This window comes from Microbacterium sp. NPDC019599 (assembly GCF_040632175.1).
Taxonomy (GTDB): domain Bacteria; phylum Actinomycetota; class Actinomycetes; order Actinomycetales; family Microbacteriaceae; genus Microbacterium.
This window is the reverse complement of sequence record NZ_JBEYBL010000001.1, coordinates 283,335-339,801: the sequence shown is the minus strand read 5'-3', so window position 1 is coordinate 339,801 and position 56,467 is coordinate 283,335. Positions and strand designations below refer to the sequence as shown.

The 56,467-nt window shown below is 70.2% G+C and carries 51 protein-coding genes and 1 tRNA gene (2 of these 52 only partly in view); 22 read left to right on the top strand and 30 right to left on the bottom strand.

Going from position 1 to position 56,467, the window contains the following annotated elements; all coding sequences use genetic code 11:
- A protein-coding gene (locus ABZ477_RS01580) for a response regulator (protein ID WP_243074743.1) crosses the window boundary here: on the top strand, nucleotides 1–527 show its 3' portion. It extends 88 nt beyond the left edge of the window; only the last 527 of its 615 coding nucleotides appear in the window; its start codon lies off the left edge, out of view; its stop codon occupies nucleotides 525–527.
- 86 nt (nucleotides 528–613) lie between these two features.
- Here ABZ477_RS01580 and ABZ477_RS01575 read toward each other — a convergent pair whose 3' ends face one another.
- The gene (locus tag ABZ477_RS01575) at nucleotides 614–1,042 is read right to left on the bottom strand and encodes a hotdog fold thioesterase (protein WP_360126815.1); all 429 of its coding nucleotides are present in this window, start codon (nucleotides 1,040–1,042) and stop codon (nucleotides 614–616) included.
- Nucleotides 1,043–1,127: 85 nt separating this feature from the next.
- On the opposite strand from ABZ477_RS01575, the gene polA reads away from it, so the two are divergent.
- Complete coding sequence (gene polA / locus ABZ477_RS01570) at nucleotides 1,128–3,767, top strand: DNA polymerase I (protein ID WP_360126812.1); 2,640 nt, start codon at nucleotides 1,128–1,130, stop codon at nucleotides 3,765–3,767.
- An 81-nt stretch (nucleotides 3,768–3,848) separates the two neighbouring features.
- Nucleotides 3,849–5,522: a DUF885 domain-containing protein gene (locus tag ABZ477_RS01565; RefSeq protein ID WP_360126809.1), complete on the top strand. Its 1,674-nt coding sequence runs from the start codon at nucleotides 3,849–3,851 to the stop codon at nucleotides 5,520–5,522.
- 3 nt (nucleotides 5,523–5,525) lie between these two features.
- On the opposite strand, the gene ABZ477_RS01560 is transcribed toward ABZ477_RS01565, so the two are convergent.
- Complete coding sequence (locus ABZ477_RS01560) at nucleotides 5,526–6,152, bottom strand: phosphoribosyltransferase family protein (RefSeq protein ID WP_360126806.1); 627 nt, start codon at nucleotides 6,150–6,152, stop codon at nucleotides 5,526–5,528.
- A gap of 118 nt (nucleotides 6,153–6,270) precedes the next feature.
- Between ABZ477_RS01560 and ABZ477_RS01555 the strand changes: the two genes are divergently transcribed.
- From ABZ477_RS01555 to ABZ477_RS01545, 3 genes are all read left to right on the top strand, one after another.
- Entirely contained in the window at nucleotides 6,271–7,308 is a 1,038-nt protein-coding gene (locus ABZ477_RS01555) for an LLM class flavin-dependent oxidoreductase (RefSeq protein ID WP_360126803.1), read from the top strand.
- Nucleotides 7,309–7,370: 62 nt separating this feature from the next.
- On the top strand, nucleotides 7,371–8,735 hold the full coding sequence (locus tag ABZ477_RS01550; protein ID WP_360126800.1) for an MFS transporter: 1,365 nt from the start codon (nucleotides 7,371–7,373) through the stop codon (nucleotides 8,733–8,735).
- Nucleotides 8,736–8,811: 76 nt separating this feature from the next.
- Nucleotides 8,812–9,576 (top strand): SGNH/GDSL hydrolase family protein, encoded by a 765-nt coding sequence (locus ABZ477_RS01545; RefSeq protein ID WP_360126797.1) that lies wholly within the window; start codon nucleotides 8,812–8,814, stop codon nucleotides 9,574–9,576.
- A 108-nt stretch (nucleotides 9,577–9,684) separates the two neighbouring features.
- On the opposite strand, the gene ABZ477_RS01540 is transcribed toward ABZ477_RS01545, so the two are convergent.
- On the bottom strand, nucleotides 9,685–10,263 hold the full coding sequence (locus tag ABZ477_RS01540) for a dihydrofolate reductase family protein (RefSeq protein WP_360126794.1): 579 nt from the start codon (nucleotides 10,261–10,263) through the stop codon (nucleotides 9,685–9,687).
- An 88-nt stretch (nucleotides 10,264–10,351) separates the two neighbouring features.
- Between ABZ477_RS01540 and ABZ477_RS01535 the strand changes: the two genes are divergently transcribed.
- The 3 genes from ABZ477_RS01535 (at nucleotide 10,352) to ABZ477_RS01525 (ending at nucleotide 11,552) form a co-directional block, all read left to right on the top strand.
- On the top strand, nucleotides 10,352–10,741 hold the full coding sequence (locus tag ABZ477_RS01535; RefSeq protein ID WP_360126791.1) for a metalloregulator ArsR/SmtB family transcription factor: 390 nt from the start codon (nucleotides 10,352–10,354) through the stop codon (nucleotides 10,739–10,741).
- Nucleotides 10,734–11,180 (top strand): SRPBCC domain-containing protein, encoded by a 447-nt coding sequence (locus tag ABZ477_RS01530; protein ID WP_360126788.1) that lies wholly within the window; start codon nucleotides 10,734–10,736, stop codon nucleotides 11,178–11,180. The genes ABZ477_RS01535 and ABZ477_RS01530 overlap by 8 nt, the downstream gene beginning before the upstream one ends.
- A gap of 108 nt (nucleotides 11,181–11,288) precedes the next feature.
- Nucleotides 11,289–11,552 (top strand): DUF6458 family protein, encoded by a 264-nt coding sequence (locus ABZ477_RS01525; protein WP_360126785.1) that lies wholly within the window; start codon nucleotides 11,289–11,291, stop codon nucleotides 11,550–11,552.
- 10 nt (nucleotides 11,553–11,562) lie between these two features.
- On the opposite strand, the gene ABZ477_RS01520 is transcribed toward ABZ477_RS01525, so the two are convergent.
- Genes ABZ477_RS01520 through ABZ477_RS01510 form a run of 3 tightly spaced genes read right to left on the bottom strand, consistent with a single transcriptional unit; the run spans nucleotide 11,563 to nucleotide 14,704 of the window.
- Nucleotides 11,563–12,405, bottom strand: coding sequence for a PfkB family carbohydrate kinase (locus ABZ477_RS01520; protein ID WP_360126782.1), 843 nt, complete (start codon nucleotides 12,403–12,405; stop codon nucleotides 11,563–11,565).
- A complete protein-coding gene (locus tag ABZ477_RS01515; RefSeq protein WP_360126779.1) occupies nucleotides 12,405–13,319 on the bottom strand; it encodes a pseudouridine-5'-phosphate glycosidase in 915 nt (304 codons plus the stop codon). The genes ABZ477_RS01520 and ABZ477_RS01515 overlap by 1 nt, the downstream gene beginning before the upstream one ends.
- 50 nt (nucleotides 13,320–13,369) lie before the next feature.
- A complete protein-coding gene (locus ABZ477_RS01510) occupies nucleotides 13,370–14,704 on the bottom strand; it encodes an MFS transporter (RefSeq protein WP_360126776.1) in 1,335 nt (444 codons plus the stop codon).
- A 94-nt stretch (nucleotides 14,705–14,798) separates the two neighbouring features.
- On the opposite strand from ABZ477_RS01510, the gene ABZ477_RS01505 reads away from it, so the two are divergent.
- Together ABZ477_RS01505 and ABZ477_RS01500 are read left to right on the top strand one after the other, a co-directional pair.
- Nucleotides 14,799–15,557, top strand: coding sequence for a phosphotransferase (locus tag ABZ477_RS01505; RefSeq protein WP_360126773.1), 759 nt, complete (start codon nucleotides 14,799–14,801; stop codon nucleotides 15,555–15,557).
- 87 nt (nucleotides 15,558–15,644) lie between these two features.
- The gene (locus ABZ477_RS01500; protein WP_360126770.1) at nucleotides 15,645–16,106 is read left to right on the top strand and encodes a hypothetical protein; all 462 of its coding nucleotides are present in this window, start codon (nucleotides 15,645–15,647) and stop codon (nucleotides 16,104–16,106) included.
- A gap of 5 nt (nucleotides 16,107–16,111) precedes the next feature.
- Here the strand turns inward: ABZ477_RS01500 and ABZ477_RS01495 are convergent, their stop codons facing one another.
- The 3 genes from ABZ477_RS01495 to ABZ477_RS01485 are packed head-to-tail and all read right to left on the bottom strand — an operon-like array spanning nucleotide 16,112 to nucleotide 17,708.
- Entirely contained in the window at nucleotides 16,112–16,378 is a 267-nt protein-coding gene (locus ABZ477_RS01495; protein WP_360126767.1) for a DUF6510 family protein, read from the bottom strand.
- Nucleotides 16,378–17,118 (bottom strand): ferredoxin reductase, encoded by a 741-nt coding sequence (locus tag ABZ477_RS01490; RefSeq protein WP_360126764.1) that lies wholly within the window; start codon nucleotides 17,116–17,118, stop codon nucleotides 16,378–16,380. The genes ABZ477_RS01495 and ABZ477_RS01490 overlap by 1 nt, the downstream gene beginning before the upstream one ends.
- Nucleotides 17,115–17,708 (bottom strand): sulfite oxidase-like oxidoreductase, encoded by a 594-nt coding sequence (locus tag ABZ477_RS01485; protein WP_360126761.1) that lies wholly within the window; start codon nucleotides 17,706–17,708, stop codon nucleotides 17,115–17,117. Before ABZ477_RS01485 ends, ABZ477_RS01490 begins: the two co-directional genes overlap by 4 nt.
- A gap of 164 nt (nucleotides 17,709–17,872) precedes the next feature.
- Here ABZ477_RS01485 and ABZ477_RS01480 point away from each other — a divergent pair, with 164 nt between their 5' ends.
- Both ABZ477_RS01480 and ABZ477_RS01475 read left to right on the top strand, forming a co-directional pair.
- Nucleotides 17,873–18,793 (top strand): AEC family transporter, encoded by a 921-nt coding sequence (locus tag ABZ477_RS01480; protein ID WP_360126758.1) that lies wholly within the window; start codon nucleotides 17,873–17,875, stop codon nucleotides 18,791–18,793.
- Nucleotides 18,794–18,916: 123 nt separating this feature from the next.
- Nucleotides 18,917–19,474 (top strand): DUF308 domain-containing protein, encoded by a 558-nt coding sequence (locus tag ABZ477_RS01475; RefSeq protein WP_360126755.1) that lies wholly within the window; start codon nucleotides 18,917–18,919, stop codon nucleotides 19,472–19,474.
- Between the two features lie 63 nt (nucleotides 19,475–19,537).
- Here ABZ477_RS01475 and ABZ477_RS01470 read toward each other — a convergent pair whose 3' ends face one another.
- On the bottom strand, nucleotides 19,538–20,311 hold the full coding sequence (locus ABZ477_RS01470) for an SDR family oxidoreductase (RefSeq protein ID WP_360126752.1): 774 nt from the start codon (nucleotides 20,309–20,311) through the stop codon (nucleotides 19,538–19,540).
- Between the two features lie 155 nt (nucleotides 20,312–20,466).
- Between ABZ477_RS01470 and ABZ477_RS01465 the strand changes: the two genes are divergently transcribed.
- The 4 genes from ABZ477_RS01465 (at nucleotide 20,467) to ABZ477_RS01450 (ending at nucleotide 23,236) form a co-directional block, all read left to right on the top strand.
- Complete coding sequence (locus tag ABZ477_RS01465) at nucleotides 20,467–20,937, top strand: NfeD family protein (RefSeq protein WP_360126749.1); 471 nt, start codon at nucleotides 20,467–20,469, stop codon at nucleotides 20,935–20,937.
- A complete protein-coding gene (locus ABZ477_RS01460; RefSeq protein ID WP_360126746.1) occupies nucleotides 20,934–21,944 on the top strand; it encodes an SPFH domain-containing protein in 1,011 nt (336 codons plus the stop codon). The genes ABZ477_RS01465 and ABZ477_RS01460 overlap by 4 nt, the downstream gene beginning before the upstream one ends.
- Nucleotides 21,941–22,717 carry a glycerophosphodiester phosphodiesterase family protein gene (locus ABZ477_RS01455; RefSeq protein WP_360126743.1) on the top strand — a complete coding sequence of 259 codons (777 nt, stop codon included), beginning with the start codon at nucleotides 21,941–21,943 and terminating at the stop codon, nucleotides 22,715–22,717. The genes ABZ477_RS01460 and ABZ477_RS01455 overlap by 4 nt, the downstream gene beginning before the upstream one ends.
- 135 nt (nucleotides 22,718–22,852) lie before the next feature.
- On the top strand, nucleotides 22,853–23,236 hold the full coding sequence (locus tag ABZ477_RS01450) for an RNA polymerase-binding protein RbpA (RefSeq protein WP_360126740.1): 384 nt from the start codon (nucleotides 22,853–22,855) through the stop codon (nucleotides 23,234–23,236).
- Nucleotides 23,237–23,333: 97 nt separating this feature from the next.
- Here the strand turns inward: ABZ477_RS01450 and lnt are convergent, their stop codons facing one another.
- The 9 genes from lnt to ABZ477_RS01405 all read right to left on the bottom strand — a co-directional run bounded on the left by lnt (nucleotide 23,334) and on the right by ABZ477_RS01405 (nucleotide 33,385).
- A complete protein-coding gene (gene lnt, locus ABZ477_RS01445) occupies nucleotides 23,334–24,944 on the bottom strand; it encodes an apolipoprotein N-acyltransferase (protein WP_360126737.1) in 1,611 nt (536 codons plus the stop codon).
- A gap of 134 nt (nucleotides 24,945–25,078) precedes the next feature.
- Nucleotides 25,079–27,589, bottom strand: a complete 2,511-nt coding sequence (locus ABZ477_RS01440) for a DEAD/DEAH box helicase (protein WP_360126734.1) — start codon at nucleotides 27,587–27,589, stop codon at nucleotides 25,079–25,081.
- Entirely contained in the window at nucleotides 27,586–28,347 is a 762-nt protein-coding gene (gene tatC, locus ABZ477_RS01435; RefSeq protein ID WP_360127895.1) for a twin-arginine translocase subunit TatC, read from the bottom strand. The genes ABZ477_RS01440 and tatC overlap by 4 nt, the downstream gene beginning before the upstream one ends.
- Before the next feature lie 63 nt (nucleotides 28,348–28,410).
- A complete protein-coding gene (gene tatA, locus ABZ477_RS01430; RefSeq protein ID WP_360126731.1) occupies nucleotides 28,411–28,665 on the bottom strand; it encodes a Sec-independent protein translocase subunit TatA in 255 nt (84 codons plus the stop codon).
- Between the two features lie 78 nt (nucleotides 28,666–28,743).
- Nucleotides 28,744–29,706, bottom strand: coding sequence for a WYL domain-containing protein (locus tag ABZ477_RS01425; protein ID WP_360126728.1), 963 nt, complete (start codon nucleotides 29,704–29,706; stop codon nucleotides 28,744–28,746).
- Nucleotides 29,703–30,698, bottom strand: coding sequence for a WYL domain-containing protein (locus ABZ477_RS01420; RefSeq protein ID WP_360126725.1), 996 nt, complete (start codon nucleotides 30,696–30,698; stop codon nucleotides 29,703–29,705). Before ABZ477_RS01420 ends, ABZ477_RS01425 begins: the two co-directional genes overlap by 4 nt.
- Before the next feature lie 36 nt (nucleotides 30,699–30,734).
- Entirely contained in the window at nucleotides 30,735–31,682 is a 948-nt protein-coding gene (locus ABZ477_RS01415; protein WP_360126722.1) for a hypothetical protein, read from the bottom strand.
- Nucleotides 31,683–31,691: 9 nt separating this feature from the next.
- On the bottom strand, nucleotides 31,692–32,702 hold the full coding sequence (locus ABZ477_RS01410) for a tRNA (adenine-N1)-methyltransferase (RefSeq protein ID WP_360126719.1): 1,011 nt from the start codon (nucleotides 32,700–32,702) through the stop codon (nucleotides 31,692–31,694).
- A complete protein-coding gene (locus ABZ477_RS01405; RefSeq protein WP_360126716.1) occupies nucleotides 32,699–33,385 on the bottom strand; it encodes an HAD family hydrolase in 687 nt (228 codons plus the stop codon). The genes ABZ477_RS01410 and ABZ477_RS01405 overlap by 4 nt, the downstream gene beginning before the upstream one ends.
- A 118-nt stretch (nucleotides 33,386–33,503) precedes the next feature.
- On the opposite strand from ABZ477_RS01405, the gene ABZ477_RS01400 reads away from it, so the two are divergent.
- Entirely contained in the window at nucleotides 33,504–34,367 is an 864-nt protein-coding gene (locus ABZ477_RS01400) for a PAC2 family protein (RefSeq protein WP_360126713.1), read from the top strand.
- A gap of 148 nt (nucleotides 34,368–34,515) precedes the next feature.
- Here ABZ477_RS01400 and ABZ477_RS01395 read toward each other — a convergent pair whose 3' ends face one another.
- The 3 genes from ABZ477_RS01395 to ABZ477_RS01385 form a co-directional block, all read right to left on the bottom strand.
- Nucleotides 34,516–35,343 (bottom strand): undecaprenyl-diphosphate phosphatase, encoded by an 828-nt coding sequence (locus tag ABZ477_RS01395; protein ID WP_360126710.1) that lies wholly within the window; start codon nucleotides 35,341–35,343, stop codon nucleotides 34,516–34,518.
- 9 nt (nucleotides 35,344–35,352) lie between these two features.
- Nucleotides 35,353–36,654: a M20/M25/M40 family metallo-hydrolase gene (locus ABZ477_RS01390; protein ID WP_360126707.1), complete on the bottom strand. Its 1,302-nt coding sequence runs from the start codon at nucleotides 36,652–36,654 to the stop codon at nucleotides 35,353–35,355.
- A 281-nt stretch (nucleotides 36,655–36,935) separates the two neighbouring features.
- Nucleotides 36,936–37,011 (bottom strand) — tRNA-Glu (locus tag ABZ477_RS01385).
- A 108-nt stretch (nucleotides 37,012–37,119) separates the two neighbouring features.
- Here ABZ477_RS01385 and ABZ477_RS01380 point away from each other — a divergent pair.
- A complete protein-coding gene (locus ABZ477_RS01380) occupies nucleotides 37,120–37,758 on the top strand; it encodes an MBL fold metallo-hydrolase (protein ID WP_360126704.1) in 639 nt (212 codons plus the stop codon).
- Nucleotides 37,759–37,830: 72 nt separating this feature from the next.
- Here the strand turns inward: ABZ477_RS01380 and ABZ477_RS01375 are convergent, their stop codons facing one another.
- From ABZ477_RS01375 to ABZ477_RS01360, 4 genes are read right to left on the bottom strand one after another with little or no spacing between them, the layout of a single operon-like run.
- Complete coding sequence (locus ABZ477_RS01375; protein WP_360126701.1) at nucleotides 37,831–38,097, bottom strand: HPr family phosphocarrier protein; 267 nt, start codon at nucleotides 38,095–38,097, stop codon at nucleotides 37,831–37,833.
- Between the two features lie 45 nt (nucleotides 38,098–38,142).
- Complete coding sequence (locus ABZ477_RS01370; RefSeq protein WP_360126698.1) at nucleotides 38,143–40,188, bottom strand: fructose-specific PTS transporter subunit EIIC; 2,046 nt, start codon at nucleotides 40,186–40,188, stop codon at nucleotides 38,143–38,145.
- Nucleotides 40,189–40,214: 26 nt separating this feature from the next.
- On the bottom strand, nucleotides 40,215–41,162 hold the full coding sequence (locus ABZ477_RS01365; protein ID WP_360126695.1) for a 1-phosphofructokinase: 948 nt from the start codon (nucleotides 41,160–41,162) through the stop codon (nucleotides 40,215–40,217).
- On the bottom strand, nucleotides 41,159–41,944 hold the full coding sequence (locus ABZ477_RS01360) for a DeoR/GlpR family DNA-binding transcription regulator (protein ID WP_360126692.1): 786 nt from the start codon (nucleotides 41,942–41,944) through the stop codon (nucleotides 41,159–41,161). Before ABZ477_RS01360 ends, ABZ477_RS01365 begins: the two co-directional genes overlap by 4 nt.
- A 107-nt stretch (nucleotides 41,945–42,051) precedes the next feature.
- Between ABZ477_RS01360 and ABZ477_RS01355 the strand changes: the two genes are divergently transcribed.
- The gene (locus ABZ477_RS01355) at nucleotides 42,052–42,960 is read left to right on the top strand and encodes an aminoglycoside phosphotransferase family protein (RefSeq protein WP_360126689.1); all 909 of its coding nucleotides are present in this window, start codon (nucleotides 42,052–42,054) and stop codon (nucleotides 42,958–42,960) included.
- A 124-nt stretch (nucleotides 42,961–43,084) separates the two neighbouring features.
- The gene (locus ABZ477_RS01350; RefSeq protein WP_360126686.1) at nucleotides 43,085–45,736 is read left to right on the top strand and encodes a PEP/pyruvate-binding domain-containing protein; all 2,652 of its coding nucleotides are present in this window, start codon (nucleotides 43,085–43,087) and stop codon (nucleotides 45,734–45,736) included.
- Between the two features lie 12 nt (nucleotides 45,737–45,748).
- On the opposite strand, the gene ABZ477_RS01345 is transcribed toward ABZ477_RS01350, so the two are convergent.
- Nucleotides 45,749–46,489 (bottom strand): hypothetical protein, encoded by a 741-nt coding sequence (locus ABZ477_RS01345; protein WP_360126683.1) that lies wholly within the window; start codon nucleotides 46,487–46,489, stop codon nucleotides 45,749–45,751.
- 142 nt (nucleotides 46,490–46,631) lie between these two features.
- On the opposite strand from ABZ477_RS01345, the gene ABZ477_RS01340 reads away from it, so the two are divergent.
- Nucleotides 46,632–53,111, top strand: a complete 6,480-nt coding sequence (locus ABZ477_RS01340; protein ID WP_360126680.1) for a DUF5979 domain-containing protein — start codon at nucleotides 46,632–46,634, stop codon at nucleotides 53,109–53,111.
- A 26-nt stretch (nucleotides 53,112–53,137) separates the two neighbouring features.
- Here ABZ477_RS01340 and ABZ477_RS01335 read toward each other — a convergent pair whose 3' ends face one another.
- The 3 genes in view from ABZ477_RS01335 to nagE are tightly spaced (at most 22 nt apart) and all read right to left on the bottom strand, a layout consistent with a single transcriptional unit that may run on beyond the window.
- Entirely contained in the window at nucleotides 53,138–54,385 is a 1,248-nt protein-coding gene (locus tag ABZ477_RS01335; RefSeq protein ID WP_360126677.1) for an alpha/beta fold hydrolase, read from the bottom strand.
- A 22-nt stretch (nucleotides 54,386–54,407) separates the two neighbouring features.
- Nucleotides 54,408–55,139, bottom strand: coding sequence for a copper homeostasis protein CutC (locus ABZ477_RS01330; protein WP_360127892.1), 732 nt, complete (start codon nucleotides 55,137–55,139; stop codon nucleotides 54,408–54,410).
- A gap of 2 nt (nucleotides 55,140–55,141) precedes the next feature.
- Nucleotides 55,142–56,467, bottom strand: the 3' portion of a protein-coding gene (gene nagE / locus ABZ477_RS01325) for an N-acetylglucosamine-specific PTS transporter subunit IIBC (RefSeq protein WP_360126674.1). Its footprint extends 600 nt past the window's final position; the window shows 1,326 of its 1,926 coding nt (coding positions 601–1,926); its start codon lies off the right edge, out of view — the gene reads right to left on this strand; it ends in the stop codon at nucleotides 55,142–55,144.

Here is a 56,467-nt window from a genome sequence, read left to right as displayed (position 1 = left end):
TCGAGATCCTCCGCGACAACGGGTTCGACGTCGTCGGTGAGGCGGGCGACGGCGAGACCGCCGTCCAGCTGGCCACCGAGCTGCGCCCCGACCTCGTCATCATGGACGTCAAGATGCCGCAGCTCGACGGCATCAGCGCCGCCGAGAAGCTCAGCAAGAACCACATCGCGCCCGTCGTGCTGCTGACGGCGTTCAGCCAGAAGGAGCTCGTCGAGCGCGCGAGCGAGGCCGGCGCCCTCGCCTACGTCGTCAAGCCGTTCACCCCGAACGACCTGCTGCCGGCGATCGAGATCGCCCTCGCGCGCTACGAGCAGATCATCACGCTCGAGGCCGAGGTGGCCGACATGGTCGAGCGCTTCGAGACGCGCAAGCTCGTCGACCGCGCGAAGGGCCTCCTCAACGAGAAGATGGGCCTGTCCGAGCCCGAGGCGTTCCGCTGGATCCAGAAGGCGTCGATGGACAGACGCCTCACGATGCAGGACGTCGCGAAGGCCATCATCGAGCAGCTCGCGCCCAAGAAGGGCTGAGCCCGAGAGACTTCGAACGGATGCCGCGGCCCGAGGGTCGCGGCATCCGTCGTTTCCGGTCCGGATGCGGGCGCGCCGCTGTCGCGCTATCGCTCGTCGATGTCGCGGATCATGTTCGTGATCCGGACGGTCGAGCAGCGCCGGCCCTGGTCGTCCGTGAGGACGATGTCGTGGACGGTCAGGCTGCGGCCGAGGTGGAGGGGCGTGCAGGTGCCGGTCACGAGTCCCGAGGTCACCGAACGGGTGTGCGTGGCGTTGATGTCGATGCCGACGGCGAGGCGGCCGGGCCCGGCGTGGAAGTTCGCGTGCATCGACCCGAGCGATTCCCCGAGCACGACGTAGGCGCCGCCGTGGAACAGCCCCACAGGCTGCGTGTTGCCCTCGACGGGCATCGTCGCGACCGCCCGCTCGGCAGTGAACTCGACCCACTCGAAGCCCATCTTCTGCGCCAGCGCACCGACCCCGCGGCGGCGGGCCCACTCGAACGCGTCGGAGGCGGAGGCGGCGTCGGACATGGTGCTCCTCGGGACTCGGGGATCGTCCGCCCGAGGCCCGTCACGGGGCGCGGGGGGTGTCGGGCGCCCTGACTAGGCTTACAGGGTGACGGACTCCGCAAAGCCTACCCTTCTCGTCGTGGACGGCCATTCGCTCGCATATCGGGCCTTCTACGCCCTGCCTGTCGAGAACTTCTCGACGAAGGACGGCCAGCACACGAACGGCATCTACGGGTTCCTCTCGATGCTGATCAACCTGATCAAGGCTGAGAAGCCGACCCACATGGCCGTCGCCTTCGACACGTCGCGGCAGTCCTTCCGCACGCGCGAATACGCCGAGTACAAGGCCAACCGCTCCGAGACGCCTTCCGAGTTCAAGGGGCAGATCCCGCTGCTGCAGGACTGCCTCGCGGCCATGAGCATCCGCGTCCTCCAGCAGGAGGACATCGAGGCCGACGACATCCTCGCGACCCTCGCGACGCAGGGTTCGGCGGCCGGGTTCGACGTCCTCGTCTGCTCGGGCGATCGCGACACGATCCAGCTCGTGAACGACGAGGTGACGCTGCTGTACCCGAATGTCCAGGGCGTCTCGCAGCTCAAACGGTACGACCGACAGGCCGTCATCGACCGCTACGGCGTGCCTCCCGAGCAGTATCCCGACATCGCGGCGCTCGTCGGCGAGACCAGCGACAACCTGCCCGGCGTGCCGAAGGTGGGGGAGAAGACCGCCGTCAAGTGGCTCACGCAGTTCGGGTCGCTCGACAGCCTCCTCGAGAACGCCGACCAGGTGACCGGCGTCGTCGGCAACAACCTGCGCGAGCATCTCGACTCGGTGCGCCGCAATCGCGCGCTGAACCGCCTGCTGACCGACGTCGAGCTCCCGCTCGCGCCCGCCGACCTCGAGGTGCAGCCGATGGACGCGCAGGCGGTGCGCGACATCTTCGCGCGCCTCGAGTTCAAGACCCTCATCCCGCGCGTCGCCGAGCTCGCCGGGATCGAGCAGCAGATGGCCGCCGTCGCCTCGGCCGCCGCCGAGCCCATGCCCGTCCCCGTGTCGCCGTCCGCAGCCGACCTGCGTGCCTGGCTGGACGCGGCCGAGGGCGAGGTCGGCGTGACGCTCGTCGTGGAAGGCGGGCTCCCGCGCCGGGTGGGCTTCGCGGTCGCGGATGCCGCCGCCGAGGCCGAGTGGACTCCCGAGGTCGTCGGGGCCATCGGGGACTGGCTCGCCTCCGACGCGCCCAAGGTCTTCAGCGACGCCAAGCCCCAGGTCAAGGCGCTCCACCGTGCGGGCGTCCGCCTCGGCGGGCTGGCCTTCGACACGATCCTCGCGGGATGGCTGCTGCGGCCGAGCTTCCCCGACAAGACCCTCGCCGACCTCGCGGACCGCTATCTCGACGAGAAGCTGCCCGAGGCCGACCCCGCGCAGCTCGTGCCCGAGACGGAAGGCGCGACCCCGGGTCAGCTCTCATGGTTCTCTCTGCGCGTCGCGCGGGCACTGCGCGCCGAGCTGCCCGAGTCCGTGGCATCCGTCCTCACCGACATCGAGCTGCCGACGCTGCAGACGCTCGCCGACATGGAGCTCGCAGGGGTCACTGTCTCGCACGACAAGCTGTCGACGTTCTCGGGCGAGCTCGGCCAGCGCGCCGACGCGATCGCTCAGGAGGCGTACGCCGCGATCGGGCGCGAGGTCAACCTGGGCTCGCCCAAGCAGCTCCAGGAGGTGCTGTTCGACGAGCTCCAGCTCCCGAAGACCCGCAAGACCAAGACGGGGTACTCGACAGATGCCGCGGTCCTCGCGGACCTGCAGGAGACGAATCCGCACCCGTTCCTCGACCTGCTCCTGCAGCATCGCGAGGCGACCAAGCTCCGGCAGATCATCGAGTCGCTCGACGTCGCGATCGCGCCGGACGGACGCGTCCGCACGACGTACCTGCAGACCGGGAGCCAGACGGGGCGCCTGTCGAGCACCGACCCCAACCTCCAGAACATCCCTGTCCGGACGGAGGAGAGCCGCCGCATCCGTTCGGCGTTCGAGGTCGGCGCGGGCTACGAGACGCTCCTGACCGCCGACTACTCGCAGATCGAGATGCGGATCATGGCGCACCTGTCCGAGGATCCCGGGCTCATCGAGGCGTTCAACTCGGGCGAGGACCTGCACCGCTTCGTCGGCGCGCGGGTCTTCGGCGTCGCACCCGAGGACGTCACGGCGGCGATGCGCACGAAGGTCAAGGCGATGTCGTACGGCCTCGTGTACGGCCTGTCGGCGTTCGGACTGTCCAAGCAGCTGCGCATCGAGCAGTCCGAGGCGAAGCAGCTCATGATGGAGTACTTCGCACGCTTCGGCGCCGTGCGCGACTACCTGCGGTCGTCCGTCGAGCAGGCGCGCGTCGACGGCTACACCGAGACGATCTTCGGGCGTCGCCGGCCGTTCCCCGACCTCGCGAGTCCCAACCGCGTGCTCCGCGAGAACGCCGAACGTGCGGCGCTCAACGCCCCCATCCAGGGCAGCGCGGCGGACATCATGAAGATCGCGCTGTTCCGCATCCACGACGACTTCGCAAGCGAGGGGCTGCGATCGCGGGTCCTCATGCAGATCCACGACGAACTCGTCGTCGAGGTCGCGGCGGGCGAGTGGGATGCCGCGGAGCGCGTCGTGCGCGAACGCATGGGCGATGCGGCCGCGCTGTCGGTGCCGCTCGACGTGCAGATCGGGCGAGGCGGGGACTGGAACGAAGCCGCTCACTGACGCCCTCCAGCGGGTGCTCCGTGGCATGAGACGTCGTCCCCGGTTGGCTGGAACGCCGTCCCATTCCTTAGGCTCGAGTCCATGACTGCTCAACCCCGGAACCCCACGTCGATCGACACGATCGCCGACGCGTGGGTCGACACCCTCGCCGAGCTCGATCCGTCGCTGGCGACCTACATCGGCCGCAGCGAGTACAACGACCGCTACGCGGACTTCTCGCCGACCGGGCAGGAGCGCCTCGTCGAGGCGGCGCGGGCCACGCTCACGGCGCTGGAGGCCGCGACACCCGTCGACCACGTCGACGAGGTCACGAAGGAGGATCTCGCGAGGGAGCTCAGGCTGTCGCTCGAGCTGAACGACGCGAAGTGGCATCTGCGCGACCTCAACGTCATCGCATCCCCTGCGCAGGACATCCGCTCGGTGTTCGACCTCATGCCGACCGACACGGTCGACGACTGGTCGGTCGTCTCCGCCCGCCTGAAGGCGCTGCCCGAGGCGCTCGAGGGCTATGTCGCGACGCTGCGCGAGGGCATCGCCCAGGGGATCGTCCCCGCGCGCCGGCAGGTGTCCGAGGTCGTGACGCAGATCGCGCGCTACACGAGCGACTCCGGATTCTTCGCCGAGTTCGCCGCCGAAGCCGGCCCCGACGACGGCCAGCTGCCGGCATCCCTCGCTCGTGACATCGCAGACGGCGCGAACGCCGCCCGCGTCGCCTACGACGCCCTCGCGACGTTCCTCTCGGCCGAGCTCGCTCCTGCGGCGACCGAGCAGGACGCTGTCGGCCGCGAGCTCTACGCGCTGCAATCCCGCCGCTTCCTCGGCGCGACGGTCGACCTCGACGAGACCTACGAGTGGGGCGTCGAGGAGCTCGCGCGCATGGTCGCGGAGCAGGAGTCGATCGCGAACGAGATCAAGCCCGGTGCGAGCGTCGAGGAGGCCGTCGCGCTCCTCGAGGCGGACCCTTCCCGACGGCTTCGCGGGACGGATGCGCTCCAGCGCTGGATGCAGGAGACGAGCGACCGCGCCGTCGAAGAGCTCGGCCGGACGCACTTCGACATCCCCGAGCCCATCCGCCGCCTGGAGTGCATGATCGCGCCGACGAAGGAAGGCGGGATCTACTACACAGGCCCGACCGACGACTTCTCGCGTCCCGGTCGCATGTGGTGGTCCGTGCCGGAGGGCGTCGAGGAGTTCGACACGTGGCGCGAGCTCACGACGGTCTACCACGAAGGCGTCCCGGGGCATCACCTGCAGATCGCGCAGGCGGTGTACAACCGCGCCGAGCTCAACTCGTGGCGCCGGCTGCTCGCCGGCACCTCTGGCCACGCCGAGGGGTGGGCGCTGTACGCCGAGCGTCTCATGCAGCAGCTGGGCTACCTCGACGACCCCGCCGATCGTCTGGGGATGCTGGACGGTCAGCGCATGCGCGCGGCGCGCGTCGTCCTCGACATCGGCGTGCACCTGTCGAAGCAGCGCCCCGACGAGGCAGGGCCGTGGGATGCCGCCTACGCGCTGGACTTCATGCGCCACAACGTCAACATGCCGGACGAGTTCATCCGCTTCGAAGTGAACCGCTACCTGGGGTGGCCGGGGCAGGCACCGTCCTACAAGGTGGGTCAGCGCATCTGGGAGCAGCTGCGCGACGAGGTCGCCGAGGCCGAGGGCGACGCGTTCTCCGTCAAGGCCTTCCACAAGCGCTCGCTCGAGCTCGGCGGCGTCGGCCTCGACACGCTGCGGAGCGCCCTTCTCGGCTGAGGATCACTCATCGGGGAGGTCGCGCGCGAGCAGGCGCGCGACCTCCTCGTCCCGTGTCTGGGTGAAGTCGTCGTAGAACTGGCCGACTGCCCAGAAGTCCGGCTCCCGGTGGGGGCAGACGTATTCGTCGACGTCGGCCGGTACCCACGAGCTGGGTGCGACAGGCACGGCGAGCACGATCTGGGCGGCACCGCGTGCTCGCTGCGCGCGGCACGCGGCGGTCGCGGTCGCTCCCGTCGCGACGCCGTCGTCGACGATGATCGCGGTGTGACCTTCCACGTCGAGATGCGTCTGCTCGAAGAGCGCGGTGCGGCGTTGGAGCTCGGCGCGCTCGGCGTCCTCGACCGAGGCGAGCTGCTCGGGGGTGACCCGGCTGTGGTGGAGGGCTTCCGGATCGACATAACGCACGCCCTCGGCGATCGCACCGACGGCGTACTCCTCGTGGCGGGGTGCGCCGAGCTTGCGCACGACCGCGACGCCGAGCGGCAGCGCCAGCTCGCGCGCGACCTCGGCGGCCACCACGACGCCGCCGCGCGGGATGCCGAGGACGACAGCCTCCGTCCCCCTCCACGGCGCGAGCACCGCCGCGAGCTCTCGCCCCGCGTGGGCGCGATCGGCGAAGATGGCCACGACCTCACCCTACGCAGGCGTCGGCCGGGCGGGACTGCGCCTTGACAGCATCCGCTTCGGTGGGAATGCCCGGGGCGCGCGCCGGGTTCTATGCAAGCGAATGAAAGGACGGATGCCGATGAGCGATCCCTCGCGGCTCGAACTGGGCCTCGACACCTTCGGGGATGTGACGCGCGACGAATCCGGCGAGCTTCTCAGCGACGCCGCGACGATCCGCAATGTCGTGGATCAGGCGGTGCTGGCCGATGAGGTGGGGCTGTCGTTCTTCGGGGTGGGGGAGCACCACCGGCCCGAGTTCGCGGTGTCGAGTCCCGAGATCGTGCTCGCGGCCGCCGCGGCCCGCACGAAGCAGATCCACCTCGGAACGGCCGTGACCGTCCTCTCCAGCGACGATCCCGTACGGGTGTTCGAGCGCTTTGCGACGCTGGATGCTGTCTCCCACGGCAGGGCGGAGGTCATCCTCGGTCGCGGCTCGTTCATCGAGTCGTTCCCGCTCTTCGGCTTCGATCTGCGCGACTACGAGCTGCTGTTCGAGGAGAAGCTCGAGCTGTTCTCGAAGCTGCTCGCCGAGAAGCCCGTCACCTGGTCGGGCTCGACCCGCGCCGGGCTGGAAGAGGCCGACGTGTTCCCCAAGACCGAGAACGGCCTCAGGACGTGGGTCGGCGTCGGCGGAACGCCCGAGTCCGTCGTGCGCACGGCCCGCTACGGGTTCGGCCTCATGCTCGCGATCATCGGCGGTCCGGCGCACCGGTTCCGCCAGTTCGTCGACCTCTACCACCGCTCGCTGACCTCCTTCGGCCACGCGACGCTCCCGGTCGGCGTGCACTCACCCGGCCATGTCGCGGAGTCCGACCAGCAGGCGTGGGACGAGGCCTACGTGGGCTTCGAGGCGATGAACAACACGATCGGGCGTGAGCGGGGCTGGCCGGCGTACAACCGCCTCCGGTTCCAGCACGATGTGGGGCCGGATGGCGCGCTCTACGTCGGATCGCCCGAGACGGTGGCTCGCAAGATCGCCGACACCGTCCGCACTCTGGGCCTCGATCGGTTCGACATGAAGTTCTCGACCGGGACGCTGTCGCACGCGAAGATGATGCGCTCGATCGAGCTCTACGGCACGAAGGTCGCGCCGCTCGTCCGCGAGCTGCTCGCGTAGCGCTCGAGCGCGGTCGTCTCAAGTACCGCCCGCGCGAGGCTGGGCATCCGTAGCATGACGGCATGACGGATGCCCCGCCCACGACGGTCTCGGAACGCCTCGATCGGCTGCCCTTCACCCGCAGGCACCTGCGGGTGCTCACGGGGTCGGGCATCGGGTGGGCGCTGGACGCTATGGACGTCGGGCTCATCTCGTTCATCATCGCCGCGCTCGCCCAGCAGTGGGCGCTCGAGCCGACCGAGACCGCCTGGATCGCCTCGATCGGGTTCGTGGGCATGGCGATCGGCGCGAGCGTCGGCGGGCTCCTCGCCGACCGGTTCGGCCGACGGCAGGTCTTCGCGCTGACGCTCGTCGTCTACGGTCTCGCGACGGGGGCGAGCGCGCTCGTGGGCGGACTGGCTCTCCTGCTCGTGCTCCGCTTCTTCGTGGGTCTCGGCCTCGGCGCCGAGCTGCCCGTCGCATCGACGTACGTGAGCGAGCTCGCGCCTGCGCGCATCCGCGGCCGGCTCGTCGTGCTGCTCGAGGCGTTCTGGGCGATCGGCTGGACCGCGGCGGCGCTCATCGGCTACTTCGTCATCCCCGGCTCGGAGAACGGCTGGCGCTGGGCGTTCGCGCTGGGCGCGATCCCCGCGGTCTACGCCCTCATCGTGCGGTGGGGGCTTCCGGAGTCGGCACGCTGGCTCGAGCGGCGCGGACGGCTCGCCGAGGCGGACCGCGTCGTGCGGGCCTTCGAGGCGGATGCCGCCGGAGTCGCCGTCGCAGCGGATCCGATGCCGACGGAGCGGCCCCCTGTCGCGGATGGTGCCACGTCGGTCGCGAGCTCGACGGGCGAACGGCTGCGGATGCTGTGGAGCCGCGAGTTCCGCGTGCGGACTGCGTGTCTGTGGCTCGTGTGGTTCTGCGTCAACTTCTCGTACTACGGCGCCTTCATCTGGATCCCGACGATCCTCGTTGCGCAGGGCTACGACCTTGTGCGGTCGTTCGGGTTCACCCTCGTCATCACGCTCGCGCAGCTGCCCGGCTATGCCGCGGCAGCCTGGCTCATCGAGGTTTGGGGCCGCCGTGCGACGCTCTCGATCTTCCTCGCCGGGTCCGCCGTGTCGGCGATACTGTTCGGCACGGCGGCCGGCGAGCCGGCGGTCATCGCGACCGGCATGGCCTTGTCGTTCTTCAACCTCGGGGCCTGGGGTGCGCTTTACGCCGTGACGCCCGAGATGTATCCGACCTCGCTGCGTGCGACGGGCTCGGGCTGGGCGGCAGGGGCCGGCCGCATCGCGTCGATCGTGGCGCCGCTCACCGTGCCGCCGATGCTCGCGCTCGGGGGAGCCCCCGCACTGTTCGTCCTCTTCGCCGTCTTCTTCGCGATCGCCGCGACGGCCGCGTGGGGCCTCGCCGATCGCCGGGGCAGGGCGCTCGACGATCGCTGAGGCCGGCGCGGGGAAGCCCGGCTCGACGAACCCGCCGTGGGCCCGACGATCGCCGGCCCCGGAATAGGCTGGTCCGATGGCATCGGTTCGGTACGTCGCGATCGGCGACTCGTTCACTGAGGGCGTCGGCGACGAGCTGCCCGACGGCCGCGTGCGCGGCTGGGCGGACCTCGTCGCCCATGGCTGGGCGGACGCGACGAAAGAGCCTGTCGAATACGCGAACTTCGCCATCCGCGGCCGGCTCGTCTGGCCCATCGTCGAGCAGCAGCTCGAGCCCGCGCTCGCGCTCAAGCCGACCCACCTCTCGTTCAACGGCGGCGGCAACGACATGCTCCGCCCGCGTGCAGATCTCGGCCGGATCGTGGCGGCCTTCGACCGGGTCATCCGCCGCTGCGACGAAGAGGGCGTGCAGCTCATCGTGCTCTCCGGAGCGAACCCGTCGCCGCAGCTGCCCATGGGGCGCGTCTTCCAGAGGCGCGGCGACCTGTTGTCGGCTCGCGTCGTCGAGAGGCTCGACGAGCACTCGGGTATCGTCCGCGCACTCAACTGGCCCGATCGAGAGCTCTCGACGCCCGGATACTGGTCCGACGACCGCCTCCACATGAACGCGCGCGGCCATCACCGGGTCGCGGCCCGCGTCCTGACCGCGCTGGGGCTCGAGCCCGCCTCGGCCTGGTGGTCGTTGCCCACGCTGCCGCCGGGTGCCCGCGTATCGACGGGCGCCTACTACCGGGAGCACGTCGGCCCCTGGGTGCGCCGGCGCCTGACCGGAACGTCGTCGGGCGACGGCCGCGAGCCCAAGTACGACAGTTGGACGACCTTCGAGCCGTCGGGCGCCTGAGCCGCGCCCGGTGGGACGCATGTGAACCTGTGGACGACCTTCGAGCCCTCAGCCGCCTGAGCCGCGCCCGGTGGGACGCATGTGAACCTGTGGACGACCTTCGAGCCCTCAGCCGCGTGAGCGATCGGGGCGTCCGACGGAGTAGACGAGCTCGGCGAACTGCCCCGCCTTGCGCGCCGACTCGAGCGTGAGACGGTCGGATTCCAGCCGACGGGGGAGGAGCGGTCGCCCGGAGCCCAGTGTGACCGGCGCGATCGACACGCGGATCTCGTCGAGCAGTCCCGCGTCCGCGAACTGACCCACGAGGTCACCGCCGCCGACGACCCACACGTCCCTGTCGCCCGCGGCCTCCTGCAGCTCGCAGCAGATGTCGGTGACAGGCCCCGCATGGAAGCGGATGTCGGCGCCGTCGATGGCCGGCAGCTTCCGGGTCGTCATGACGACGCACAGCCTGCCGCCGTAGAAGTCCTGCCACTTCTCGGGCTTCGTGAGGAGGTCCTCGTGCCGTACGACCCATTCGAAGGTCGTGGAACCCATCACGATCGCGCCGATCGTGGTGAGGAAGTCCGGGAAGTCGGACGTGGCCTCGTCGGCGCCGGGGACGCCGAACAGCCAGGAGAGAGAATCCGCGTCGTCGGCGAGGTAGCCGTCGAGGGTCGTCGCCGTGTTGAAGATCACTCGAGTCATGTCGCGAGAGTAGCGACAGCATCCGACATCTTGACACGTATTCAACCAATCAGTATTATATGGATTGGTTGAATACGGAGGTGCCGAGATGTCCGTGATAGACGAAGAGCAGCTCACGCGCACGTTCGCCGCGCTGGCCGATCCGACGCGCAGGAGCATCCTGGCGCGGCTCTCGCAGGGGGAGGCGAGCGTCGGAGAGATCGCCGCGCCGTTCGACATGACCTTCGCCGCCGTCTCCAAGCACCTGAGGGTGCTCGAGGGCGCGGGCCTCGTGACGCGGGGAAGGGAGGCGCAGTATCGTCCGGCGCGCCTGGACGCGCGGCCGCTGGCCGAGGCATCGCGCTGGATCGAGGACTACGCCCGCTTCTGGGCGGATTCCCTCGGCTCTCTCGACTCGTACCTCAATGCGCTCCAACAGCTCCCACCCTCCGAACACAACGCAGAAAGCCCACACGACAAGGAGAACTCCCGTGGCTGACTACTTCACGATCACCCGCGACCTCGCGGCACCTCCCGCACTCGTCTTCGACTGCCTCACCAAGCCCGAGCACTTCGCCGTGTGGTTCGGGACGGCCGCCGTCGAGGTGCCGCAGGACTCGCTCACGATGGACGTCCGGCCCGGGGGCGACTTCCGCGCCGTCATGCTGCTGCCGGACGGCAACCGCATCGAGTGGGCGGGCGAGTACGTCGAGGTCGACCCGCCGTCGCACCTCGCCATGACGCTCACGGACAACCCGGGGGAGTACGCCGGACTGCCCGTCCTGTTCGATCTCGAGGAGGTCGACGGAGGCACGCGACTCACGATCAAGCAGGATCGCGCGGACTTCTCGGACGAGCAGGTCGCCGCGACGATCGCGGGCTACAACGCCTTCGTCGACGACATCGCGAACGAGCTCGCGCGTATGCAGAACGGCTGATCTGGCGCGTTTCCGGCGCTTGTCAAGCCCCTCCGGCGACCAGGGCGGGACTGCCACCATGACACTGGATGGGACTCCGCTTGGGGATGTCCCGGAAAGGACCTCGCAATGAGCATCGGTGCCGGAATCGTCCTCTTCGTGATCGGAGCAGTCCTCGCGTTCGCGCTGAACGTGCAGGTGGACTGGGTCAACCTCGACCTCGTCGGCTACATCCTGATGGGCGCAGGTGTCGTCATCGTCCTCATCGGGATCGTGCTCCTGGCACGCCGGCGTCGCTCGGACGTCGTGACCCGGACCGCTGTCGACCCGACGGGCAACGAGCGCGTCACGCGCCAGTCCACGGCCACGCCGGACGACAGCGCGACGCTCTGATCCGCTCGAACTAGATCGCGCCGGGCCGGCGCAGCGCCTCCACCGCGAGGGCTGCGCCGGCCTTCGCACATTCCACGGGACTTCGTCTCGCAAGCGCCGAGGCGAGAAAGCCCGCCGCGAACGCGTCGCCGGCCCCTGTCGAATCGACGGCATCCTGGACCCGCTCGACCGGCACCTCGACCTGCACGCCCCGCTCGGCGAGGATCACGGGATCGCCGCCGCGCTTGACGACGAAGACGGTGTCGTTCCCGATGACGAGTCCCAGCTCGTCCGCCGCGCGCGCTTCGTCGGCGTTGGCGAAGACGACATCGGGCGCCGGCGAGTCGAGGATGCCGCGCAGCACATCCGCGCCGAGCTCGCGCATCGCGGCGACGCTGGACAGGTCGAGGCTGATGCGCGCACCGGACGCGCGGACCGCGGCGGCGGCACGGAGCAGCACGTCGCGCGACGCAGGCGCGGCGAATCCGTAGAGGGGCAGATGCAGCCAGTCCGTCCCGTCGAGCCACGCGGGATCGATCGTCTCGAGGTCGGCGGCGGCCCCGCGATCGGTCAGCATCGTGCGCTCGGCCGAGTCGTCCACGAGGATGACGATCGAGCCGGTCCGCCCACCGCGCTGGACGCGCACGTCGACCCCGGTCTCCGAGAGGGCGTGCGCGAGGGCGTCGCCCTCGGCATCCGCCCCGACCCGTCCGATGAAGCGGACCGCGGTCATCCGGGCCGCCGCGGCGGCGACGTTGGCGGCGCTGCCCCCGCGTGCATGCGTGATGACGGCGGGATTGTCCGTGCCGACCTCGAGCGCGGACGGGCCGTGCACGACGACGTCCGCGATGAGGTCGCCGATGACTGTGAGCATCAGCGCCGGCCGGCCAGGGCGGCTGCGATCTCGGCTCCGAGCGCAACATTGCCGCGGTACACCGCGACGTTGACGTCGAGGCTGCGGCCGCCCGTCTCGCGCTGCATGACGTCGAGCAGGAACGGCGTCGTGTCGTGGCCGGAGATGCCGCGCCGCGCCGCCTCGGCGAGAGCGCGCGCGAGCACTTCGTCGTGCAGCTCGACGGGCAGCTGCGAGGAGACGTCGACGGGATTGGCGACGAGCAGGGTCGACGAGATCCCCAGCACGTCGCGCGCGAGGGCGATCTCGGCGATCTCGGCGGCGGATTGCGCGGCGTACTCGATGTCGTATCCCGAGTCGGCGATGTAGAAGCCGGGATAGTCCGTCGTGCGGAAGCCGACGACCGCGAGGCCCAGCGTCTCGAGCCGTTCGAGGGTCAGCGGGATGTCGAGGATCGACTTCACGCCCGCGCTCACGACGACGAGCGGCAGCGTCGCGAGAGTCGGCAGGTCCGCCGACTCGTCGAACGTCTGCTGCGCGTCGCGATGCACGCCGCCCAGGCCCCCGGTCGAGAACACGCGAATGCCCGCGCGATGCGCGAGGAGCGCCGTCGCGGCCACGGTCGTACCTCCGTCCAGCCGCTTCGCGGCGGCGACGGCCAGATCACGGACACTGAGCTTGACGACGCCGTCCGACGTCGAGAGTCGCTCGATCTCGGTGGGGGAGAGGCCCACCGTCGGCCGACCGACGACGACGCCGATCGTCGCGGGCACGACGCCCGCCGCCCGCACGCGCTCTTCGGCCTCGAGCGCAACCTCGAGATTGCGGGGTCGGGGGAGTCCGTGGGTGAAGATCGTCGACTCGAGGGCCAGGATCGGGATGCTGCGCTCCACCGCGTCGCGAACCTCGTCCGAGATGCGCACCAGGTCTGTCATCCGTTCCCCCTCCGCCTCGCTCACCACAGTATGCAGGTGCGGGGGAGCGATCAGCGGTCGGAGGGCCGCTTGCGTCGCCGGGGCTCGTCGAGGCCGATGCGGATGCGCGTCTTCTTGCGCTCGATGACGATGAACGCGGCGCCGAGCGCCCACAGGGGGACCTGAGTCAGGAACGCGATGCGGAACGCCTCGAGCGTGTAGGTCGCCGGCGTGCCCGCGCCCTGGAGGTCGAGCGCGAAGCCGATGAGGAAGATCGCGAGGAGGCCTGCGAGGAACCCGCCCACGTTCGTGATTCCGGTCGCCGTGCTGAGGCGGTGGCTCGGGTTGTGGGTCCGCGCGTGGTCGAACGCGATCATGGAGGCGGGGCCTCCGGTCGCGAGGGCCAGTGCCAGCGCGATGAGGAGCCACAGAGGCGCGGGCTGCGGCCACGCGATGACGGTCAGCCAGACGACCGCCTGGAGGGCGATCGTCGGCAGCACGAGCGCGCGGGATCGCAGGTGCGGGATGCGCGCGGACAGCATCCCGACGAATGGTCCCATGAGCATCCCGGCGACGACGTAGACGAGCATGATGCCGGCGGCCTCGGCGTTCGTGCGACCTTCGCCCGCCGTCAGGAACGGCACGCCCCACAGCATGACGAAGGCCGTGCCGGCGAAGGGCGTCGTGAAGTGCGACCAGAACGCCAGTCGTGTGCCGGGGTGCGCCCACGCGGCCCGCAGGCCGACGCTCGTATCGGCCGATGACGTCACGACGCGGATGGCGCCGGTGTCGGTGTCGACGGAGACGTCGGCATCACGCCCGGGCGGATGGTTGCGGATGACGAGGGCCGTGAGGATCGTGAAGAGCACGCACAGTCCCGCAAGGCTGCCGAAGGCGACCGTCCAGGAGGTCGCATGCAGCAGCGCGGCGAGCGGCACGATCGCGATGATCTGGCCGAACTGGCCCACGATGCCCGTGAGCTGCACCATGACCGGCGCGCGCTGTGCCGGGAACCACGTCGCGATGAGCCGCAGCACGCTCGGGAACACGGCGGCGTCGCCCGCGCCGAGCAGCATTCGGGCGATGATCGCGACCGTCACGTTGGGGGAAAGCGCCATGACGAGCTGACCGACCGCCATGAGGGCCATCCCGATCGTGATGATCGGCCGGGCGCCGAACCGGTCGAGCCAGATGCCGACAGGCAGCTGCATCGCGCCGTAGACGGCCAGCTGCAGCACGGCGAACATCGACAGGGTCGAGGCATCCGCGTCGAAGCGGTGTGCCGCGTCGATGCCGACGGAGGCGAGCGATGTCCGGTTCGTGACCGCGAGGACGTACGCACTGACCCCGACGCCCCAGATGACCCACGCCCTCCAGCCCGGTGGGGCGTGGAGGGGAGTCGTCATCAGTGGAGGACCGTCAATCGAATCGTTGCGAGAGGGGTGATTCCAGCCTACCGTCCGTCCGGATCCCGCCCGTCGCGGCGGGTACGCTCGACCCGTGGACGAGCCCGAGATCCCGCTTCACGGCGGGAACGCGACCGCCGGTGTGGTCCGCGTGGGCGGGACGGTCCGCAAGCCCTGGACGTCGTCGACGGACTCGGTGTCGGCATTCCTCACTCGGCTCGCGGCGGCCGGGCTCGACGTCCCGGAGGTGCTCGGTCGCGACGAGCAGGGACGCCAGATCATCGAGTTCATCCCGGGGACGCTTGCCGAGGATGCCCGAGCGCTGACGATCGGCGACCTCGAGCGAGTAGGCCGGATGGTGCGCGACCTCCACGAGGCGTCCGCGGGCTTCGAGGTCGGGGAGTCGAGCTGGACGACCCTCATCCACGCGCCGGGCGCCGACCTCATCTGTCATAACGACCTCGCTCCGTGGAACCTGATCATGGGGGAGAGGTGGGTCTTCATCGACTGGGATGCTGCCGGTCCGAGCACGAGGCTGTGGGACCTCGCGTACGCGGCACAGGCCTTCACGCTCAACGACGCAGCGCAGCTTCCCGTTGAAGCCGCGGGGCGCCTCGCCGCGTTCGTTCATGGCTACGACGCGGACGCGACCCTGAGAGCGCAGCTTCCCGACGCCATGGCTCAGCGCACTGAAGCGATGCACGAGTTGTTGCGTCAGGCGCACGAAGACGCGCGCGAGCCATGGGCGACGATGTACGTCGAAGGTCACGGCGCGCACTGGCGCACGGTCAGCGGGTACATCAGGCGTCACAAGGCGGTGTGGCAAGCCGCTCTCGCACCGAGCGGGGTCTGAGTCCAGGGGAGCGGTCGAAGGTGTCGTTCCGGACGACCTGACATAATGTGCATTATCGGCGAATATCGGAATGCTACCCTCGCCGCTGTGAGCAGCCGTCCACGCTTCGTCCTCCAGGGTCGATTCGTCCTCGATGCACCGCCGGAACAGGCGTTCCCGCTGTTCACGGCGGCCGGTGAACGGCTCTGGGTTCCCGGCTGGTCGCCGGAGTTCCTCGCAGACGTCGACGACGACACCACTGCAGGAACCGTCTTCCGCACGTCGGCCGACGGGCGCGTCACGACGTGGATCGTCGTCGAGTCGCATCCGCCGTTCGCCGCGACCTACGCGCGCTTCACACCGGCACACAGCGCCACGACGGTCCGTGTGCGCCTGGAGGCATCGGATGCCGGCACCCTCGTCCACGTCGGCTACGACATCACGTCGCTCGCCGAGACGGCCGACGCGCTGCTCGAGCAGTTCGCCCGCGAGTTCGACGACATGCTCGAGGAATGGCGGCGCGGGACCTCGGGTGTGCTCCAGCGCGCCGCCGAAGCCGCGAACGACTGAGGGGGTCAGCTCGAGGCGATCTCGGCCGTCCCCTCGAAGCGGAGACGGATGCTGCCATCCGCGTCACGCAGGATCACGAGCAGCGTGTGCTCGCATCCGTGGCACAGGACGATCGCGCCCACGCCGTCCCGCTCGACGACGGCCTCGGCGAGGTCGCCCTGCGTGCCGCAGTGGCGGCACGTGATGCGCAGCATCGAGGCATCCCCGCTCATGAACTCGGCCAGCACGCCCGCCAGAGCGTTGCCGTCGAGGCGCTCGACATTCCGGCCCATCAGGCGCCCCCGAATCGCTCGGTCTTGATCCGCGCCGCAGGATGTCCGCGCGACACCAGGGCTCGCGCGACGAACTCGACGAATGCCGTCGGCCCGCAGACGAAGATCGTCGGATCGTCCTCGACCGGCCAGGCCGCGGCATCCAGTTGCTCCGCCGTGAGCCGGCCCACGTCGCCCGGCCAGGAGGCGGGCGCTCGTCGCGTGTAGATCCACGTGACGCCTGCTCCCCCGGTCGTGCCGACATCCTCGAGCTCATCGCGATATATCGCGTCTTCCGGAGTCTTGACGGAGAACAGCAGGCGGAAAGGCTGGGATGCCGGACCGTCCAGGCGTGCGCGCAGCATGGCGCGCAGGGGCACGATGCCCGAGCCGCCCGCGATGAGCTGCACGGGCGACGGGTCGTCGGGGTGCCACACGAAGTAGCCGCCGAGCGGGCCGAGGACCTCGAGCGCGTCACCTGCTGCGATGTCGTGCACGAGATACGGCGATACCTCGCCGTCGGGAACCTCCGCGACGCCGAGCTCGATCGTGTCGCCGTCGCCTGCGAGACCCAGCGAGTAGGAGCGGACGGCCTGGTAGCCGTCCTCGGCCGTCAGGCGGACGTCCACATGCTGTCCGGGCCGGCTGCCGGGCCACCCCGGTGCCGACAGGCGCAGGACGCGCGCGGTCGACGTCGCCGCGATCGAGTCGACGACCTCGGCCTCGCGCCAGACCGCCCGGGCGGCGGCGGGCGCCGTCACCAGTAGCGCTCCTCGGTCCACGGGTCGCCGTGCAGGTGATAGCCGTTCTGCTCCCAGAAGCCCGGGTCGTCGTGCGAGTGCATGACGAGGGCGCGCACCCACTTGGCGCTCTTCCAGAAGTAGAGGTGCGGGACGAGCAGCCGGGCGGGTCCGCCGTGCTCGGGGTCCAGGGGCTCGCCGTCGAACTCGAAGGCGATCCACGCCTTGCCACCGAGGAGGTCGTCCAACGGGACGTTCGTCGTGTAGCCGCCGTACGAGTGCGCCATCGCGTACTCGACGTCCGTGTCGATGCCCTCGAAGAGGGTGTCGAGCGAGACGCCGCGCCACGTGGTGCCGAGCTTCGTCCAGCGCGTGACGCAGTGGATGTCGGTGTGCACATCCTCGATCGGCAGTGCGAGGAACTGGTCCCATGTCCAGGTCGTGTCCAGGCCCTTCTCGGTGCGGATCGTGAAGCGCCACTCCCCCGTGTCGATCTCCGGTGTCGGGCCCGCCGACAGGACCGGGAAGTCCTCCGTCAGGTACTGTCCGGGCGGGAGCCTCGGATCGGCCTCGCGACGCCGAGCTCCGAAGCCACGGGAGAACACAGCCATACGACCCCTCCTCGCCTGGCGGACAGCATCCCGCCGACCGCACCCAGGGTAGCGACGTGCGGAGCCCCGCGTCAGTCCCGGTCCGGTGCCGCCTCGGCCGGACGAGGTGAGCCGCGTCGATAGCCTGGACGAGTGACCCGCTCCCAGAACACGTCCGCCGACACGTGATCGAGGCGCTCACGGGGTTCGCCGTCGTCGGGGTCGCGATCCTGGTCGGCTGGATCATCGGGCGCACCGACCTGCTCGGAGAGCACGCGCGGCCCGTCCTCGCGCGGCTCACGTTCTTCGTGCTGTCGCCCTTCCTGCTGTTCGTCGTCCTCGGTCAGGCGGACGTCCGCACGCTCTTCTCCGCGATGCTGCCGGTCTCGGCGATCGCGGCGGTGTCGGTGATCGCGGTCTACGCGCTCGTCGCGCGGTTCGTGTGGAAGCGTGGTGTCGGCGAGATCGTCATCGGCGCGCTGTCGGCAGGTCAGGTCAACTCGAACAACATCGGCATCCCGCTGTCGCTGTACCTCCTCGGCTCGGCCGCGTACCCCGCGCCCGTCATCCTGATGCAGCTGCTCGTCTTCACGCCGATCTCGATGACGATCCTGGAGGCCGTGACGGCGGGGCGCACCTCACTCCCCCGGGCCGTCCTGCGCACGCTGAGCAACCCGATCGTCGTCGGGTCGGTCCTCGGCACCCTCGTCTCGGTCTCGGGAATCGAGCTGCCGCCCATCGTGATGGAGCCGGCGCAGCTCGTCGCGAACGCGTGCGTCCCTGTCCTCCTGATCTCGTACGGCATCTCGCTGCACGGTCAGCGGGTCCTGGCGCCGTCCGGTCGCCGGCGCGACATCACCCTCGCGACGATCCTCAAGCTCCTCGTGATGCCCGTCGTCGCCTGGGTCGTGGCGGAGTTCGTGTTCGGGATGTCGCCCCATGACGTGCTCGTCGTCGTCGTGCTCGCGGCACTGCCGACGGCGCAGAACGTCTTCAACTACTCGCAGCGGTACGGCGTCGGCGAGACGATCTCACGCGACACGGTGTTCCTCACGACCGTCGGATGCGTGCCCATCCTGCTGCTCGCGACCTTCCTGCTCGGCTGAACGGGCGGGTGCCGGCCCCTGACCCAGATCGGGTGAACAGGCCGCGAGGCTACGCCGAGTCGCTCGAAGTCGGGTCTAGGCTGGGCCCGAACCTCACAGGAAACATTCAGAAAGGGCTCTCTCATGTCCGGATCGGCGGCCGAGAAGTCGGCCATCAACGGCATCCGCACCGCTTTCGGCGTCGGCGGTGTGCTGTCCATCATCATCGGCATCCTGATCCTCGTCTGGCCGGGCAAGACCGCGCTCGTCGTGACGGCGATCATCGCGATCTATGCGATCGCGGCGGGCCTCGTGTACGCGGGCCTCGGGATCTTCTCGAAGTCGAAGGGCGGCTGGGCCCGCGTCGGACACATCGTCCTCGGCCTGCTGTTCATCGTCGCGGGCATCTTCGCGCTCATCAACCTGCAGGCGGCGACGGGCTGGTTCGGGATCTTCCTCGGCATCCTCGTCGGCATCCTGTGGATCGTCGAGGGCATCGTCTCCCTCTCGACGCTGGGCGACGCGGCGTCGAAGGGCTGGACCATCTTTTTCGCGATCATCAGCATCCTCGCCGGTATCGTGCTGCTCTTCACGCCCCTCTACGGCATCGCGGTGCTGTGGTGGCTGCTGGGCATCGCGCTCGTCGTGCTCGGCATCATCCAGGTCATCCGCGCGTTCCGCTTCTCGGGACGCGACCTCTGATCCAGGCCTGAAGCAGAAGCGCCCCGAGGATCACCTCGGGGCGCTTCTGCTTTGCAGCTGGGATCACTCGCCGCCGAACGACTCCGTGTCGCCGACGAGGCGCGTGTGGTCGTCGGCGATCGGCTCGACCGCCGCGAGGGCGACCTCGGCCGCGAACTCCGAGACGTTGTAGAGCTTGCCGGCGTCCTCACGGCGCGCCGCGATCGCGCCGGGATTCGCGCGCTCGAGCAGCGTCGCCGTGATGGTGCCTTCGATCATGTCGCCCGAGACGACGACGAACTCGATCCCGCGCTCCTCGAGAGCGGGGATCCGATCGCGGAGTGCATCCTCGCCCGCGCGCTTGGAGAGGGCGACGGGCTCGTACTCGGGCATCGTCGGCGTCGTGCGGATGAAGTGGGCCTGGTGGCTCGTGACGAAGACGACGCGCGAGCCCTCGCCCAGGAGGGGCAATGCCGTCTCGAGCACGCGCACCTGCGCGTCGCGGTTGAGCTGCAGGGCGTAGTCCTCGGCCATGCCGGACTCCATGCCGCCCGATGCATTGAGGACCAGGATGTCGAGGGTGCCGAAGGCGCGCTGCACCTCGTCGAACATCGACTGGACCGACTCGGCGTCGGTGAGGTCGGCGCCGACGACGAGCGCCTCGACGCCCAGGTCGCGCAGCTCGCTCGCGAGCTTCTCGGCGCGCGGTGCCTTGTTGCGGAAGTTGATGACGACGTTCGCGCCGGCCTGCGCGAAGTAGCGGACGGTGTCTGCGCCGATGCCGCGCGACGAGCCCGTGACGAGAGCGGTCTTGCCGGCGAGCGTGCCGGGCGCGAGGGGCGTGAGGGATTCGGACACGTGGTTTCCCAAGGGGTTGCGATGGTGCCGCCGAGTGCTTGCCGCGGCCCGCCGCGCACTGGCGCACGACGCGATTCGACCCTACCAATCCGGGCCGCCCGCAACCGATCTCGGGCGCCTTGCGGCGTGCTAGGTTCGAGCCAGGGAGGCACATCGTGGAGCTCATCCAGACGATCGAAGACTGGGCGTGGATCGGATGGCTCGTCCTGATCCTGCTGTTCCTCGTGATCGAGATGCTGACGCTCGACTTCACCTTCCTGATGCTCGGCATCGGCGGCGTCGCAGGTCTCGCATCCGACCTCCTGGGTGCTCCCCTATGGCTTCAGGTCGTGATCGCCGCCGTCGTCGCCGCTCTGCTCCTCCTGGTCTTGAGGCCGCCGCTCCTTCGTCGACTGCGGCGCGGTGAGGATCCGACGCCGAGCAATGTCGATGCGCTCATCGGGCTGTCCGGTCGCGTCCTGTCGACCGTCTCGAACGACGGCGGACAGGTCAAGCTGTCCAACGGCGACATCTGGACCGCGCGGGCCGAGGCATCCGCCGCCATCGAGCCCGGAGCGCCCGTCCGCGTGAGCCGCATCGACGGCGCGACCGCCTACGTCCGACCCGCCAACGAGGAGAACGCATGACCGTCGAAGAAGTCGTCCCCATCGCGATCGGCTGGACCCTCGCGATCGCCGTCGTCATCTTCGTGATCGTCGTCATCGGGCGCTCCATCCGGATCATCCCGCAGGCGAGCGCCGGCATCGTCGAGCGACTCGGCCGGTACCACAAGACGCTGGCCCCGGGGTTGAACCTCCTCGTGCCGCTCATCGACCGGCTGCGCCCGCTCATCGACATGCGCGAGCAGGTCGTCTCGTTCCCGCCGCAGCCGGTCATCACGGAGGACAACCTCGTCGTCTCGATCGACACGGTCGTCTACTTCCAGGTGACGGACGCCCGCGCCGCGACCTACGAGATCGCGAACTACCTCGGAGCCGTCGAGCAGCTCACGACCACGACCCTGCGCAACGTCGTCGGCGGGCTCAATCTCGAGGAGGCGCTCACGAGCCGCGATGAGATCAACGGCCAGCTGCGCGTCGTGCTCGACGAGGCGACCGGCAAGTGGGGCATCCGCGTGTCGCGCGTCGAGCTCAAGGCGATCGACCCGCCGCACTCGATCCAGGACTCGATGGAGAAGCAGATGCGCGCCGAGCGTGACCGCCGTGCCGCGATCCTGACGGCCGAAGGCTCGAAGCAGTCGCAGATCCTCGAGGCGGAGGGCCGCCGCCAGGCTGAGATCCTCAAGGCGGAGGGCGACAAGCAGGCCGCCGTGCTTCGTGCACAGGGCGAGGCCGAAGCCATCCAGACGGTCTTCAACGCGATCCACGTCGGCAATGCCGACCCCAAGCTCCTCGCCTACCAGTACCTGCAGACGCTCCCGAAGATCAGCGAGAGCCCGTCGAGCAAGCTCTGGATCATCCCGAGCGAGTTCACCGAGGCGCTCAAGGGAGTGAGTGGTGCCTTCGCGGGCTCGCTCGCCGAGGCGGCGAAGCGCGCGGATGCTGCTCCCCCGCAGCCTGCCGCGGTCGCGCCGCGGTCGCCTTCCGCGACCGCCTCGCAGCCGCCCGCCGTGGAGCAGCCGCCCACGGAATGACGCACCCGTGGTTCGAGGGCGCGTCGACGCCCCGCGTGCTCGCTCATCGCGGGCTCGTGACGCCCGAGGCGGCGCGCACCGGGATCGTCGAGAACTCGTTCGCGGCCGTGGCTGCGGCGCATGCGGCAGGTGGGATATACGTCGAATCGGACTGTCACCTCACCCGCGACGGCGCCGTCGTGCTGTTCCACGACTCCGACCTCAGGCGCGTGACGGGCGACCCCCGACGCGTCGACGAGGTCACGCTGCGGGACCTCGAGTTGCTGATGGCGCCGCACGGCGGCCTGCTCACGCTCGCGGATGCTCTCGAGTCGTTCCCGGACGTGCGCTTCAACCTCGACGTCAAGGCCGCCGGGGCCGCGGAGAAGGTCGGGCGCGAGGTCGCGCCGCACGGCGCGCGCGTGTTGGTCACGAGCTTCTCCGACGACCGGCGTCGCGCGGCGTTGAACGCGGCGGAGCGCGCGGGCGGCAGCATCCGTCCCGCAACATCGGCGGGTACCTCGACCGTGACGCGGCTGCTCGGAGCGGTCTCGGTGCGCTCCCGCGCGCTCGCGCGGCGTGCGCTGGAGGGCGTCGACGCCCTCCAAGTGCCGGAGCGGCAGCGCCGGCTGCGCATCGTGACTGCCCGCTTCGTCGACTACGCACATTCGGCGGGAGCCGAGGTCCACGTCTGGACGATCAACGACCCCGCAGACATGCGCCGGCTCGTCGCGCTGGGCGTCGACGGAATCGTGACCGACAGAGCGGATGTCGCACTCTCAGCGCTGCACTGAACGAACCGGCGTTCCGCACACCCTGAGACTGAGTCTCACCTGTGCGTTCACCGTGAATGACCGTTCTCAGGCCCCCGTTCGGATGAGACGCCCAGGTCACTTCGTTATACCTGTACAGCGACGAGAGGACCCGAAATGGCAGACCGCAGCCTGCGCGGCATTCGACTCGGCGCCCAGAGCCTGCAGAGCGAAGAGGGCGTCGTGTTCCATGAGCGCGCACAGCACATCTACACGTGCACGTCGTGCGGACGTGACACCACCTTGACCTTCGCGGCCGACGCCGAGGTTCCCGAGAGCTGGGAGTGCCGCACGTGCGGCTCCGAGGCTCTCCTGCGCATCGGCGAGGGCACCGCGACGGTCGATCACAGCGGCGACAAGGTGCCGCGTTCCCACTGGGACATGCTGCTCGAGCGGCGCACGATCCCCGAGCTGGAGGAGCTCCTGCAGGAGCGTCTCGCCTACGTCCGCGCCCGCCGTGGCGCCGGCGAGGACGTGACGGTCGACAAGATCAGCGCCTGACGCGCATCACGCATTCTCCGCGACGCCGGTCCCTTCGGGGGCCGGCGTCGCTGTGTCAGCCGGGGCCGTTTCGCCGGATTCACTCGATTCGGCGGAATCAGGCCCTTTCGGTCGCTGAACCGCCTGATTCGGCAAAATCGCCTGCGTCGGCGCCCAGCCGGGCACGGCCGCGCCGGCTCAGGCCCGTGATGACGCCGAGCACGACGAGCGCGATCGCGCTCCCCCACGCGAGGAGCGCCTTGATCCCGGCACCCGCGACGACTGCGGGAGTGAGTCCCGTCCGCAGCGGCACGTCCGTCAGCATCGTGCCCGCCTCGTCGGCGGGCAGTCCGTCGATCGTCGTGCCGTCTGGGGCGATGACCTGACTCGTGCCGACGGTCGAGAGGTTGACGACGGAGCGTCCCGTCTCGATCGCGCGCATGCGGGCGAACGCCAGCTGCTGCAGGTTCTCGTCCGTGCCGCGGAAGTCGGCGTTGTTGGTCTGGAACATGTAGACCTCGGCGCCGTCCTGCGCGCCCTCCCATATGACGTCGTCGTAGATGACGTCGAAGCAGATCGCGAGGCCCACGCCGACGCCGTCGACGTCGAACATCGGCGACGAGGTCCCGGGCGTGTACTCGCGCTGGATCAGGTCGATCAGGTCCGGCGCGAAGTTCCGGTACAGCCAGCGATCCGGCACGTACTCGCCGAAGGGCACGGGATGCCGCTTGTCGTAGGTGTCGACCGGGTTGTCGGCGCTGTCCTCCCAGAGGAGCGACGAGTTGAAGTACTCCTCGCCGCGCTGCGTCACGGCGCTCACGAGGAGGGGCGCTCCTATCCGGGCGGCGAGCTGGTCCAGGATCGCCGCGGTTCCGTCGTTCTGCGTCGGGTCCGAGTCGATGCCTCCTTCGGGCCACAGCAGGACGTCCATGTCCTCGTCGATGATCGGGCGCGTCGCCTCCAGCTGTGCGCGCAGCACGTCGTTCGGACCGCGCTCGTCGAAGTACCCGGCGGGTCCGTTGCCCTGGACCGCTCCGACGCGGATGCTGCCGGCATCCGTCGTCGCGAACTGCGGCGCGAGGATCAGCAGCACCGCCGCGACCGCAGCGGGCACAGCCGCGCGCGCATCGCGCCATCGCCCGAGCCGGACGTACTCCACGCCGGCCGCGCAGACCAGGACGATGAGGAACGACAGGCCCGACATCCCGACCCACGACGCGACGTCGGCGAACGGGCCGTTGGACTGCGTCACTCCGAGCCGGCCCCACGGGTAGCCGCCGTACGGGAAGGTCCCGACGACCTCCTCGCGAAGCGTCCAGAGGCCCGCGACGAGCGCCGGGAGGACGAGCAGCCGCCCCCACGCGCCGGGCAGCACCCGCGGCACCCAGCGGTAGGCCAGCGCGATCGGGATCGCGAAGAAGGCGGTGAGGACCGACTCGAGCATCGACAGGGCGATCCACGGCACGGGGCCGAGGTAGCGCGCCGTGAAGACCTGGTTGACGAAGAAGAACGCGGCGCCGAAGGCGAAGCCGACGAGGAGCGCGGACCACGCGCGGCGGCCCACGAGGCTCACGAGCGCGAGCGGGACGGCGACGAACACCATCGGCCACCACGCGAGCGCCGGGAACGCCGTCGTCAGCACGAGGCCGGAGGCGACGGATGCCGCGACCGCAGCCCACAGCGGGAGGACCGGCCGTGCGGGCTCGGCGAGGGCGGGAGCGTCGGGCACGGATCGAGCCTAAGCCAACTCCCCGGGAGCCCCCCGCGCTCGGCCGGGCCTGTTCGTCTCCGTGGAACGCGGGTCTTCATGCGCTCAGGGGTGCGTTCGACGGAGACGAACGAGAAGGACGAGTGCCGAGAGGATCAGACGGAGGAGTAGGCGACGATCCCGCGGCGCACGGCGTCGAGCGCCTTGCGCGCGACCGTGCCGACGGAGGGCTCGGCCACGAGCGAGAGCTGGTCGAGGAGGTCGATCGTCTGCTTCGCCCAGCGCACGAAGTCGCCCGCGGCCATGTCGGCCTCGACGAGGACGCGGTCCAGCGGCACCCCCTTCGCCCAGGAGTGCATCGCCTGGGCGAGGCCCGCGGAGATGGGCTCGGAGCCGGGGAGGCGGTGGTCGCGCTCGAGGTCGTCGAGGCGCTGCCACAGGTCCTGCGTCTCCGCGAGGACGGTCCGGAACACCCCGCGCGGGAGCCGCTGATCGCCGGACTCGGCGCCTTCCCGGCGCGGCTCGTACACGAGGCAGCATGCGAGGGCGGCGAGGGACGCGGCATCCAGCTCCTTCCAGATGCCGGTCCGCAGCGATTCCGCGACGAGGAGGTCGCGTTCGCCGTAGATGCGCCGCATCGTGCGGCCCGCCGCCGTGAGCGAGGTCGTCCCGTCCGCGGCGACCTCGACGTAGTCGAGCTCGGCCAGGACGTCGACGACGCGGTCGAAGACCCGCGCGACGGTGCCGGTGCGGCTCTCTATCTGCTTGCGCAGTCCGTCGATCGTGCGCTTGAGCTTCCAGTAGCGTTCGCCCCACCGGGCGTGGGCTTCGCGGTCAGGGCACGTGTGGCAGGGATGCCGCTGCATCTGCTTGCGCAGCGACGCGATCTGCTTCTGCCGCTGGTCGCGCGTCGCGCGGCCCGCGGTGACGTCCCGCCGGTTGATCTTCTCGAGGTCGCTGAGCTCGCGGCGGATGCGCGAGTACTCGGCGAAGTCGCCTCGGTCGCACGTCATGGCCTTCTCGTACCCGGCGAGCGACTCCTCCTGCTCGCGCACCTGCCGCGCGATGCCCACGACGGCGCGATCGGCCTGGAACTGCGCGAACGACGACTCCAGGATCTCGCGGGCCCGCGCCCGGCCGAACTGGTCGATGAGGTTGACGGCCATGTTGTACGTCGGGCGGAAGCTCGAGTTGAGCGGATACGTGCGGCGCGACGCGAGCGCGGCGACCGCCTGCGGGTCGAGGCCCTCGGTCCACTGGATGACGGCGTGGCCCTCGACGTCGATGCCTCGCCGGCCCGCACGGCCGGTCAGCTGCGTGTACTCCCCCGACGTGATCGCGACGCGCGCCTCGCCGTTGAACTTCTCGAGCTTCTCGAGGACCACGGTGCGGGCGGGCATGTTGATGCCGAGTGCGAGCGTCTCGGTCGCGAAGACGACCTTGACGAGCTTGCGCTGGAAGAGCTCCTCGACAACCTCTTTGAACGCCGGGAGCAGTCCCGCGTGGTGCGCCGCGACGCCGCGCTCGAGGTTCTCCAGCCACTCCCAGTACCCGAGGACCGCGAGATCCTCGTCGAGCAGCGTCCGTGTGCGCTCCTCGACTGTCGCGCGGATCTCCATGCGCTCCTCGTGCGTCGTGAGCCGCATGCCGGACCGCCGCACCTGCTGCACGGCGCCGTCGCAGCCGGCGCGGCTGAAGATGAAGAAGATCGCGGGCAGGAGGTTCGCGCGGTCGAGGAGCTCGACGACATCGGGCCGGTCGAGCCGCTCGATGCGATGCACGTTGGCCGACCGGACGGGGCGGGTGCCGCCCTTCTGCGGACGACGCCGGGATGCCTCGTACCCGCCGCCGGAGCGGTGGTTCGCGCTGCGCAGGGATTGCGCGCGACGGTTGCCCTCGTACGTCGGCCCCTTGAAGGAGCGGATGCGCATGAGCTCCTGGTTGACCTGAGCGGTCGCGACGCCGGCGCGGTCGTCGAACAGCGGGAGCAGGTCGCCGCGGACGAGGACGTGCTGCTCGAGCGGCACGGGCCGGATCTCGGAGACGATGACCTCCGTGTCGCCGCGGACCGTGTCCAGCCAGTCGCCGAACTCCTCGGCGTTGGACACGGTCGCCGACAGCGAGACGAGCCGCACGTCGGCGGGGAGGTGGATGATGACCTCTTCCCAGACGGCGCCGCGGAACCGGTCGGCGAGGTAGTGGACCTCGTCCATCACGACATAGCGGAGGCCTCGCAGCGCCGGCGAGTCGGCGTAGAGCATGTTGCGCAGCACCTCGGTCGTCATGACGACGACCCGCGCATTGCCGTTGATGTTGGTGTCGCCGGTCAGGAGCCCGACGTCGTCGGGTCCGTAGACGTCGACCAGTTCGCGGAACTTCTGGTTCGACAGCGCCTTCATGGGCGTCGTGTAGAAGGCCTTGGCGGGATGCCGTCCGTCGGCCGGCTCGCGCATCGCGAGGTGGACCGCGAACTCGCCGACGATCGTCTTGCCCGCGCCCGTGGGTGCGGCGACCAGGACGCTGCGCCCCTCTTCGAGCGCGTGGCAGCCGGCCACCTGGAAGGGGTCCAGCTCGAACCGCTGGGATGCCGCGAATCCGGCCGTGACGGGATGCGCCCGATCCTCGCGGGACCGGGCGTACCGCTCGGCGGGACTCGCGTCGGTCACGCGGGCGCCTCGGGCGGCAGGATCGCGGAATCGCGCTTCGCTCGGCGCCTGTCGAACAGCATCGAGAGCGCCGCGGCGGCGAAGAAGAGGACGACGAGGATCCCTGCGAGGATCAGCATGCTCACGACGTCGGCGGCCGGCGTCGCGAGCGCGGCGAACGCCGTCGCGATGAGCACCGCGACGCGCCAGCCCTTGAGGATCGCGCGCCCGGACATGACGCCCGCGAGGTTGAGCGCGACGAGGAAGACCGGCAGGACGAACGAGACGCCGACGACGACGAGCAGCTTGAAGACGAAGTCGTAGTAGTACTGCGCGTCGTAGAACGAGGCGCCGCCTTCCGGGACGAACGCGTTCATGAGCTCGACGATATGGGGCATGATCTGCAGGCCCACGTAGCTGCCGATGAAGAAGAGCGGGATCGCGGCGCCGAGGAAGCCCCACGTGTACTTGATCTCCTTGCGCGTGAGCCCCGGCATGATGAACGCCCAGATCTGCCACAGCCAGACGGGCGCCGAGATCAGGATGCCGATCGCGAACGAGATGCGCAGGCGCAGGTCGAACGCCGACGTCACGGTGCTGAACATGAGTTCGACCTTGGCGGCGTCGTCGCTCCCTGAGGCGATCTCACGGATGGGCTCGGTGATGAGCCAGAGCACGGCGTCCGTGATGAAGAACGCGATGACCATGCCCACCACGAGCGCGGCGGCTGCGATGACGAGACGCTTGCGCAGCTCGAGCAGATGCTGCCCGAGCGACATCCGCTTGTCGTGCCGCGGTGCGTCCGGCTCGTCGATGCGCGGCGGTCCGGCCGTGGCCACGGCCTACGGCTTGGGTTCTGCGGTGTCGGCCGGCGTCGGCGAGGCCGGTGCCGCAGACTCAGCGGCCGTCGATGCCGCGGTGCCGTCCGAGGCCGCCGCCTGGGCGTCATCGTCCTTCATGGCCTTCATCTCGCCCTTGAAGACGCGGGCGGACTGGCCGACGCTCTTCGCAAGCGCGGGGAGCTTCGCCGCACCGAACAGGAGCAGGATCACGGCGAGCAGGATGAGCAGGTGCCAGCCGTTCAGGTTGCCGAGCATGATGCACTCCGATGGTCAGGGCGGGGATGTCTCCATCCTAAACCCGCCATGTGTCCGCCGCCCGGCGCACGGGGCCGCTCAGCGGTACTGATCGAGTCCCGCCGCCGCCCACTCCGCGGCGGCGCGTCGGGCGCCTTCCGGCTCGACGATCTCGAGCACTCCCCCGCGTCGCGCGGCGAGCCGGCGCAGGCTCAGCTCGTCCGCGACGCGCATCCTCGCGGTCGACACGCCCTCCGACGTCTCGACCTGTGCGCGGTCCAGGTACTCGCCGAGCAGAGGCGCGACCGCCTCCGGGAAGCGGACGCGGACGACGACGTCGTCTCCCCCGTCCTCGAACCAGTCGGGCGCCTCTTCCCCGCCGTGCGAGATCGGGATGTCGGTGAGCCGGATGTCGCTCACGCGGTCCAGGTGGAACGTGCGCATCGCGCGGCGCAGGTGACACCACCCCTGCAGGTACCACTGCCCGCTCGCGATCTGCACCTTCACGGGGTCGACGGTGCGGGTCGTGGGGGCGGCATCCGGAGCCTTGTAGGTGAACGAGACGGCCAGACCCTCGCGCACGGCCTCGGCGACGCGCGTGCGCACCTCGTCGACCGGCTCGGAGGCGACGATGACATCGGCGGGCACCGCCGACGCTCCGCGGGAGAGCTTCGCGAGCAGCCCCGCGAACACCTCCGTGTCGCCGACGCCCGGAATCGTGCGCGCGAGCTGGAGACCGGCGAGGAGGGCGGCGGCCTCGCGCGCCGTCAGCTTGGGCGAGCGTTCGAGCCCGACGGTGTTCGTGATGACGATGACGTCCTGCTGCTCGAGGAGGTCCCAGTCGATGTCGAAGAGCTCGTTCGGCATCTGCCAGAACCCACCCTCACCGGGAAGCCCGATGACCGTGAGCTTCTGCACCATGTCGCGCATCTGCGCGGGCGAGACCTCGAACTCGTCGGCGGCCTCGGCGACGGAGACCTCGCCCTTGCCGATGAGGTACGGCACGAGCTGAAGCATGAGCGCGGCGCGGTCGGTCGCGATGAGGGGTCGGCGGGCGCTCACGTTCGACCTCCGTGGGCCGCGAGGGCGCCCTCCAGCCGCGCGATGACCTGCTCCCGCAGGGAATCGGGGCTCACTACCCGGACCTCGGGTCCGTACGACGCGAGCTCGTCGGCGAAGAAGTGCACGTCGACGTAGGGGACGCGGATGCCCTGGGGGGCGGGCCGGGCGCGGCGGCTCAGGCGCAGAGCCGCCTCGGTTCCGGGATTGACCTCGAGGAGCGCCTGCTGGCGCTCGGCCAGCTCCTCGAGTCCCGCCAGGCCCCGCTCCCCCGCTCCTTCGCGAAGCGCGGGATCGAACTGCTCGCGCGTCGCGACGACGTCTCCGACGATGCGCGACAGCAGGAAAGTCCGGTCGGCCCGGACCGTCTGATCGATGCCGAAGACATGCCAGCGCCCGTCGTACTCGACGAGCGCGAGGGGCTGGATGCGGCGCACGCGCGCGTGCTCGTCGCCGGGCTTGAGGTACGGGAACGTCACGACGCGGCTCTGCTCGATGGCCTGCTGCAGAGCGGAGAACGCCGGCTCGCGGAGCGTGATGCGCGGGGAATATCCGATGATCGGGTCCTCCACCGCGATGCCCAATGCGCGGATCTTGCGCAGACCGCTGCGCGCTTCTGCAGACATCGAGCTCTCGCTCCACACGCCGCCCGCGAGATGGAGCAGCGCGAGCTCGGCGGGAGTGAAGTCGATGTCGTCGGGAAGCTCGTACTCCGCCGACGGCACGCGATACCGCGCCTCGCGCAGATCGTCGGGATCGAGGCGATCGCCGATCGTCTCGATCGGCACGCCGAGACCCCGCAGATTCTCCTTGTCGCGCTCGAACATCTTCTCGAGCGCGTCCTTGGACGCCCCGGCTTCGCTCTGCTCGCGGTAGCCCGAGACGGACGTCAGGATCGCGTCCTTCGTCAGCCCCTGCTCGGTCGCCATGAGGGCGACCACGAGGTTGACGAGCCGCTCCTCGGGCGGGTTGCGGACGGGGGCTTTCGCGGACACCCACTCATCCTAGGGTCGCCTGCGCGCACCCTCGCGCTACTGGGCCGGGGGCGCCTCGTCGACGCCCAGGATGTCGATGACGTACACCGTGGCGCCCGCCGCCGACTCGTCCGAGCCGTCCGCTGCGGGGAGGACGACGAGCAGCTGCGAGCCGACCGTGACCTCGCCCAGCGCCTCGGCTGTACCCGGGACGAGCTGGTCGAGCGTCGCGGCAGCCGGCGTGGAGTCCCACGAGGTGTTGAGGACGGACTTGTCGTCCCACGAGACGCTCGTGGAGTGGATCCGCAGCGTGTCGTCCCCGGTCACGACGGGCCCGTCGCCCTTGATGAGCGTCTGCGCGACGAGCTTCGTGGGCGCCGCGGCGTCCGGGACGATGATGCCCGGGCGCCCGTCGGGCGCGCGCACGACCGTCGGGAGGCCCAGCGCGTCGTTGTAGACGAGCGAACCCTGCGCGTTGGGCAGGTACACCTTCTGCACGTCGACGACCGCGACGGCGGAATCGTCCTCGCCGAGGCCGAGGCTCGCGGCCGACTCGCTCTCGACGGCGCCCGGCGGCAGCGCCACGACTGTGCGCGTGCCTGCCGTGGCGCATTGCAGCGTGGACTCGAAGCCCGGCACGGCCTGGATCCACTGGTCGAAGGTCGTGATGCGCGAGAGGTCCCCGTCGTAGGGCGAGCTGTAGAGGACCTCGCCGGTCTCGCCGCTGATGATCTGGAGGTCCAGGACGATGACCTGCGACGGCGACGAAAGCGCCGTGCCGGTGCCGGTGGTCAGGTCGGTGGACGACGCGCTGTCGACGTGGAACGGCGTGCGGACCGTCACCTCGGGCTGGGCGTCGCGCGCACCGCTGACCTCGACGAGATCGGTCGCGGACGCATCCGATGCGGGACGCTCGCACGACGAGTAGCCGGCAGGGATCGCGCAGCCGGCGAGGCCGACCGCAGTGAGTCCGAGGACCGCGAGGACAGCGGGGATCTTGCGCACCGGAACAGTCTAGGCGGAAGCGTCCGGCTCCCCCGTCCGCCCGGCGGCCTGGCGCGCGCCGTCCGCGGCGCGCTGGGCTTCGCGCACGCGCTTGCGGAGGTTCTTGTCCGTGATCTGCCGGTCGCCGACGGCGCCGGGGGTCCAGAGCTCGACATCCTCGTCGCCGTAGCTCGTCTTCGACGCGCGGCGCTTCTGCTCGGGCGGCACCGCGCCGGGCGCGAGCCTGCGCGCCCACACGAGGAAGCCGGTGTGGGCGACCATGCGGTGGTCGGGGCGCACCGCGAGACCCTCGACGTGCCAGCCGCGGACCATGGTCTCGTTCGCGTCGGGCTCGGTGAACAGGCCCGTGCCTCGGATGTACTCCGCGACGCGGCTCAGCTGCGTGGCGGTGGCGACGTAGCAGACGACGACCCCGCCGGGCGCGAGCGCGTCGGCGACGACGTCGATGCACTCCCACGGCGCGAGCATGTCGAGCACGACGCGGTCGACGGATGCCGGAGCCACCGCCGTCGGCAGCGACTCGACGAGATCGCCGACGACGACCTCCCAGTTGTCCGGATCCTCGCCGAGGAACGTCTCGACGTTGGCGCGCGCGACCTCCGCGAACTCGGGCCGGCGCTCGAAGGAGACGAGCCTGCCCTCCGCGCCGGCCGCGCGCAGCAGCCACAGCGAGAGCGCGCCGGATCCGACACCCGCCTCGACCACGACGGCGCCGGGGAATACGTCCGCCTCAGCCAGGATCTGCGCGGCATCCTTCGGGTAGACGATCGCGGCGCCGCGCGGCATCGACATGACGAAGTCGCGCAGGAGGGGCCGCAGCGCGAGGTACTCGTGACGGCCGCTGTTGGTGACGACCGAGCCGTCGGGCTGCCCGATGAGCGCGGTGTGCTTGAGCACGCCGTGGTGGGTGTGCAGCTCGCCGTCCGCGCGGAGGGTGATCGTGTGCAGGCGGCCTTTGGGGCCCGTGAGCTGGACGCGGTCTCCGATGCGGAACGGGCCGCTGGGGCGCTGCGAGGTCATCGACCTGCCTCCTGTCGCTGCGCGTGGGCGCGGTGGACTTCTGCGATGTCGGCCGCCGTGCGGCCCTCGAGAGTGGGCCAGATGGCATGCGCGCCCACGCCCGCGACCGACACCATGAGCGGCACGCCGATCGAGACCGCCCCCGACGCGACGGCCGAGCGCAGGCCGTTCGGCGAGTCCTCGATCGCGACGGCGTCCGCCGGCGAAACGCCGAGCGCCTCGCATGCCTGGAGGTAGGGGTCGGGGAAGGGCTTGGGGCGCGTCGCGTCGTCGCCGGCGATGATGACGTCGAAGGCATCGAAGTCGATGAGGTCGACGACGGACTCCGCCATCCGCCGCAGCGACATCGTGACGAGTGCCGTCTTGATACCGGCATCCTTCAGGCTCTCCAGCAGCGCGCGCGCACCGGGACGGAACGGCACGCCCTTCGTGGCGAGCTGCGTCATCACGTCGTCGGTCAGGTGGTCGACGATGTCGGTGATTCCCATGCGCACGCCCGCGTCCTGGAAGATCCGGGCGGAGTCCTCGAGTCCGAGGCCCACGAGCCGCAGCGCCTGCTCGTGCGACCACGTGCCGCCGAAGCGCTCGACGAGCGGGGTCTCGGCGGCCATCCAGTACGGCTCGGTGTCGACGAGGGTGCCGTCCATGTCCCACAGGACGGCGGCGGGAAGGCTCGGATTCACCGGACCATGCTACCGATCGGGCATGGGAGGCCCGGGGCGCGCCGGGGTGGGGGCGGCGCCGCCGGGGCCTCAGCGGCCTATCCTGGAGGGAACCCCCGCGGGGGTTCGAGGAGGGTGCGTGGACGGACTGGGACGCCGAGTGCTCGTCGCCGCGTTCGACGGCTGGAACGATGCGGGCGAGGCGGCCTCGTCGGCGCTCTCGCAGCTGCGTGAGAGCGGCGACTACGAGCCGGTCTTCTCCGTCGATCCCGAGCTCTACTTCGACTACCAGTACACGCGCCCTCAGATCGCCGCCGACGCCGAGGGCCGCAGGGTCCTGCGCTGGCCCGAGGCGACGGTCCTCCGTCCCGCCCGTGCGACCCGCGGCACGCAGCTGTGGCTGCTGACGGGAGTCGAGCCCGCCCGCGCCTGGCAGGCCTTCGCCGGCGAGTTCGTCGATTTCGCGCTCCGCGAGGACATCACGGGCTTCATCGCGCTGGGGTCGATGATGTCGGACGTCCCGCACACGCGTCCCATCTCGGTCTTCGCCGGCAGCGAGAACGAGCAGCTGCGCACGGCGCTGCACCTCGAGCGCAGCACGTACGAGGGCCCCGTGGGCATCCTGAGCGTCCTGTCCCACGCGGCCGACGCGGCCGGCATCCCCTCCGCAGGACTGTGGGCGAGCGTGCCGCACTACGTGGCCGGACACACGCCGTCGCCGAAGGCGACCCTGGCACTCCTGGACCGGCTCGAGGACCTCACCGGCGCCCGCATCGAACGCGGCGACCTGGCGACCGAGGCGGTCGCGTGGGAGGCCTCGATCGACGCCGCGGCCGCCGACGACGAGGAGATGACGGAGTACATCCGCCAGCTCGAGCGGACCCGTGACACGTGGGACTCCCCTGAGGCGTCCGGCGACGCGATCGCACAGGAGTTCGAGCGCTACCTCCGCCGCGGCGGCGACGGACCGAGCAAGCCCGGACGCGACGAGCCGCGCCGATAGCCGCATCCGCGTCCCGAAGTCCGGCTGAAGTCCGCGATCGAGGCTGATCGGGGCTGTCCGAGCGCACGTGCGCACCACCCAGCCGGAGTTCGGCACGCTCCGCATCCGGGTCCGGTGCGGTGACGGCATCCGGACCCGGGGCTGGAGGTCAGTACGGCTGCAGGACGCCGGTCAGCAGCAGCACGATGAGCAGTCCGCCCAGGAAGAGGCGGTAGATCACGAACGGCAGGAAGCTGTGCTTCGAGATCCAGCTCATGAGGAACGCGATGATGCCGAGCGCCACGACGAAGGCGACGCCCGTCGCGATCGCGGTCTCGCCGAGCGTGAAGACGCTGGGCTCGTCCCAGCTCTTGAAGAGCTGGTAGAAGCCGCTTCCGAAGACGGCCGGGATCGCGAGGAGGAACGCGTAGCGCGCCGCCGCAGCGCGCTCGTAGCCGAGGAAGAGGCCCATCGTGATGGTGCCGCCCGAGCGCGACACGCCGGGGATGAGCGCAAGCGCCTGCGCGAGGCCGTAGAGGACGCCGTGGCCGACCGTGAGGTCCTCCATCTTGCGCCGCTTGCTGCCGACCCAGTCCGCGACGCCGAGCAGGATGCCGAAGACGATGAGCGTCGCCGCGACGAGCCAGAGCGAGCGGAAGGTCGTCTCGATCTGGTCCTGGAAGAGCAGGCCGAGCACCACGATCGGGATGCTGCCGATGATGATGAGCCAACCGACCTTCGCGTCGGGGTCGTTGCGCGGGATCCTGCCGAACAGGGCCTTGAACCAGTGCGAGACGATCCGCACGATGTCGCGCCAGAAGAAGAGGACGACGGCCGCCTCCGTGCCGAGCTGCGTGATAGCCGTGAAGGCCGCGCCCGGATCCTCCGCGCTGGGCAGGAACTCGCCGAGGATGCGCAGGTGCGCGCTCGATGAGACGGGCAGGAACTCGGTCAGGCCCTGGACGAGCCCGAGGATGATCGCCTCGAAGAGGTGCATTGACGCCTTTCAGTAGCTGCGGACGAGGTCGGTCAGCACGCGCTGCCCGAAGACGAGGGCATCGAGCGGGACGCGCTCGTCCACACCGTGGAACATGCCGGTGAAGTCGAGATCGGCCGGCAGTCGCAACGGCGCGAATCCGTAGCCGGCGATGTCGAGCGTCGACAGCGCCTTGTTGTCGGTCCCGCCGCCCATGAGGTACGGGATGACGGGAACGCCCGGGTCGTGGCGCCCGAGCGCGGCGACCATGGCGTCGACGAGGTCGCCCGCGAACGGCACCTCGAGCCCGATGTCCTGGTGGACGACCTCGAGCTCGACATCGTCGCCGATGATCGCCCGGATGTCGGCCAGCACGGCGGCCTCCGTGCCCGGCAGGGCGCGCACGTCGATGAGGGCCTCGGCCCGATCCGGGATGACGTTGTGCTTGTAGCCCGCGGTGAGACCGGTCGGGTTGGTCGTCGTCCGCAGGGTCGAGCGGAGGAATCCGGATGCTGCGCCCGTCGTGTCCGCGAGAGCGTCGGGGTCGTCGGCCGACAGGCCCGTCAGCTCGGCGAGGCCCTCGAGCAGCTCGCTCGTCGTGCCGGTCAGGCGGATGGGCCACTCGGTGCGACCGAGCGCCGCGACGGCCTCGGCGAGCCGTGTGACGGCGTTGTCGGGGTGGTGGCGGCTCCCGTGGCCGGCCCGACCGCGCGCGATGAGCTTGATCCACGCGAGGGCCTTCTCCCCCACCTGCAGCAGGTACGCGCGCCGCGCGCCGGCCGAGATCGAGTAGCCGCCGACCTCGCTGACGGCCTCGGTCGCGCCCGCGAACCACTCGGGCCGGTCGCGCACGACGAGCGCCGAGCCCTCCACGCCGCCGTTCTCCTCGTCCGCGAAGAACGTCAGGATGAGGTCGCGCTCAGGCTGCTCCCCCGCACGCAGGATGTCGGCGACCGAGGTGAGGATCATGGCGTCCATGTCCTTCATGTCGACGGCGCCGCGGCCCCACAGCATCCCGTCGCTGATCTCGCCGCCGAACGGGTCCACGCTCCAGTCCTCTGCGATCGCCGGGACGACGTCGAGGTGCCCGTGCAGGACGAGCGCGGGCTTGCTCGCGTCGCGTCCCGGCACGCGCGCCATGACGTTCGTGCGCCGCGGGATCGGCTCGTAGTAGTCCGGCTCGAGGCCGAGAGATTCGAGGTAGGCGCCGACATACTCCGCCGCCTCGCGCTCGCCCGTCGCCCGACCTCCACCGTGGTTCGTCGTGTCGAAACGGATGAGGTCGCGCGCGATCCGCACGACCTCGGGCAGGTCGTTTCCGGGCGTGGGCATGCGGACTAACCTACCGGGCGCGCGTTGCCGTCCCGTTTCAGCCGGGAAACCAAGCGGCTCGCGCTGAGGGGCCGAGTTCCGTCGGTGTGACACGCGCCCTGGCGATCTCGCGGGTGCGGGTGACCCCAGCGGGATTCGGCCACATCGCCCCTCCACGCGCCGACTCCGTCGTCGCGCGGAGCCTCTGCGACGCGGGACCGCCCGCGGGCAGTCTCGAAGAGCCAGCTGCGGACGCCAACACAAAGAAAGCCCGGTCCTGACGGACCGGGCTTTCTTTGTGTTGGTGACCCCAGCGGGATTCGAACCCGCGTTACCGCCGTGAGAGGGCGGCGTACTAGGCCGCTATACGATGGGGCCGGAAGGCAACCGTTCAAGTATGCCACGCGGTTTTCCGTGGGCCAAATCGAGGCCGGAATCGGCGTGTCGCCCCTTGTCGTGAGGCCTCGGCGGGCATTGACTCGTTGCATGCGAGTCACGAAATACGAGCATGCCGCGCTCACGATCGACAGCGATGGGCGAAGGCTCGTGATCGACCCCGGGTCGTTCACACTGCCCCTCAACGACCTCTCGACGGCCGTCGCGGTCGTCTTGACGCACGAGCATCCCGACCACTGGACGCCCGACCACCTCGACCGGATCCTCAACTATGCGCCCGGCATCCCGATCTTCGGACCCGAGGGCGTCGCGAAGGCGGCCGCGGGCTACGACATCACGGTCGTGTCGCCGGGCGACCGCGTGACGGTGGAGCCCTTCGTGCTCGAGTTCTTCGGCGGACGGCACAACGTCATCCACGAGTCGATACCCGTCATCGACAACGTCGGGGTCCTCGTCGACGGCGAGTTCTACTATCCGGGCGACTCGTACGCCGTGCCGTCAGGGGTCGATGTCAAGCTGCTCGCGGCGCCCGTCGGCGCGCCGTGGCTCAAGATCGGCGAGGCCATGGACTTCGTGCTCGCCGTGGCGCCGCGCCAGGCGTTCGGGACGCACGACATGACGCTCTCGGTCATCGGCCGCGACATGGGACGAGCCCGCCTCAAGTGGGCCGTCGAGCAGGGCGGCGGCGAGTTCCTGAATCTCGATCCGGGCGATTCGACCGACAGCTGACCAGAGCGAGCCTGCCCGTACAACGGCGGATGCCGCGGACCACTGGGGTCCGCGGCATCCGACTTCCGACGCTCACGCGTCGTGGTCGACCTCGAGGAAGGCGACCAGCTCGTCCAGCGCCTGCTCTGCGCCGTCGCCCTCTGCCTTGAGCGTGACGACGGTGCCCTGGGAGGCGCCGAGGCCCATGAGCGACAGGATGCTCCCCGCGTTGAGGTCGGGGCCGCCGTCGACGGCGATCGTGACGGGGATCTTCTTCTCCTGCACGGCCTGCACGAAGAGCTTGGCCGGTCGGGCGTGCAGCCCTGAACTGCTCGCGATGGTGGCTTGACGTTCTGCCATGAGTGCTCCTTGTCTCGTTGCTCGGTGCGACGCCAGGCTAGTGGATCACGCCGGCACGGGGGCGGCTTCGAACTCCGCCTCTGCGGCCTCGAGCTCCTTCGGCGCGATGAAGCGCTTGAACGCGATGACGAGGAGGGCCGACACGACGGTTCCCGCGAGGAGCGCCAGGACAAAGCCCCAGATCGGCTGGATCGCGAAGAGCACGAAGATGCCACCGTGCGGGGCGTACGACTGGACGTTGAACGCCATGCAGAGAGCACCGGTGACGGCGCCGCCGACCATCGAGGCGGGGAGCACGCGCAGCGGGTCGGCCGCGGCGAACGGGATCGCGCCCTCTGAGATGAAAGAGGCTCCGAGCAGCCATGCCGCCTTGCCGTTCTCGCGCTCGACCGGCGTGAAGAGCTTGCGCGCCATGACGGTCGAGGCGAGCGCCATCGCGAGCGGCGGGACCATACCCGAGCACATGACGGCGGCCATGATGAGCAGCGGGGCGGGGTTGTCGGCGCTGCCGGCGGCAAGCCCGGCGACGGCGAACGAGTACGCGACCTTGTTGATGGGTCCGCCGAGGTCGAAGCACATCATGAGGCCCAGCACGACGCCGAGCGCGATCGCGCCGACGCCGCTCTGCGACAGTGCGGTCAGCCAGTCCGTGAGCCACGTCATGAGCGTCGCGATGGGGCGGCCGAGGAAGAGGATCAGCAGGCCGGAGGCGACGATGGAGCCCAGCAGCGGGATGATGACGACGGGCATGAGGCCGCGCAGCCAGCGCGGCGCAGGCCACGTCCCGATCCACCACGCCGTGACACCCGCGAGCAGACCGCCGACGATGCCGCCGATGAAGCCCGCGTTCATGAGGACAGCCACGGCGCCGGCCACGAACCCGGGCGCGATGCCGGGTCGGTCGGCGATCGCGAAGGCGATGTAGCCGGCCAGGGCCGACACGAGGAAGCCCATCGAGGTCGCGCCGATCATGAAGGCGACCGAGCCGAGATACTGGCCGAGGCCGCCCGGGGGCAGGTCCCACAGCGCGTTGTTCACGATGACGCTCGCCGCGTCATTGGTGACGTCGTAGCCGCCGAGGAGGAAGCCGAGCGCGATGAGCAGACCGCCGCCGGCGACGAAGGGAATCATGTAGCTCACGCCCGTGAGGAGGATGCGCTGGATGCGGGCGCCCCACGACAGGTTCGCCGTGGATGCCGCACCGGTCGCCGCGCCGGCAGCGGCCGAGACGCGCGCTGCGCCGGGGTTCTTCGCCGCGGCGATGGCCTCCGCGATCAGCTCGTTCGGCTGCTCGATGCCCCGCTTGACGCCGGACCGCACGACCGGCTTGCCCGCGAAGCGGTGCAGGTCGCGCACGTCGACGTCGGTCGCGAAGATGACGGCATCCGCATCGTCGATGACGTGCTGCGGAAGCGCCTGGTAGCCGCTGGACCCCTGCGGCTCGACCGTGAGGTCGACGCCCGACTTGGAGCCGGCCGCCGTCAGGGCGTCGGCCGCCATGAACGTGTGCGCGATGCCGGTGGCACACGCCGTGACGGCGACGAGGCGCGCGGGGCGTCCGTCGACCGTGTAGCCGGGGGCGGCGCTCGCCTCGGCCGGGGCGGCGGGGGCAGCCGGAGCGGCGGGAGCCGAGGCATCCCCCTCCCCGATCGCGTTGCGGACGATCGTCACGACGTCGGCAGGTGTGGAGGCCGCGCGCAGGCCGCTCGTGAAGTCGTCCTGCATGAGGCTGCGGGCGAGCTTCGAGAGCACTGCGAGGTGGGCCTCCGCCGCGCCTTCGGGAGCCGCGATGAGGAAGACGAGATCGGCGGGGCCGTCGGGTGCGCCGAAGTCGACCCCCGGAGAGAGCCGTGCGAATGCGAGCGACGGCTCGGTCACGGCGGCGCTCTTCGCGTGCGGGATCGCGATGCCGCCGGGGAGCCCCGTCTCGTCCTTCTCTTCGCGCGCCCATGCGTCGTCGAAGAGCGCGTCGGCGTCGGTCGCGCGACCCTGCGCGACGACCCGTGCGGCCAGGGCCTTGATGACGGCGGCCTTGTCGGCGCCGAGACCCACGTCGAGGCTCACGAGCGCTGGGGTGATGGTGTCGGACATGGTGACCTCCTCAGGTCGGTGGTGCGTCAGGAGAGGGTGCGGATGGGGACGTCGCCGGCCGGAAGGTCGGCGGGCGCGGGAGCTTGAGTGCCGGGGAGGGATGCCGCGGCGGCGCCGTAGCGGATCGACCGGCGCAGGCGCTCCTCGGGCGAGGCGCCGTCGAGGTCGGCCAGCAGGTATCCCGCGAGGGAGCTGTCGCCGGCGCCCACGGTGCTCGTGACGCGGATGCGCGGCGGTGTGCCCGCCCATGCGGCGTCGCCCTCGACGAGGACGGCGCCGTGCGACCCGAGTGTCACGAGCGCTGCGCCGACGCGGGCGGGTACGAGCCGGCGCGCCACCGGGAGCACCGCGGCCGCGAGATCCGGCCCGTCCTCCAGGGAGACGCCGGCCAGCTCGGCCAGCTCGTCGTCGTTCGGCTTGATGAGGTCGGGGCGCCCGTCGGCGACGACGGCGGCCAGCGCCGCACCGGAGGTGTCGACCGCGATGCGGGGCGCGTCCGCGCCGTAGCGTGCACGCACAGCCTCGATGACATCGACGTAGAACCCGTCGCCCGCGCCCGGCGGGAGGGATCCGGCCAGTGCGAGCCAGCGCGCGCCGGCACACGCTTCGACGACGGCGTCGATGACGGCCGTGACGTCGTCGGCATCCAGCGCCGCCCCCGGGAGGTTGAGCTTCGTCGTCGCACCTTCGGGGTCGGTGATCGTCAGGTTCGAGCGGGCGCGGCCGTGGATCGCGACGCGCTTGGCGGCGACGGCGGAGTCGCGCAGTGCGGCGTCGAACGGGTCGTCCTGCGCGAGCGGCAGGACGGCGAGCGATCGGGCGCCCGCAGCCGCGACGACGCGGGCGACGTTGATGCCCTTGCCGCCGGCGTCCTCGCGCGTCGACAGCGCCGACTGCACCTCGCCCGGGCGGAGCGGCTCGGCCAGAGTGATGGCGCGGTCCAGGGACGGGTTGGCCGTGAGCGTCACGATCATGCGATCCACACCTCCACGTCGGCTGCGACAAGGGCATCGGCGAGGTCGGAGTCGGGAGCGGCGTCCGTCACGACGACGTCGATGTCGGACAGCTGCGCGAACCGCACGAAGGACTCTACGCCGAACTTCGACCGGTCGGCCACGACGACGGTGCGCCGTGCGGAGCGGACGATGGCAGCCTTCACGGCGGCCTCTGCGGGGTCGGGCGTGCTCAGGCCGAAGTCTGCGGAGATGCCGTTGACGCCGACGAACGCGAGGTCGGGACGGAGCGATTCGAGCGCCGTCAGGGTGGCGGTGCCGACGGCCGCGGCGGTGAGGCCGCGGACCTGGCCGCCGAGGATCGTGAGGCTGACATCGGGAAGGAGCGAGAGCGTGTGAGCGACGGGCACGGCGTGCGTCACGACGTCGAGGCGGGCGCCGGTGGCGGTGACGCGCTCGCCGAGCCCCGCCGCGACAGCGCCGACCGAGGACCCTGCGTCGAACACGACGGCTCCGCGGTAGCCGTCGGTGATGACCTCGAGCGCGCGGTGGGCGATCGTCCGCTTGGCATCGGCGTTGACGCTCATGCGCTCCGCGATCGACGGCTCGGCGAGCCCGCCCGTCCGCAGCGGAACGGCTCCCCCGTGCACGCGGCGGAGAGCGCCCTGCTGCTCCAGCAGATCGAGGTCGCGGCGGATCGTCTCGGTCGTCACGCCGAGGTCGTCGGCGAGGCCGATGACAGAGACGCGACCGCGCTCGGCAAGGTGCCGAGTGATGTGAGCTTGTCGCTCCATTGCGTACATGAGAGTCCTCACCGTCAAGGTTGAAACTCAAGATACAACATAAACACAGACAAAACAACATAGAACAACGCAGAACCAGATTCCGCGGGGCATCGTAGGGTCGTCTCGTGCCCGACAAGCCGCCCGCCGAGGTCCTCATCTCCCCCGAGCTGATCCGGGGGCTGCTCGCATCGCAGGCGGCGGACACGGTTCCGGATGCTGTCACCCTGCCGCTGCGCAAGGTCGCCGACGGCTGGGACAACGAACTGTGGCGCCTTGGCCCGGAGCTGGCCGTGCGCCTCCCCCGCCGGGCGCTCGCCGCGCCGCTCGTCCTCCACGAGCAGCAGGCGCTCCCCCGGATCTCGGCGGTCCTCGAACCCCTCGGCATCCGCGTGCCGGCGCCCGTCGTGTCGGGCCGTCCGGGTGACGGGTTCCCGTGGCCCTGGTCCGTCGTGCCGTGGTTCGGCGGCGACGGAGGACTCGACATCCCCCGTGCGGCGCGAGCGGCGTGGGCCGAGCCGCTCGCGGCGGCGCTGGGGGCGTTGCACACGGCTGCTCCCGAGGGCTTTCCGGTGAATCCGGTTCGCGGGGTGCCGCTCGCCACGCGCGGTCGCGCGGTCGCGGAGCGCATGGCGCTGCTGCACGAGGCCTCCGACGTCCCGCGCGGGTGGCTCGACACTGCTGAGTCGGCGTGGCGGTCGGGGCTCGTCGCGGCGGAGTGGTCGGGGCCCCCGGTCTGGATCCACGGCGACCTGCATCCCGGAAACCTCGTTGCGCAGGACGGCTCGCTCACCGCGATCATCGACTTCGGCGACGTGACGGCGGGAGACCCCGCCTACGATCTCGCGGTCGCTTGGCTCGCGTTCGACGCCTACGGGCGCGAGGTGTTCGTCGCGGCGACCGGCGCGCGGTACGACCCGGCCACCTGGACGCGGGCGCGGGCGTGGGCGGCGGCGTTCGCCGTGCTCCTGCTCTCGCACAGCGACGACGACCCTGACTACGCGCGACTGGGACTCGAGGCGCTCGAAGAGCTCTGACGAGCGGGGGCGGCCTGCGCCCGGGTCCGCGCATGGCGCGCTGAGCGGGCTCTTGCGTCCGACCATGTCCGGTGGGATTCTGCAGATAATTCAACGCGCATGAATTTCTGATCCGAGGCCGCAGATGGAATCTTCAGCCCACTCACCGTCCATCGAGGTCGCCGAGGACCTCGTGCTCGATCTCGCGCGGCTGTCGGGTGCCGACCTCGCGCGCGTCGGAGGCAAGGCTGCGAATCTGGGCGAGCTCATCCGGGCGGGCTTCGACGTGCCGCCGGGCTTCTGCATCACGACGGAGGCCTACCGCATGGCGGTCCGAGGTACCGCTGTCGAGGCGGGAGTCGGCTCCGACGCTGCCGCAGCGCGGACTGCCATCCTCGCCGCGCCCTTCCCCGAAGCCGTCGCCGGTGCCGTCCGCGACGCCTACGCGCGCCTCGAGCCCGACGGCGGACCGGTCGCCGTGCGGTCGTCCGCCACCGCCGAGGACCTCCCCGGCGCGAGCTTCGCCGGTCAGCAGGACACCTATCTCGACGTCGCCGGCATCGACGACGTGCTCGATGCCGTGCACCGGTGCTGGGCCTCCCTGTGGACCGATCGCGCCGTCGCGTACCGTGCGGCGCAGGGCATCGACGGCTCCGGCGTCGCGCTGGCCGTCGTGGTGCAGAGGATGGTGGATGCCGCGTCGGCCGGTGTGCTGTTCACCGCCGACCCCGTGACGGGACGGCGCCGGCAGGCGGTGCTCGACGCCGCACGGGGCCTCGGCGATGCGGTCGTGTCGGGCTCCGTCGACCCGGACCACTTCGTCGTCGACATTGCGAGCGGGCGCATCCTCGACCGGCGCCTCGCCGGCGGAACGGCGAGTGTCGCGGACGCCGAGGTCACGACCCTGGCTGCGCTCGGAGACCGGGTGGAGGAAGCGTTCGGTGCCCCTCAGGACATCGAGTGGGCCATCGATTCCGACGGCCATGCGTGGCTCACGCAGTCCCGGCCGGTCACGACGCTGTACCCGGTGCCCGTGCGGGACGCTGCTCCCCCGCCGGGCGCGACCCGCGTGTACTTCTGCGTGAGCCTGGCCCAGGGGCTGCACCGGCCCATCACGCCGATGGGGATCGCGGCGTTCCGGGTCATCGGCTCGGGGTTCCTCGACATCATCGGGCGCCCGCCTGCTCGGATCGTCGACGGCCCCGGCGGCTTCGCGGTCGGAGGTGACCGGATCTTCATCGACGCGACGCCGATCGTGCGGTCGGCCGTGGGGCGCGAGATCTTCCCGAGGGCGCTCGACGTCATGGAGGCGCGGTCCGCCGTCGTCATGCGCACCCTCTTCGACGACGAGAGGTTTTCCGTCCTGCCGAGGTCCCGCCGCCGCTTCGCGCGCGGCTTCCTCCATCTCGCAGCGAGGATCCGGCTCCCGCTCCTCGTCGGGCAGGCGCTCATCAGCCCGGGGGCCGCGCAGCGACGAGTGCGCCGGCTCGTGGACGAGGTGCGCGCGCGGGACGTCCAGGGCGGGAGCAGCATCCCGTCCCGCGTCGACGGTGTCGTCGACCTTCTCTTCCGGGCGATGCCGCTCGCGCCGCGCAGCCTCCCGGGTGCCGTCGTCGGCTTCGGGATGCTCGGCCTGGCCGGGCGCGTGCTGCGGGGCCGGACGAAGCCCGGCGAGCTGCAGACCGTGCTGCGCAGCGTCCCGGACAACGTGACGACCGAGATGGACCTCGAGCTGTGGAACGTGGCCGCGCTCGCGGGGCGCGACGCCGCCTCGAGCACGGCCCTGCGGATGCGGACCGCCCACGATCTCGCGGCCGACTATCGCGCGGGGACGCTGCCCGGCGTGCTCCAGCGCGCCATGACGGTCTTCCTCGACCGATACGGGCATCGTGCCGTGGCAGAGATCGATTTCGGGATGCCGCGATGGTCCGACGATCCGGCCCACCTGTTCGGGGTGCTGTCCGGCTACCTCCGCCTTGACTCCGACGCCGTGACCCCTGAGCAGCGCTTCGCAGATGGTGCGCAGGATGCCGAAGCGATGGTGCGCTCACTGATCGGTCGCGCACAGGGGCCGTTGCGGGCTGCGATCGTGAGGTTCTGCCTGGGGCGCACGCGTGCGCTCGTCGGGATGCGCGAGATGCCTAAGTTCCTCATGATCATCGCGATGCGCACCGCGCGCGCGACGATGGCGACGATCGGACGGGAGCTGGCCGACGCGGGCCGCATCGCGGAACCCGACGACGTGTTCTTCCTCGATTTCGACGAGACCAAGCGCGCTGCGGACGGAGAGGACTTCCGGAGCATCGTCGGCGAGCGCCGGGCCCGCTACGAGCGCGAGCTCGAGCGGCGGCATGTGCCGCGCGTTCTGCTGTCGGACGGAACGGAGCTCGAAGCCCTGGCTGCCGGCTCGGGGGAAGCCGCGGAGGGAGCGCTGCGCGGCACCCCGGCGTCGGCCGGCACCGTCACCGCGACCGCCCACGTCATCCTGGACCCGGTCGGCGCTCGGCTCGAGCCCGGCGAGATCCTCGTCGCGCCCTCGACCGATCCCGGCTGGACGCCGCTGTTCCTGACCGCGGGCGGGCTCGTCATGGAGATGGGCGGCGCGAACAGCCACGGCGCAGTCGTCGCGCGGGAGTACGGCATCCCGGCCGTCGTGGGGGTCGCAGGAGCGATCGATGCGATCGCGACGGGCGATGTCGTCACGGTCGACGGTGCGAGCGGAGTGGTGAGTCTCGAGGCGAGTGCGGACGAGCCTGCCGGTGCGGGAGCGCCCGTCCCCCGCGGAAGCACCTCGTAGCAGCGAGACCGATCACGGGGCGTCGTCGGCGCTCGGGCGCGCGATGAAGACCCTGACGTCCTCGTCGGACAGACCGAAGCGCACGGTCGACCCGGGTGGAACGGGTGGGTCGATGCTCCCGGGCGGAATCAGATCGGGGCCGGTGAGCACGTCGATCTGCGGCTCCAGGGGGCGGCGCCCACAGGACTGCTTGTAGAACGAGCCGTCGACCGACAGGAGGACGCACCCGACGTCCGCGCCGTCGGTCATCGTCCAGACATCGAGGGTCCCGACCCGACCGTGATACGCGAGCGCGCCCGGTGGAATGCCCCAGGCCTGCAGCGTCGTGGTGGTGATGCCGGGAACGACCACGTCAGTCGGCAGGGGTCGCGAGCTCAGCGTCAGCTCCGCCTGCGGACGGGACAGCTCGGTGGCGAGGAGCGCCGTCCCCGCCACGATGGCGACCACCACGGCCGCGATCGCGATCACCCAGGGACCGGCGCCTCGCCAGAACGCGATCGTCGGTGGCGCGATCGGAGCTTCGCCGCCGTGCTCCGTCGAAGCGACATCCGAGGTCTCAGGCGCAGAGGGCGGGTCCTCCGCTGGTGCAGGCTGCTCGATCCGTGCAGGCTGCTCGATCCCCAGCTCGCGCGCCTCCAGGTCGCGCAGACGCAGCTGTGCAGCCGGATCGGCGGCGATATCGGCATCCGGACCGTACGCGCGCCGGCGCAGCTCGGCGAGCTCGACATCGACGGGGCGGCGTTTCGCGGCCATGGTCCGATTATCCGCGCGCGGGCGGCCTCGCGGTCGGTGCGCGTTCACCGGACGGGTCTTGCCGGATCAATCGAACCTGTGCCTGAATATGGGCACCGGATGCTGTGGCATCGTAGCGTCCCTTCTCTGAATCGGAAGGTCGATGATGAGGCCGCGCACGACCCGCCAGTCACGGACGCCCATCGCGATGCTGGTGGCGTGCGTGCTGGCTGCAGCATCCCTGCTCTATTCGTCCACACTCGGCCCGACGCCGTCGGCGAGCGCCGCGACCGTCACTCTCGGGACGATCCAGGGTCAGCTCGCCAATCACGCGGGCGTCGACAACGGCACGACGGGGAACTGCATCCGGTACTCCCCCGCCAACACCAGCACGTCGTCGGGAGTCGTCGCTTCGCCGAACGAGGCGATCACCGCCCATGGCAGACCCGGGCAGAGCACGTCGACCTGCCCGGCCACCCTCAGCACCAGCTCGCAGAGCGCGGTGGGATTCCGGCCGTCGTCCGTGACGTCGGTGACGGACGGTGCTCCGTTCCTCATCGGGCGCATGATCCACTACAACAATCCGGTCTACGCGGACGACCGCTACTTCACGGGCGAGCTGCGCTCGACCCTCACCGGCTTCGCGAGTCCCAACACGCTCGCGTTCAACTGGACGCTGGACGAGACGCCGAACGCCGGCGGCGGCAACTGCTGCAACGACACGATCAGCTTCACGAATCAGATCTCGAACGTCACCCTCGTGCAGGGCGGTCTGAGCTTCAGGCTCGTCATCCTCGGCTTCATCGGCACCGGAACCGCGGCGACGTGCCCCGCGACGCCGACCGGCACTCCGCAGAACGTGTTCTCCACCGTCGAGGGCACGCAGACGCACGCCTGTCTCTACGCCTCCATCGTGCAGGAGCGATCGCTGACGATCGTGAAGAACGTCGTGGGCACCCCGCCCGGCACTCCGTCGTTCGCGTTCACCTCGACCTCGGCGCTGGATGGCACCCCGTGGTCGAACAGCTCGTTCAACCTCGCCGGCGGGGGCAGCGTGACTCGGTCGGTGACGAGCGGCAACAGCGTGACCGTCACGGAGACCGACCCCGGCGACGATCGGTGGACGCTCTCCTCGCTCGTCTGCCAGCAGTTCAATGCGGCGGGCCAGCTCGTGACCATTCCGGGAACGACGAACGTGGCTGCGCGCAAAGTGACGCTGACGAACATCCCGGCACCCGAGTTCCTGGCCAATCCGTCGATCACGTGCACGTTCACGAACACGTACACCCCGCGTTCTACGCTGACCCTCGTCAAGCAGGTGCAGGGCGGCGGCGCGAGTCCCGGACTCTGGACGCTCACCGCTGCCGGAACGGCCGGCGCGACGGCGGGCACCGTGATCTCGGGACCCTCAGGATCGGCTGCGGTCACGAACCAGCGGATCGTGGCAGGCCAGTATCAGCTCACCGAGCAGGGCACAGGCGCCGCCGAGACGGGGTTCGTCCAGGTCGGCAACTGGGCCTGTGCCGCGGGCGGGACGTCGTTCCCGGTCACCGCAGGGGGGATCGTCACCCTTCCCGACCTCCCTGCCGGGACCACCGTGACGTGCACGGTCGTCAATCGACCGGCGACCGGATCGCTGCAGGTCTCGAAGATCGTCGATGATCCATCTGGCGGATACATCGGCGGCACGTCGAAGACGTTCTCGGGAACCTATGACTGCGGAACCGGCTTCAGCGGGACGTTCTCGACGCTCACGACGGCGGCGCCCGTGACGATCGCCGGGATCCCCGCCGGCCGGTCGTGCACGGTGGGCGAGAACCCGCCCACGGGAGGCCTGCTCAACGCATCCTTCGGGTGGGGCGCGCCCGAGTACTCGACGCAGCCCGTCACGATCTCCGACCAGCAGACGTCGACCGTGACCATCACGAATCACGTCGAGCAGCGATTCGGCACGTTCACGCTCACGAAGGCCGTCGAAGGTCCGGGCGGCTACGTCGGCGGTTCCGAGCGCGCCTTCCCGGTCGCCTACACCTGCGCTCTGACGAACGGTCCGACCACGTCGGGAACGGTGAACGTCACGACGGCAGAGGCGGTCGGGCCGGCTGCGCCCATCCCGGCGGGGTCGGTGTGCACCTTCTCCGAGACCCTGACGACCCAGCCCGGAGACTTCTCCGATCCGAGCTACGCATGGACGGGAAGCTCGATCGCACCCGCCTCGGTGACCATCGGCGTCGACGCGAACGCCGCCGTCACGGTGACCAACACGTATGCGCGCGAGACGGGTCAGCTCATCATCGCGAAGGTCGTCGACGGCGACGGCTTCATCGGAGCCGGGGAGCCGTTCATCGTGCTCTACGACTGCGGCGTCGCACAGGGTCAGGTCACCGTCGCGGCCGGCGGCAGCACGAGCGTGACGGTTCCTGCGCGCAGCCAATGCACGGTGCAGGAGGAGACTCCGGATCCCGCGCTGCTCGTGCCGGCGTTCGAATGGGGCACTCCGGTGTGGTCACCGGGCATCACCGCGACCGTCCCCGCAGGAGGCAGCGCGACGCTCACTGTCACCAATCCCACCGTCGCCGTGTTCGGAACGGTGCAGGTGGCGAAGTCGATCTCCGGCGAGACAGCGGGCGTCACCGGCGAAGCATCGTTCGATGTGACCTTCTCGTGCGACAACGGCTACTCGGCGACGTTCACCATCGGGGTGGGCGGTACCGCGAGCACCGCCGACCTGCCGGTGGGGACGACGTGCGAGGTCTCCGAGGCCGCACCCGGCGGCGGGCTCATCGACACGTCGTACGCATGGGGCGCACCCGCGATCTCGCCGTCGTCGGTCACCATCACGTCCGCCGGCCAGGCCGTGCCCGTTTCGGTCGACAACCCGGTCGTGCGTGTGACCGGCGCACTCACGATCGCCAAGGCCCTCGTCGACCCCGACGGCGTCGTCGATCCCGATCGGACGTTCGACATCGCCTACTCGTGCGTCTACGGCGCAGATGACCCTGTCACGGGAACGGTGTCACTCGCTCCCGGTGCCTCTCAGACGGTGAGCGGCCTCCTATTGGGATCGAGCTGTGCGGTGACGGAAGGCGATGCGACCCTCGAGGTGCCGCCGAGCGCAGGTGACCCCTCATACGTCTGGCTGCCGGCGACCTACGACCCCGGCACGTCGGTCACCGTCGACTCTGCCGCGACACCGAGCGAAGTCACCGTCACCAACACGGTCGACCGTCTGGACGGCAGCTTCCGGCTGACGAAGTCCGTCGTCGGCGCGGGGAGGGATGCCGGCTACGACGGCGGATCGTTCACCTTCTCGGTCGTCTGCACGCTCGGTGGCGCGACCCTCCTCGACGAGACTCCTTCGTTGGCAGACGGCGAGAGCTGGACGCCCCCCGACGCCGTCGATCTGCCCCTGGGGACGACCTGCACGATCGCGGAGACGGCCAAGCCCGATCCCGCCTCCCCCGCCTTCGGCTGGGACCCCGAACAGTTCCGCGTCGGCGGAGTGCTCCAACCCGACACCGGTGCGGAGTTCGTGCTCGACGACGCGACGATCCCCGTGCAGGTGAACGCGACGAACCCGATCACACCCCGCACCGGGTCCGTCGAGATCGCGAAGGAGGTCACCGGACTGACGGACGGCCTCATCAGCGACGCAACCTTCGTGGTGAATCTGAACTGCGGCCCGGGCCTGGTGTATCAGCTGACGGTTCCCGCAGACGGAAGTGCCACCCAGGAGGGGATTCCCGCAGGCTCGACCTGCGTCGCCGTCGAGGCTCCGCCCGACCAGTCACAGCTCGTGGACGCGTCGTTCTCGTGGGGCACCCCCGTGTACATCCCCGCCGACGCGACGGTGCAGGTCCCGGTCGACGGCAGCGCGACCATCCAGGTCGAGAATCCGGTCGAGCGTGTGCTCGTGCCCCTCCGTCTCGTCAAGACGCTGTCCGGTGCGCAGGGCATCGTCGACCCCTCGAGCCAGTTCTCCATCACCTGGACGTGCACGTACGGCGGCGCATCCTTCGGCGGCACGGTCAGCGTCGTCGCCGGCGGGGCCGGCATCGAGTTGGCGGACGATGTTCCGGTCACGGCCGACTGCACGGCGGTCGAGGACGATCTGGGTGATCCCTCCGCGGATCCTTCGTTCCGTTGGCTCGATCCTGTCGTCAGCGATGTCACCGTGACCGCGACGGGCCCCAACGTCATCACGGTCGCCAACACGCTCGTCCGCGACTCGGGCACGGTCCTCGTCCGCAAGCGCGTCACCGGTGCGACCGAGGGATACCTGAACCTCGGCGGCGGAGACGAAGACTTCACGCTTCACGGATCATGCATCGTGCCGGACGCCCCCGACATCGGCGCGGAGTACGCCGACGGCGTCATCGCCGACGGCGGCGAGGTGCCGATCCCCGCGAACATCGGGTGGGCCTGCTCGGGCTACGAGGACACTCCGTCCAACGACCTGCTTGTCGACTCCTCCTACGCGTGGGATGAGCCGATCTTCACCTGGGGTCCCGTATCCGACACGGTGCCGCCCGCGCCGACGCCCGAGAACACCGGACCCTTCGTCCTCACGCGCGAGGAACCCACCATCGCGTTCTGGGCGGTCAATCCCATCGTGCGCGTGAGCAGCACGTTCCAGATCACGAAGGTCGTCGACGACCCATTCGGCGCCGTGGAGCCCGACGCGACTTTCACGGGCACGTACTCGTGCGTCTACGGGGCGGACGACCCCATCACGGGTACCTGGTCCCTCCAGGCCGGCGAGACGTTCACCGGCCCTGACGTGCTGCTCGAGTCGGTGTGCACCGTGACGGAGGACGACCCGGGCGAGACGGGACTCCCGGATGCGTCGTTCGAGTGGCTCGCTCCGGTCGTCGGCGGCCCCGCCGTGGTCGAGGCGGGCGGTACGGCCACGGTCACGGTGACGAACACGGTCGGCCGCCTGTACGCCGGGCTCGACATCGCGAAGACGCTCGACGACCCCGACGGCGGCGTGGTTCCCGGTGCCGAGTTCACCGGAATCTGGACGTGCACGCTCGGCGATCTCGTCCTGTCCGACCGGTTCGGCGTCGGCGCCGACGCGACCGTGTCCGCGTTCGCACCGGCCGACGAGCGCGTGCCTGCCTCCGCCACCTGCACGATCACGGAAGACACCCCCGACCCCGCCGACCTCGTCGACGGCTCGTTCGCGTGGAACGATCCCACCTACGATCCCGAATCCGTCGAGCTCACGGCCGGCGAGACCGGGCTGCTGACGGTCGCCAACTCGGTGAGCCGGGTGTACTCGAACGTGCGTGTCGCCAAGCTCGTGAGCGGTCCCGGCAGCGATCTCATGGACCCGGACCGCACGTTCACAGGAACGGTGACCTGCGTCTACGGCACAGACGAGCCCGTCGTCAGCACGTGGGAGGCGACTCCGACCTCGATCTGGGAGCAGGGCGGGATCCTCGTCGGCTCGGTGTGCACGGTGACCGAGGATCTGCCCGGCGCACAAGGGCAGCCCGTCGAGGGCGACCCCTCCTACGCGTGGGAGGACCCCATCGTCGGCGACTCCGTCATCGTCACGCGCACGAACCGGGCGCTGCCCGTGCCTCAACTCGCGCCGCCTATCGAGGTGACCAACCCGATCACTCGGGTCTTCGGCCGCTTCTTCCTCACGAAGAGCGTCGACGGCGAAGTCGAAGGGATCGTGGACCGCACGCAGTCCTACCCCATGACGTGGGAGTGCGTGCCGGGGACGGGCGATCCGATCGGCGGCGACTTCAGCCTCACCGAGGGCGAACGCATCGTCGTCGGCCCCGAGAACGACCCGCCCGACGAGATCCCCGTCGGGTCCCTCTGCACCCTGACGGAGCCCCTGGCCACGATGCCGGAGCTCATCGACGAGGCCTGGCACTGGAACTCCCCGCAGTTCACGGTCGAGGGGCTGTCGAGCGAACCCGAGCCGGTCACCGTGCCGTGCGACGGCACGACGCTCCCGTGCCTCGGCGCCCGGGCAGTGGTGATCGCCGTGCCGTTCCCGCAGGAGGACATCCCGGACCCGACGCTCGGCATGGAGATCATCAACACCGTCGGTCAGACAGCGGGCGCGTTCGAGGTCCATAAGACAAGTGATCCGCCCACGGGCAGCTCCGTCGAGCCCGGCGACACCGTTACCTACACGGTCACCGTCGACTCGACGGGCACCGTCCCCGTGCACGACATCGTCGTCACCGACCACCTGTCGCAGGTGCTCTCGTACGGCGTCGTCGGCGCGATCACGGCACCTGCGGGAACGACGGCGTCGGTCGACCAGGACGCCTCGGCGCTCACCTGGACCGTCGGGACTCTCGCGGTCGGTGAGAGCGTCACCCTCACGTACACAGTGACGATCGCCGACGACGCGTGGGACGCGACGATCCACAACGTCGTGACCGCGGCAGGCGACGTGCCTCCGTCCACGTGCGCCGACCTGTTCGACCCGGTGTGCACCACCGAGCACCTCACCCCGCCGGAGCCCATCGTCCCGCCCGGCCCGATGCCTCCGACGGGCGGCACCGTCCCGTTCGCGTCGCTGTGGGCCGGCGCCGCGATGCTCGCCCTCGGCGCGGCCGCGGTCTTCTTCGCGCGGCGCCGCGCACGGGCGGAGCGCATGCCGAAGCTCTGACGGGCGGCGGCGCCGTCGCGTGCCGCTCAGCGGATGCGGCGGCCGCGCGCGAGGTCGATCAGCCGTGACAGCACGTCGCCGGCGCGCAGGCCGTTGTGCTCGTGCTCGCTCGTGATCCACGGCGTGACTCCGGGGAGCAGGGCAGCCGTCTCCATCGCGAACTCGAACGGCACGTAGACGTCGTTGACGTAGACGGCGGTCGCGCCGTGGGCTCCGGATGCTGCGATCGCCGCTGCGTCGTAGAGCCGCGGCCACTCGTGCTCGGCGAGCGCCAGCGTGACCTCGCGCCACGGCTGCAGTCCCGGCACCGTGTCGAGCCACTCGCGGCGCGCGTGCTCCCCCGTCAGCAGCGTCGGGTCGGAGCGGAAGTCCTCGGGCTCGACCCGATCCGCGGACCACCCCGTCGCGTGACCGTCGGCGTAGCTCGACTCATGGAAGACGTAGTACAGCGGATTGCGGACGCTGAACGGAAGCGCGGCGCCGAGGTCGTGGCGGAAGGCGTTCGTCGCCGGATCGGCTTCCAGCAGCGACCAGAGCGTCTGCCACCCGTCGTTCGATCCGAGGAGCGTTCCGAGCGAGCGCAGTCTCGACGCCGACACGACCTCGCCGTCCTCCAGCACGATGCGCCCGGCATCCGCCCGATCGATCAGGCGACGCATCGCGTCGCGATGTCGCGCGAACCGGCGGTAGTAGCGCTCCGATTCGACGCGCATCCTCTCATAGGTGAGCGAGTAGACGTCGTCGGGATGCCGCCCCACGGCGCTGAGACCGCCCGTGATGTAGATGTCGGCGAGGGATGCGGCATCCGTCGACAGGTAGGAGAGCGTCGTGAAGCCCCCGAAGGACTGCCCGAGCACGCTCCACGTCGCGGCGCCGAGATGCTCGCGAACGGCCTCGCAGTCGCGGACGATCGAATCCGCGCGCAGGTGCGTGATGTGCTCGGCGAGCTCGTCGGCTCGGCGTTCGAGGTCGGCGTCGCCGACGGGGGTCGAGCGTCCCGTGCCGCGCTGGTCGAGCAGGACGACGCGGTACTCCTCGAGCGCCGCGTCGAGCCACGGCGGCTGCGTCGGCGAGTGGAACGGATGCGGCGCCTCGTTGCCGGGACCGCCCTGCAGGAAGACGAGATACGGGAGCGTCTCTCCGCCAGGGCGCGTCACGACGGCGGCATGGATGTCGATCGTGCGGCCGTCCGCCGGGTTCGACCAGTCCAGGGGAACCGTGAGCGTGTGGTGATCGATCGCGAGGTCCAGCAGCGTGCGGCGGGTCGACGGCATAGGTTGAGCCTATGCGGCCGGCTCACCGAGGGGTGGCGGCGCGGGCCTGGCGAACGGCCTCGGCCACGAGCTCGGCGCTCGTGACGTCATGACCGCTCGCACCGCCGCCTGGGCCTGACGGAGCATGCGTCCCTGCGCGCTCACGCGCGGAGAGGTGGACGGCGTCGACACCGGCCGCGAAGAGCGCGGGGATGTCTCGTGCGGTCACGCCGCCGCCTGCCATCACCTCGATCCGGCCGGCGGATGCCGCGACGAACTCCGAGAGCATCGGGATGCCGTCGATGCTGCGCGCGGCCCCTCCAGACGTGAGGACGCGATCCACCCCTTCCTCGATCAGGGCGTCGAACACCGCCCGCGGGTCCCTGCTCGCGTCGATCGCGCGGTGGAAGACGAGGGTCGCCGTACCCGCGGCATCCCTCCATCGGCGCGTCGCGTCGGAATCGAGCAGCCCGTCCGCGGTGAGGGCGCCGACCACGACGCCGCCGGCTCTGCGCTGCACGCATGCCCGGATGTCGGCCTCGACGACCGCCGTCTCCTCTGCGGAGTACACGAAGCCGCCCGCCCGCGGGCGCACGAGGACGTTCACGAGGAGCGGGTCGACCGCGGCGAGCACCGACTCGAGGATGCCGAGCGATGGAGTGAGACCGCCGGTCTCCAGCGCCTGGCACAGCTCGAGTCGGTCGGCGCCCGCGTCGAGGGCGACGCGTGCGCCGACAGCATCCTGAACCGCGATCTCGACCGCGGCTCGGCCCATGGTCACTCCGAGAATTCGATCTGGGCGTTCTCGTTGTTCAGCACGACGACCGGGGTGATCGCCGGATGTCCGGCTGCCGCGATCTTCGCGAGGTCGAACTCCAGCAGCGGGGTGCCCGTCGTGACACGGGCGCCCTTCTCGACGAGCGTCCGGAATCCGTCGCCCTTCATCTGGACCGTGTCGATCCCGACGTGGATGAGCAGCTCCGTCCCGTCCTCGAGCTCGAGCGCGACGGCATGGCTCGTCTCGAAGGTGGCCCCGATGGTGCCGTCGGCGGGTGCCACGACGGTCTTCCCCGTGGGCTCGATCGCGAGTCCGGGGCCCATGATCTCCTCGGCGAACGTCGGGTCCGGGACCGCGCTCAGCGGCACGACCGTCCCTTCGAGCGGCTGACGGAGCCGGAGCGTGGTCCGGGTCATGGTCGCCGTCGCCGTCTCTGCAACGGGCGCGGGCTCCGGTGCCGCGGCGGGCATTTCGACCTCGCCCGACATCACACGTTCCATCGCGTCCTTCACGAACTGGACGTTCAAGCCATAGACCACCTGCACGGAGTGGCCGCCCGCCTTCATCGTGCCGGCGGCGCCGGCGCGCTTGAGCGCGACTTCGTCGACCTGCGAGACGTCCGCTATCTCCATCCGCAGCCTGGTCGCACAGTTGTCGAGCTCGGTGATGTTCTCCTTGCCGCCGAGCGCATCGATGAAGCGCACCGCGGTCAGGTTGTAGGCGTCGTCCTTCGAGTGGGTGTCGAACTCCGTGCCCTCGGCCAGGATGTCGTCGTCTTCGCGTCCCGGGGTCTTGAGGTTGAACCGCTTGATGAAGAAGTAGAAGACGCCGAAGTAGACGAAGAACCAGAAGACGCCCATGACGGGGATCAGCCAGGGGTTCTGCGCCATCGGGTTCATCCAGTTGAGGACGAGGTCGACGAAGCCGGCCGAGAAGCCGAAGCCCATGCGCACCGGAAGGATCTGGCTGATCGCCATCGAGATGCCCGTGAACAGGGCGTGCACGAGATACAGGGCCGGTGCGAGGAACATGAACGCGAACTCGAGCGGCTCGGTCACGCCGACGAAGAACGACGAGATCGCGCCGGCGAAGAGGACGCCGTACGCGAGCTTCTTGCGCGTCGTCTTGGCGGTGAGGTACATCGCGAGGGCAGCGCCCGGAAGACCGAACATCATGATCGGGAAGAATCCGGTCATGTACTGGCCCGTGACCCCGTAGGTGCCCTCACCCGACAGGAAGTTGTTGAGGTCGTTGATGCCCGCGACGTCGAACCAGAACACCGAGTTGAGCGCGTGGTGCAAGCCGACGGGAATCAGCAGTCTGTT

Coding starts and splice junctions, on each gene's coding strand:
- ABZ477_RS01575 (WP_360126815.1), bottom strand. CDS start 1,042: ATGTCCGACGCCGCCTCCGCCTCCGACGCGTTCGAGTGGGCCCGCCGC.
- ABZ477_RS01565 (WP_360126809.1), top strand. CDS start 3,849: ATGACTGCTCAACCCCGGAACCCCACGTCGATCGACACGATCGCCGAC.
- ABZ477_RS01555 (WP_360126803.1), top strand. CDS start 6,271: ATGAGCGATCCCTCGCGGCTCGAACTGGGCCTCGACACCTTCGGGGAT.
- ABZ477_RS01550 (WP_360126800.1), top strand. CDS start 7,371: ATGACGGATGCCCCGCCCACGACGGTCTCGGAACGCCTCGATCGGCTG.
- ABZ477_RS01545 (WP_360126797.1), top strand. CDS start 8,812: ATGGCATCGGTTCGGTACGTCGCGATCGGCGACTCGTTCACTGAGGGC.
- ABZ477_RS01540 (WP_360126794.1), bottom strand. CDS start 10,263: ATGACTCGAGTGATCTTCAACACGGCGACGACCCTCGACGGCTACCTC.
- ABZ477_RS01535 (WP_360126791.1), top strand. CDS start 10,352: ATGTCCGTGATAGACGAAGAGCAGCTCACGCGCACGTTCGCCGCGCTG.
- ABZ477_RS01525 (WP_360126785.1), top strand. CDS start 11,289: ATGAGCATCGGTGCCGGAATCGTCCTCTTCGTGATCGGAGCAGTCCTC.
- ABZ477_RS01520 (WP_360126782.1), bottom strand. CDS start 12,405: ATGCTCACAGTCATCGGCGACCTCATCGCGGACGTCGTCGTGCACGGC.
- ABZ477_RS01515 (WP_360126779.1), bottom strand. CDS start 13,319: ATGACAGACCTGGTGCGCATCTCGGACGAGGTTCGCGACGCGGTGGAG.
- ABZ477_RS01510 (WP_360126776.1), bottom strand. CDS start 14,704: ATGACGACTCCCCTCCACGCCCCACCGGGCTGGAGGGCGTGGGTCATC.
- ABZ477_RS01495 (WP_360126767.1), bottom strand. CDS start 16,378: ATGGGCCGGAATGTCGAGCGCCTCGACGGCAACGCTCTGGCGGGCGTG.
- ABZ477_RS01485 (WP_360126761.1), bottom strand. CDS start 17,708: ATGGCTGTGTTCTCCCGTGGCTTCGGAGCTCGGCGTCGCGAGGCCGAT.
- ABZ477_RS01475 (WP_360126755.1), top strand. CDS start 18,917: ATGTCCGGATCGGCGGCCGAGAAGTCGGCCATCAACGGCATCCGCACC.
- ABZ477_RS01460 (WP_360126746.1), top strand. CDS start 20,934: ATGACCGTCGAAGAAGTCGTCCCCATCGCGATCGGCTGGACCCTCGCG.
- ABZ477_RS01455 (WP_360126743.1), top strand. CDS start 21,941: ATGACGCACCCGTGGTTCGAGGGCGCGTCGACGCCCCGCGTGCTCGCT.
- ABZ477_RS01450 (WP_360126740.1), top strand. CDS start 22,853: ATGGCAGACCGCAGCCTGCGCGGCATTCGACTCGGCGCCCAGAGCCTG.
- tatC (WP_360127895.1), bottom strand. CDS start 28,347: ATGTCGCTCGGGCAGCATCTGCTCGAGCTGCGCAAGCGTCTCGTCATC.
- tatA (WP_360126731.1), bottom strand. CDS start 28,665: ATGCTCGGCAACCTGAACGGCTGGCACCTGCTCATCCTGCTCGCCGTG.
- ABZ477_RS01410 (WP_360126719.1), bottom strand. CDS start 32,702: ATGACCTCGCAGCGCCCCAGCGGCCCGTTCCGCATCGGAGACCGCGTC.
- ABZ477_RS01395 (WP_360126710.1), bottom strand. CDS start 35,343: ATGCACCTCTTCGAGGCGATCATCCTCGGGCTCGTCCAGGGCCTGACC.
- ABZ477_RS01390 (WP_360126707.1), bottom strand. CDS start 36,654: ATGCCCACGCCCGGAAACGACCTGCCCGAGGTCGTGCGGATCGCGCGC.
- ABZ477_RS01380 (WP_360126704.1), top strand. CDS start 37,120: ATGCGAGTCACGAAATACGAGCATGCCGCGCTCACGATCGACAGCGAT.
- ABZ477_RS01375 (WP_360126701.1), bottom strand. CDS start 38,097: ATGGCAGAACGTCAAGCCACCATCGCGAGCAGTTCAGGGCTGCACGCC.
- ABZ477_RS01370 (WP_360126698.1), bottom strand. CDS start 40,188: ATGTCCGACACCATCACCCCAGCGCTCGTGAGCCTCGACGTGGGTCTC.
- ABZ477_RS01365 (WP_360126695.1), bottom strand. CDS start 41,162: ATGATCGTGACGCTCACGGCCAACCCGTCCCTGGACCGCGCCATCACT.
- ABZ477_RS01360 (WP_360126692.1), bottom strand. CDS start 41,944: ATGTACGCAATGGAGCGACAAGCTCACATCACTCGGCACCTTGCCGAG.
- ABZ477_RS01350 (WP_360126686.1), top strand. CDS start 43,085: ATGGAATCTTCAGCCCACTCACCGTCCATCGAGGTCGCCGAGGACCTC.
- ABZ477_RS01345 (WP_360126683.1), bottom strand. CDS start 46,489: ATGGCCGCGAAACGCCGCCCCGTCGATGTCGAGCTCGCCGAGCTGCGC.
- ABZ477_RS01340 (WP_360126680.1), top strand. CDS start 46,632: ATGATGAGGCCGCGCACGACCCGCCAGTCACGGACGCCCATCGCGATG.
- ABZ477_RS01335 (WP_360126677.1), bottom strand. CDS start 54,385: ATGCCGTCGACCCGCCGCACGCTGCTGGACCTCGCGATCGATCACCAC.
- ABZ477_RS01330 (WP_360127892.1), bottom strand. CDS start 55,139: ATGGGCCGAGCCGCGGTCGAGATCGCGGTTCAGGATGCTGTCGGCGCA.